The sequence below is a fragment of the Isoptericola sp. BMS4 genome, from assembly GCF_011634835.1.
GTDB lineage: Bacteria > Actinomycetota > Actinomycetes > Actinomycetales > Cellulomonadaceae > Isoptericola.
Genome location: NZ_SIRP01000001.1, coordinates 227789 through 282043, shown reverse-complemented (window position 1 = coordinate 282043; position 54255 = coordinate 227789). Strand labels below are relative to the sequence as shown.

Genomic DNA, 54255 nt, shown 5'->3' with positions numbered 1-54255 from the left:
CCGAGTCGGGATGGCACCTCGTGGAGTGGCGGAGCGGGCCCGTCGGCGGGGAGGAGCTGGAGTCCGTCGTCGCCCTCGACCCGACCGGCGAGGCGGTCGACGGCTGACGCGGGTCCCGGTCGTCCTCCGCCCGGGTACCTGGAGCGTGCCGGGGCGGCGCAGGTCAGACTGAGGCATGGCATCGGCACCGTCCGTGCTCGAGCGCTCCGCCGTCGCGCGGCGGGGGGACGGGATCCTGCGCGGCTACCCCTGGGTGACGGCCACGCTGGTGATCGGGGCGCTGGTGCTCGTCCTCGTGGTCGGCGGGCAGCCTCGGGTGGCGCAGTGGGTGGGGTCGGGCTGGGCGCTGCTCGTGGCGGGGCGGGTAGGAGTCCGCATGGTCCGCGACCTCCTGGCCGGCCACCGGGGCGTCGACCTGCTCGCGCTGACCGCCATCGTCGCGACCGTCGCCGTCGGCGAGTACGTGGCGTCCCTCGTCGTCGTGCTCATGCTCACGGGCGGCCGGGCGCTCGAGGACTACGCGGCGCACCGCGCCCGCCGGGAGCTGCGCGACCTGCTCGAACGGGCCCCGACGCGGGCGCACCGCCTGGCCGCCGACGAGTCGGTCGCCGAGGTGCCGGTCGACGACGTGCGCCCCGGCGACCGGCTGCTGATCCGCCCGTCCGAGGTCGTCCCCGTGGACGGGGAGCTGCTCAGCCCGGAGGTGGACCTCGACGAGTCGTCCCTCACCGGCGAGAGCCTGCCCGTCACCCGCCGCGCGGGCGACCGGGTACTGTCCGGGGCGCTGAACACCGAGCGTGCCGTGACGATCCGCGCGACGGCGGCCGCGCGGGACAGCCAGTACGCCCGCATCGTCGCGATGGTGCGCGACGCCGCCGAGTCCCGGGCCCCGGTGGTCCGCCTCGCCGACCGGTACGCCGTGCCGTTCACGGCGTTCGCGTTCCTGCTGGCGGGCGTGGCGTGGTGGTACCACGGGGAGCCCACCGTCGTCGCGGAGGTGCTGGTGGTGGCGACCCCGTGCCCGCTCCTCATCGCCGCGCCGGTGGCGTTCCTCGGCGGCATGAGCCGGGCGGCCCGCTCCGGCGTCATCGTCAAGGACGCCGGCACCCTGGAACGGCTGGCGGCCGTCCGTGCCGCCGCGTTCGACAAGACCGGGACGCTCACCTACGGGCGCCCCGAGCTGCTGGCCGTCCACCCGCGCCCGCCGTGGACGGCGGACGACCTGCTGCGGCTGGCCGCGTCGGCCGAGCAGTACTCCTCGCACGTCCTGGCGACGTCGGTCCGCGAGGCGGCGACGGGGCGCGGGCTGCCGCTGTCCGCGGCCTCCGCCGCCCACGAGGAGGCGACCCACGGGGTGGCCGCCACGGTGGACGGGCACGACGTCGTCGTCGGCAAGCGGGCCCGGGTCGCCCGGTCCGCGACCGGCGTCGACGAGCAGCCGCTGGGCCCGGGGGAGCTGGCCGTCTACGTCGGCGTGGACGGACGCTTCGCCGGCACGCTCGTGATGAGCGACCGGCCCCGCGACGACGCCCGCACCACGATGGACGACCTCGCGCGGCTCGGCGTCACCGAGCTGGTCATGGTGACCGGCGACGCCCGGGCGACGGCGGAGCACGTCGCGGACGCCGTGGGGCTGACGCGGGTGCACGCCGAGTGCCTGCCCGAGGACAAGGTGCGCCTCGTGCGTGAGCTCGCCGAGCGGCCCGTGCTCGCCGTGGGCGACGGCGTCAACGACGCCCCGTTCCTCGCGGTCGCCGACGTCGGCGTGGCGATGGGGGCACGCGGGTCGACGGCGGCGAGCGAGTCCGCCGACGTCGTGGTCCTCACCGAGGACCTCACGAAGGTCGCCACCGCCGTCCGCGCCGGCCGCCGCACCATGCGGGTCGCGCTGCAGAGCATCTGGATCGGCATCGCTCTCTCCGTGGGTCTCATGCTCGCGGCCGCGACCGGCGTCGTCCCCGCCGTCGCCGGTGCGGTCAGCCAGGAGGTCGTGGACCTGGTGACGATCCTCAACTCGTTGCGGGCGGTGCGTGGCGGGCGGCGGACGGCATCCGACCGTGGGGCGCGATGACCGGCCACGGGCGAGGTTCGCCCCGGTGCTGGGCGCGATCGTCGCGGACGCCGCCACGGGCACCGCCGCGCCCCGTCCGTTCCGGCTGGGCGGCGCCGGCTGACGGAGAGATCAGGCGCGCAGCGGCCCGGTGGTGCGCGGCGCGGCGACGGAGTCGCGCAGCACCAGGTGCGTGCCGACGGTGGCGTCGGTGTCGAGCGTGCCGGGCTCGGCCACGCAGAGCTCGGCCGCGCGCCGACCGAGCTCCTCGAGCGGCACGGACACGGTGCTGAGCCGGGGCCGGAGCTGGGTGGCGACGGGGACGTCGTCGTACCCGACCACGGAGAGGTCGCCGGGGATGGAGATCCCGGCCTCCTCCGCGGCCTCGTACACGCCCACCGCGACGGCGTCGTTCGCGGCGAAGACGGCGGTCGCGTCCAGCCCCTCGCGCAGGAGCGCGGTGAGGGTGGCGTGGCCGAACTCGGCGCCGAACTGGCCGACGTGCACCAGGTCGTCGTCCCAGACGACGCCGTGCTGCTCCAGTGCCCGCCGGTGCCCCGCGAGCCGGAAGGTGTGCGTCGAGAGCCGGTCGGGCCCGCCGACGTACGCGATCCGGCGGTGCCCGTGGGCGAGAAGGTGGCTGGTGATGGCGAACGCGCCGCCCTCGTTGTCGTAGCTGACGCTGCGTGTGGGGACGCCGTCGCTCAGCGGCGGGCGCCCGCAGAGGACGAGGTGGCCGCCCTCGTCGGCGAGGGCCCGGGCGCGCTGCGCCATCTTGGTCCGGTAGCCGCGGTCGTCGGCGGAGCCGCCGACGAGGATGACGCCGCCGGCGCGGTGGGCGCGCAGGAGGTCCACCAGCTCGAGCTCGCGCTCCTTGGACCCGCGGGACGCCATGATGAGGCAGGCGAGGCCGAGCTCGGCGGCGCGCCGCTCCACCCCGCGGGCGATGTACCCGAAGAACGGCTCGACCACGTCCTCGACCACGATGCCGATCGTCGACGCCCGGGACCGGGCGAGCGCCCGCGCGTTGGCGTTCATGACGTAGCCGAGCTCGTCGACGGCCGCGGTCACGCGCGCCCGGGTGCGCACGGCGACCGGGTAGTTGCCGGACAGGACGCGGGAGACGGTGGCGGTCGAGACGCCCGCCGCGGCGGCGACGTCGGCGAGGGTGACCCCGGCGCTCGGGCTGGACGGCATCAGGCGATCCGGGGGAGGTCGTCGGGGCGGACCTGGTGCCGCAGCGGTGCGCCGTCGAGGAACCGGCACAGCTCGGCCGTCGCCTGGTCGCCGAGGCGTGAGACCTCGTTGCCGAGGGCCCCGGCGACGTGCGGGGTGAGGACGACGTTCGGCAGGTCCCACAGCGGCGAGTCGGCGGGCAGCGGCTCGGGGTCGGTGACGTCGAGCCAGGCGTCGAGGCGCCCGGCGACCAGGTGCGGGGTCAGGGCGTCGTGGTCCACGACGGGGCCTCGGGCGGTGTTCACGAGGACGGCGCCGTCGCGCATCCGTGCCAGCTGTCGTTCTCCCACGAGCCCGATCGTGCTGGGCGTGAGCGGCGCGTGCAAGGTGACGACGTCGCTGCGGGAGCACAGCGCGTCCAGGGGGACCAGCTCGGCGCCGAGCGCACGGGCCTCGGAGGCCTCGACGTAGGGGTCCGCGAGGAGGATCCGGGCGTCGAGGGTGTGGAGACGCTCGATGACCCTGCGCCCCACCCGGGAGGCCCCGACGACGCCCACGGTGACGCCGTGGGTGCCGAGGCCCGGCAGCCCGCTGAGGTCGCGGGGGCGACGCTGCGTGCGGTACCGGTCCACCAGGCGCCCGACGCGCTTGAGGGCGAGCACGATCTGGGCGAACGTGAACTCCGCGACCGGGCCGGCGTTCGCGTCCGCGGCGGCGCACACGGTGATCCCGGACTCGAGGGCGGCGGGGGACAGGAACGTCCGGATGGTCCCGGCGGCGTGGAAGACGGCCCGGAGCTTGGGCATGCGCGCGAGCGCCTCGTCGTCGAGGCGGGGCACGCCCCAGCCGGTCACGAGGATCTCGACGCGCTCGGTGACGTCGTCGGGGAGGTCGAGGTCCGTCACGGGGCCGGGGGCGCTCAGGTCGAGGCGGGACGCCAGCTCGGCACGGAGCTCGGGGCCGAACGCCTCGCGGTAGGTCTCGGCGTTCATCAGCAGCAGTGCTGGTGGCCGGTGGTCGCCCATGGGTCTCCTTCGCGCGGTGGGACGTCGAGCATAGCAATCGCTTACTAGTTTCGTTTCTGAACTTCCCCGTTGACACCGGGATTCAGGTCTCCTACGGTACTCGACCATAGCAAGCGGTTACTATCTGATCCGCACTGCGACGAAGGGGACGAGGATGGCGACGGTGCCGGTGGGGGCGACGACGGTCGGCGGCGCGCGCCGACGACGACCGGACGACCCGTCCCGCGAGCGCAAGGTGTCGCTCCTTGCGCGGATCCGCCGGGACAAGGTCCTGCTCGCGATGATCGTCCCGGGCTTCCTGTACTTCGCCGTCTTCCAGTGGCTGCCCCTGGCCGGGAACGTCATCGCGTTCGTCGACTACCAGCCGTACCGCGGCTTCATCGACAGCGTCTGGGTCGGCTTCGAGAACTTCGCCACCGTCTTCGGGGACCCGACGTTCTACTACGCGCTGCGCAACACGATCGTCATCACGGTGCTGCAGCTCGTGCTCTTCTTCCCGGTGCCGATCGCGCTGGCCCTGCTGCTCAACAGCATCATGACGCCGCGCATCCGCAGCTTCGTCCAGAGCGTGGTGTACCTGCCGCACTTCATCGGGTGGGTCCTGCTGGTCTCGATCTTCACCCAGATCCTCGGCCCGCTCGGGGTGCTGCCCAACCTCATGGAGGCCGTCGGCCTGCCGCCCTTCTCCGCGATGACCGAGCCCTGGTTCTTCCCGTTCCTCATGGTCATCGAGACGATCTGGAAGGACGCCGGGTGGGGGACGATCATCTTCCTCGCGGCCCTGGGGAACATCAACAGCGACCTCTACGAGGCGGCCGCGATGGACGGCGCGAGCAAGTGGCGCCGCACCTGGCACGTGACCCTCCCGGGCATCATGCCCGTGATCATCCTGCTGCTCATCCTCCAGATCGGCACGATCCTGTCGGTCGGCTTCGAGCAGATCATCCTGCAGCGCGACGCCGTCGGCCCCGAGGCCGCCGAGGTGCTCGACACGTGGGTCTACTACCACGGCATCCAGGACGGCGAGTGGGGCCCGGCCACCGCGGTCGGCCTGGTCAAGGGCATCGTCGGCTTCGCGCTCGTCCTCGGCTCCAACAAGCTGGCGCACCTCCTCGGACAGGACGGGATCTACCGCAAATGACCACCACGACCCGCGCCCCCCGCACCGACGTCGCGCCCCCGGGCGGGAACGACCCGGCGCCCGCTCCACCGCGCCGACGCCTCGCGCCCCGCCGGAACAGCCGCCGCCCCGTGTGGGACGAGGAGCCCGGCCTCGCCGCGAGCGCCGCCAAGGCCCTCGCCCTGCTCGTGATCTGCTTCCTCGCGATCTACCCGATGTTCTCGGTGCTCGCGACGAGCCTGTCGTCCCAGGAGGAGATCGTCGCGAAGGACGGCCTGGTGCTGTGGCCGGACCGTCCGACGCTGGCGGCGTACCAGCAGATCCTCAGCGGCGGCGTCGTCACCGACGCGCTGGTGCGCAGTATCGGCATCACCGTCGTGGGCACCCTGTGCTCGGTGTTCTTCACCGTGCTGATGGCCTACGGCCTGTCGCGGCCGCGGGTGGTGGGCGGCCGCTTCTGGCTGCTGTCGGTGCTGTTCACGATGTTCTTCTCGGCCGGGATCATCCCCAACTTCCTCGTGGTGAGCGAGCTCGGCCTGCTGGGCAGCTACGCCGCGGTGGTGCTCCCGGTGCTGATCTCGGCGTTCAACCTGGTCGTGGTCCGCAGCTTCTTCATGGGTCTGCCGGCCGAGCTGTTCGAGGCGGCCCGGATCGACGGCGCCGGCGACCTGCGGATCCTGGCGACGATGGTGCTGCCGCTGTCCAAGGGCGTCATCGCCGTCGTCTCGCTGTTCTACGGCGTCGCGTACTGGAACGCGTTCTTCAACGCGATGCTCTACCTCGACATGGAGCAGTGGCCCCTGTCGATGATCCTGCGCCAGTACGTGCTCCTCGGGCAGCCGGTCGCGGAGAACGCGGCGATGGCCTCGGAGATGTCGGCGCCCACCCAGGCGATCCAGATGGCCGTCGTCATCGTCAGCCTCGTCCCGATCGTCGTCGCCTACCCCTTCCTGCAGCGCTACTTCACCAAGGGCGTCATCACCGGCGCGGTCAAGGGCTGACCGCACCGTGCCCCCGCCCGCCACCTCACGAACGGAGCCCCACATGTCTGCGATCTCCGCCTCCGTCCTCTCCCGCCGGCGCTTCTTCGCCCTGAGCGGCGCCGGCGCGCTCGCGGCGACCCTCGCCGCGTGCGGGTCCCGCTCGGAGCAGACCGGTCAGGTCTCGACCACCGAGGACGCTCACCTGCCGTCGTTCCGACCGGTCGAGGGTCTGACCCCGGACCTCGCGGGGTCCGCCGAGGGTGTGCCTCCCGGCTTCTTCACGTACCCGGAGCCGTTCACGTCGGTCGCGGAGACCCCGCTGAGCGGGGAGACGATCAGCGCGATCTCGATGTTCTTCGCGACGGTGCCCAACTCCCGCAAGGACAACCCGGCGTGGCAGGAGGTCGAGAAGCGGCTCGGGGGCACCCTCGACATCGACGCGGTCTCCGACGCCGACTTCGCGTCCCGCTTCTCCACGACGGTGGCCGGCGGCGACCTGCCGGACATGATGCTGTACGCGACGACGATGCAGGACCACGCGGGATTCCTCGACAGCGCCTGCGAGGATCTCACGCCGCACCTCGGCGGGGACGCGGTCGAGGCGTACCCGAACCTCGCGGCGATCCCCGAGCTGTTCTGGCAGCAGTGCGTCGCGGCCGGCAAGCTCTACTACCTCCCGATCCCGCGCGCCGTCACCGGCGGGTCCGGCTTCTACAACGCGGCGCGGTTCGAGGAGGTCGGCGTGTCCGACCCCGCGGAGGTCGCGGACGCGGAGGCGTTCGCGGAGCTGATGGGCGAGCTCACGAACCCGGAGCGCAACCGGTGGGCGCTCGGGTCGACGGCCTTCGGGCTGGCTCCCTTCCGGCACATGTTCCGGGTGCCGTACACGTGGCGGCTCGACGGCGACCGGCTGGTCAAGGACTTCGAGACCGACGAGTACCTCGCGATGGTGGAGTACGTCGCGGGCCTGCGGGAGGCCGGGTACTTCGTGCCCGGGTCGGAGGCGTGGGAGAAGAACCAGATGGTCAACAAGTTCGTGGGCGGCTCCACCGCCCTCGTGTACGACGGCCTGCCCGGCTACGCCACCTACGCGCCCTCGGCGGGCGACACGTTCGCTCCCACCCCGTTCGTGCCGCCGGGGTACGACGGCGCGGCCGCCCAGACCTACCAGGACAACGTCCTCTTCAGCCCGGTCATGATCAAGAAGGGCGACCCCGAGCACGTCGAGAAGGTGCTGCGCGTCGCGAACTTCCTCGCCGCCCCGTTCGGGTCCCAGGAGTACCTGCTGCTGACGTACGGCGTCGCGGGTGTCGACTACGAGATGGACGGCGCGGGCAACCCGATCCCCACGGACCGTGGGCCGGCCGACGTCGCCGTGCCGTGGCGGTACCTCGCGGCCCCGCAGCAGGCCGTCTACTTCCCCGGCCACGACGACCAGACGCGCGTGGTGCACGGCGGGTACTCCTCGCTCATCCCGCTGTCGGTGCCCAACCCGGTGGCGAGCGTCTACAGCCCCACCGACACGGACGAGGGCGGGACCCTCGGTCAGCCGGTGAGCGACACCACGCAGGAGGTCATCGCCGGGCGCAAGACGATGAAGGACCTCGAGGCGGCGATCGCGGCGTGGGCCGGCAAGGGCGGCGACACGATCCGCGGCGAGTACGAGGAGGGGCTCGCCTCGTGAGTGCCCCGACGGAGCCGAGCATGCTCGACGTGGCGCCCCGGACGCTGCGGCTCCCGGCCGCCGACCACGCCCTCAGCCCGGTCACGGGCTGGACGCGGGACCGGTGGACGGCCGTCGCGGACCACTGGCTGGGTTGGGTCGCGGACCACGCCTCGCCGGGCGGCGCGCTCCCGCGGCTGCCCGGCCGGGTGACCCGCGACGGCGTGCGGCGGGAGGCCATGGAGACGGTCTGCCGGAGCATGATCCTGGCGGCGTCCCGCGTCGCCGGGGCGTCGCCTGGCGACGCCGCGGCGGCGGAGGTCGCCGGCCGGTACCGCGACGCGCTGGTCGCCGGGACCACCCCGGGCGGGCCGGAGGAGTGGCCGCGCGCTGTCACGTGCCGCCCGCCGCTGGCGGGCATGACGCAGCCGCTGGTGGAGACGGCGAACGCGGCGTTCGCGCTGCACGTCGCGCGGGAGCGGCTGTGGGACCCGCTGGCCCCGGGGGAGAAGGCGCAGGTGGCGGGCTGGCTGCGGCACCACGCGGCGCTCGACGCCTGGCAGAACAACTGGCAGCTGTTCCCCACGATGGCGGAGGGCTTCCTCCGGTCGGTCGGGGAGGACGCGCCGGGGACGGGCGCGCACCACGTGGCGCGCGTCGAGGGCTGGTACGCGGGCGACGGCTGGTACACCGACGGCCCCGAGCACCGGTTCGACTACTACACCGCCTGGGCGATCCACCCCTACCTGTGGGCCTGGTACCGGATGACCGACACCACCGGCACCCCGGCGGGGGAGCGGCACCTGGAGCGCCTCGCCGCGTTCACGCGGTCGTTCGACCGGTTCGTGGCACCCGACGGCGCGCTGCTGCACGTGGGGCGCTCCCTCACGTACCGCACCGCGGCCCTGGCGGCGGGCTGGTGCGCCGAGATCTCCGGCGTCTCGGCGCTGGAGCCCGGCCGCTGGCGGCGTCTCGCCTCGGGCGTGCTGCGGGACTTCGTGGACCACGGGGTCGGCGTGGACGGGCCACCGTCCCTCGGCTGGTACGGCCCGCACGACGGCACCACCCAGTCGTACAGCGGCTTCGGGTCCCCGTACTACGCCGGGATCGGGTTCCTCGGGCTGGCGCTGCCGCCCGACGCCGAGGTGTGGACCGCCGCCGAGCCGGACGACGCCGTGCCCGACGACGTCACGCCGCTACCGGATCTCGGGTGGACGGTCGTGCGCGCGGGGGGCGTGAGCCGACTCGTCAACCACGGCTCCGACCACGGCACGATGGCGTTCGAACCCACGCCGGACGTCGACGACCCGCACTACGCCAAGTTCTCCTACTCCACCCACACCGCGCCGGGCACCGGCGCCGGGTTCGTGGCGAACGTCGACGGCCACCTCGCGCTCCTCGACCCGGACGGGACGGCGTCGCGCCGCACCCACCTGCGGGGCGTGCGGGCCGACGGCGCGGTCAGCGGGTCGGTGCACCTGCCGCACCTCGGCGGTCGCCCCGTGCCCGGCGCGGCCGTGCGCACCGTCAGCGTCGTGCACGGGGAGTGGGAGGTGCGTTGCCACCTGGTCCGGACGGCCGAGGAACGGACCGTGCGCGAGGGTGCGCACGCCGTCGCCGACGACACGCCGCCGGGGACCGGGGTCTTCGCCGGCGCCGGCCGCTGGGCGCTCGGCGCCCGCGGCGTGCTCGCCGCCGTCGTCCCGCTGCACGGGTACGCGGCGGCCGACGTCCACGGCGACGAGAGCACCAACGCCCTCGGCACGTACGCCGCCACCCCGTACCTCACGGGCACCCAGCCCGCGGGGGACCACGTGCACGTGGCGCTGCACCTGCTCCGTCTCGACCCCTCCGTCACCGGCGAGGATCTCGCGGCCGCCGACGTGGGCGCCGTCGTCGACGTCCAGGTCTCCGGCACCACCGTGCGCGTGCGCTGGGCCGACGACGGCGCCGAGACCACCACCGACCTCGCCACGTTCGTCCCCTGGGACGGCGCGACCGTGCCGATCCCCACCTCACCGGGAGGTTCGCCATGACCCTCGCCACGGGCGCGACGACGCCCCTCGTCCTCCCCGCCGGCCCGGACGAGCCGCTCGCCGACGCCGCCGACCGCCTCTCCGCCGCGCTCGCGGAGCACCCCGGGCGCGACGTCGAGGTGCGCCTCGCCCCGGGGACGTACCGCCTGGCCGAGCCGCTGCGCCTCGGTCCGGAGCACTCGGGCGACGCGACCCGGACCGTCACCTGGTCCGGGCCCGGCGCCGTGCTGTCCGGCGGGGTGCCGCTCACCTGGCGCCCGGGCGACGACGGCCGGTGGCTCGCGACCGTCCCCGACGGCGTCACCCCGACCGACCTGTTCGTCGGCGGGCGCCGCAGCCCCCGCGCCCGCAGCGCGCCGCAGCCCGCGGACGTCAGCCGCGCCGTCTCGCACGGCATCACCGGCGCCCGGGCGTTCGGCATCGACCGCTGGTCCCGCCCGGACGCCGTGACCTGCGTCGTGAAGGTCCGCTGGCGGGCGTTCCACCTGCCCGTGACCGGGGTCGAGGGCGACGTCATGACGTTCCCCGAGCCGTGCTGGACCAACGTCACGTCCGGCACCGGGCGCGTCGGCCCCTACTGGGACACGACGGCGGTCGACGGCCGCCAGTTCGCCGGCGGCATCGTGCTGGAGAACGCGATCGAGCTGCTGGTCACCCCCGGCGACCACGTGTGGGACCCCGAGAACCGCACGATCACCTACCTGCCGCGGCCCGGCGAGCGCCCGGACGCCGACGCCGTGGTCCCCGCGACCGAGCGGCTGCTCGTGCTGGACGGCGCGCACCACGTGCGGCTCGACGGCCTCACCATCAGCCACTCCGGCTACGCGCAGCCGGCCACCACCGAGGGGTACGCCGGCGCCCAGGCCGGCCTGACCCTCACCGGCGCCACGGGGCCGCAGGAGATGGCCGGCCGGTACTACACCAAGCCGTCCGCCGCGCTGCTGGTGCGCGGGGGAGCCCACGTCGTCGTCGCCGACTGCACCTTCACCCGCCTGGCCGGAGCGGGCGCGATCCTGGAGCACGGCACGAGCGACACCGTGCTGACCCGCTCCCGGTTCGAGGACGTCGGCTCCGGCGCGGTCTACGTCGGCGACACGGAGCCCCGACCCGGCCCCGACCGCGCCTCGGTACGCAACACCGTGAGCCGCTGCGTCGTGCGCCGCGCCGGAGCCCGGTACACGGACGCCGTCGGGATCTGGGCCGGGTACGTGGCCGAGCTGACCCTGGACCACAACACCCTCGACGACCTGCCGTACTCCGGCATCTCCGTCGGCTGGGGCTGGAACCAGCCCGAGGTGCGCGACAGCGTGCTGCGGGACAACCGGGTCACGGCCAACCGCATCACCCGCGTCATGCGCGTCGCCACCGGCATGCACGACGGCGGGGCGATCTACACCCAGGGCGCGCAGCCCGGCACCGTGATCGCCCGCAACCACCTCGACCGGTCCGGTTACGGCGGCACGCAGCGCGACGGCAACGGCATCTACCTCGACGAGCAGTCGTCCCACCTGCGGGTCGAGGAGAACGTCGTCACCCGCGTCGGCTACAAGTGGCTGTCGAACTGGGCCGCGTACGGCATCGGGAACCGGTCGCGCGGCAACTGGACCGACACCGACGCGCCCGCCCTCGGCGGGGAGGGCTCCGGCTCCGACGGCGACCACGTCCGGCTCGACCTGCTTCCACCCGAGGCGCTCGCGGTCGCCGCCGACGCCGGCGCGGACGTACCTGACGAGTGGCACGACGACGTGCCGGGCGCCGTCTGGGCGGGCGCGCTCGACCTCGCGCGCGCCGGCACGGCGGATCAGTCGTCGGTCGCCGCGACCGTCGCGCGGACCACGGAGGACCTGTCGCGCCTCGCCGAGGGCCAGTCCGACGGCGCGGTCGTCGCCCGGTCCACCGCCCACGCGGCGGCCGTGGCACTCGACCGCGACACCGGCACGGACACCGCGACGGCCGACGAGCCCGGCTCGTGGTGGCGCGTCGACCTGGGCGCGGACCGCCACGTCGGCTCGGTCGAGCTGTGGAACGCGCAGTCGATGGTGACGCGCGACGTCGTCGTCGAGGTCGCGGACGCGGCCGGCGAGGTCGCCGCGAGCGTCCGCGTCGACGGTCTCGTGCGGCGCCCGACGCATGTCGACGTCGGAGCCACGGGCCGCACCGTGACCGTGCGCCGCGCCGGCGGCGGCGTCGAGCTCGCGTCCGTGGCCGTCCACGCGCACCCCACCGACCCCACCGAGTGACCCCACCGCGTGGGGGAGCACGACCTGAGTCCATCCAGCAAGGGAGCGGAAGATGAGAGTCGAGCACCACACCACGAGCCGGCGCACCGTCCTCAAGGCCGGCGCCGTCGGCGCCGCCGGGCTCGCGCTGGCAGGCCTCGGGGGCGCGTCCGCGTTCGCGGCGCCGGCCTCCCAGCCGCGCTCGCTCCGGTTCGCGGCGAAGATCTCGGCGCGGACCACCGAGATCGAGCGGACGTTCAGCGCGCTGTCTGCGTCCGACCTGCGCACCACCGGCTACTACCTGCCGCCCGGCGTCGACCTCGACGTGCGGGTCACGGAGCTGACGGCGCCCGACGCGAAGATCGTGGTCGGCGCGCCGGACTCGCACCCGGACACCGAGTACCGCACGCCCCGCGAGTACCCCCTCGAGCAGGGCACGGTCACTGTCAACGACCCCGCCGGCGGCGTCGTGTACGCCAAGGTCGTCGGCGACGCGGGCGCCGTCCGCCTGAGCCTCGGGGCGAGCGCCGAGCCGATGCCGTACTTCGTGCTCGGGAAGACCACGGAGCCGCAGTTCCAGGCGCAGCTCGATGCGCGCCCGACACCGTACGCCGAGCTGGTCGGCCCGCACTCGCTGGTCACGGTCGAGCGGGACTCGATCCTGAGGTTCCGGGACGAGGACCACGGGGCGCTGATATCGACGCTCGAGGACGTCGTCGACATCGAGGACGTCGTCGTGTCCGGCATGGACGGCTCCGCGCCCGTGCACGACCGGCTGGTGCACCCCTACCACTTCGTCGGGTTCCCGGGCGCCATCGACGGCGTGGGGGCGTACGCCACGCACGGGCACATGTCGTTCCCGGTACCGATCCAGGACCGCCTGCTCACCGTCGAGGGCCTGCGGATGCGGGGCTGGGGGATCTACCACGAGCTCGGGCACCAGCATCACCAGATCAACTACAAGCCGTCCAGCCTCACCGAGGTCAACGTCAACATCTACTCGCTCGCGGTCAACCGGGCGTTCCACGAGCGGTACGGGCAGTCGCTGCGGCTGCACGACCCGGACTCCGGCACCGGCCTGACGCCGTGGGAGAGCGCGGTGCCGAAGCTCGGCTCCGCCGGCGTCGACTTCTTCGACACGTTCGACGCCTACGAGAAGCTGGTCATGTTCGAGCAGCTCCGCATGACGTTCGGCGACGGGTTCTGGGCCGACCTGCACCGGCTCACCCGCGAGGAGCGGCCCGACGCCGGGGACTGGACGGACCCGCCGGACCTGCGGCTGCGGAACATGGTCGTCCTCACCTCCCGCACGGCGGGATACGACCTGTCCGCGTTCTACAGGGCGTGGGGATTCCCGGTCGACGCCGGGGCCGTCGCGGCGATCGCCGAGGCCGGCCTCACGCCGCCGCCCGTCGACCCGACCACCGTCGTCGAGACGCCGTAGCGGGTCCGCACGCCACGAGCCGGCCACCTCCCGTGGGGGAGACGGCCGGCTCGTGGTGCTGCGGGCTCAGCCCCGGTCGCGGGCCAAGAGCCGCAGGTCGCGGCTCTCGGTCGACCCGTGCTGGTTCGTCAGGACCGCGACGAACGTGTGGCGGCCGGGCTCGATGCCCTCGACGGTCACCTCGGCGTGCTGCCGCCGGGGCGTCGCGTCCACCAGGTCCTGCTCGGCCACGACCTCGCCGTCCTGGAGGACGGTGAGGGTGTGGCCGTTCTGGCCCCGGGGCACGGTGACGCGGAAGGTCGCCTCACCGCTACCGTGCAGGAGCTGGGCACGGTCACGAAGGCTCACCCGCACGCGGGGGCGGTCCGGCGCGTCCGTCGCCGGGCCGGGCACCCGCTCCGGGTCCGCCGCGTCGGTGGTGTACGCCAGGCGCGGTGCGTCCGGCGTCTCCATGCCCTCGCCGATGAAGTACGACGTGTGCGGGGGCTGGTTGTAGCCGGTGTTCTGCCAGGCCACGGCCAGGCGGTACTGGGAGTCCGACATGAGCGTCCGCAGGCGGTGCTCGGTCGGGATCACCGTGGTCGCGATCCGCAGCGCGGTCGAGTCCTCGGTGCGGGTGACGAGCTCCTCGCGCCAGTCACCGAAGAGGTCCGCCTGCAGCGACGGGGTGCCCTTGGTGTAGTTGTTCGAGAAGGTGCCCTCGGCCCGGTAGAGCTCGACCTCGGTCGAGTTCTCCCAGTCCCACTTGGCGATGGTCGGCACGCCGACGCCGGCGTCCCCGTCCCAGTCGTGGTCGCCGATCTCGGTGAGCAGGTCGCCGTCCCAGAACGTCGTGAAGTTCGCCGCCGGGATGTCCTCGGCGATCTGCTCGCCGGAGGCCGACATCAGCATGCCGACGGGCGAGTCCCAGGAGGCGTCGCCGCCGATGACCCAGCCCTCGGCACCCTCGTACCGCGGGTCGATGTCGCCCATGGCCGCGCGACCGGTGTCGACCTCGGCCGGCGTGGACCACAGGACCTCGCCGGTCTCGGCGGCGCGGAAGGTCGACCCGACGTTGCCGGAGCGGCCCATGTCCTCGTGGGCCGAGTAGACCTCCAGACCGGGACGCGACGGGTCGAAGTCGGACACGTGCTGGGCGTCGCCGTGCCCGAGCCCGGTGTTGTAGAGCACCGTGCCGTCGTCGTCGATCGTCTCCGAGCCGAAGACGATCTCGTCCTTCTGGTCGGCGTCCACGTCCGCGATCGCGAGCGAGTGGTCACCCTGGCCGCGGTACTCGTCCCCGGCCTCGTCGGTGTCGAAGACCCAGCGCTGCTGGATCTCCTCGCCGTCGAAGTCGAAGGCGGCGATGACGATCCGCGTGTAGTAGCCGCGGCTGAAGATCATCGACGGGTGCTCACCGTCCAGGTACGCGGTCCCGGCGAGGAACCGGTCCACGCGGTTGCCGTAGGTGTCGCCCCACGACCCGACGTCCCCGCGGGCGGGCACGTAGTCGATCGTGTCGAGCGCGGCGCCGGTCTCCGCGTCGAACACCGTGAGGTACTCCGGGCCGGAGAGCACGTAGCCGTTCGACTGCCGGAAGTCGGCCCGCGCGTCCCCGATGACCGTCCCGACGCCGTCGGTGGTGCCGTCGGCGGTCTTCGTCGCCACCTCGGCCTTCCCGTCGCCGTCGTAGTCGAACACCTGGAACTGCGTGTAGTGCGCGCCGGAGCGGATGTTGACGCCCAGGTCGATGCGCCACAGGCGGGTGCCGTCCAGCTCGTAGGCGTCCAGGTACGTGTTCCCGGTGTACCCCGCCTTGGAGTTGTCCTGCGCGTTGGTCGGGTACCACTTGACGACGTACTCGTACTCGCCGTCGCCGTCGAGGTCGGCCACGGAGGCGTCGTTCGCGGTGTAGGAGTACGGCTGGCCGTCCTTGGTGTACGCGTCCTCGGGCTTGTCGAGCGGGATGTCGAGCGTCTGGCCGTCCCACACGCCGAACGACTCAGTGGCCCAGTGCTCGATGCCGTCGGCGACGGTGGCCACCCGGTACGTCGCGTCGGCGGTGCCGCCGGCGTCGACGTAGTTCGTCGAGCCGGTCAGCGGCTCGTCCGTGACCCGCTCGCCGTCCCGGTAGACGTGGAAGGCGACGTCGTCCGGGTCGTCGCCGAGCATGCGCCAGCCGACGTAGACGCCGTCGGACGACCGCGCCGCCACCGGCTGCCGGCCGGTCCGCTCGGCCTGCCGCGACAGGTTCGTCGCCGCGTCGGAGGTGACGGTGCCCGACAGCGCGGAGACGCCGCCCGCGTTCACCGAGGCGACCGCGTACGTGTACCCGACCGTCGTGAGCACGTCCGTGTCGACGTACTCGGGGCCGGCGGCGCGGTCGAGCAGCACCAGGTCGCCCGACCTGTCCTCGCGGTACACGTGGTAGAACAGCGCGCCGTCGACCGGCTCCCAGCCCAGCGACACCGCGTTCTTCTCGACGTCGCCCACGGCCAGGCCCGACGGCGTCGCCGCGGTCGGCACGTCCGGGTCCACGGTGGTCAGCTCGACCGCGTCGGACGGCACCGACTCGTTGCCCGCGTCGTCCAGGGCGACGACCGTGTACGTGTACTCGAGGCCGACGTCCGCCGTCGTGTCGACGAACGAGGTCGCGGAGGCGTCGACGTCGCCGAGCGAGGTCGGCTCCGCGGCGCCCGCGGCCTGCCGGTACACGCGGTAGCCCGCGACGTCCTGCGCCGCGGTCCACGACAGCGGGACCTCGACGGCGCTGCCGTCGACCGTCACGTCGCCCGCGGCGAGGTCGGTCGGCGCGTACAGCAGGGGAGTGATCTCCAGGCCGTTGAACCAGCCCTCGGCGACGATGTCGATCGTGCCGTCGGTGACGACGACCGGCTGGATCACCTTGCTCGACGTGCCCCCGCGGCCGGCGTTCGAGGAGCCGTAGTCGGTCCCCTCGACCGTCACGCCCAGCCGGGCGGTGCCGATGAGGTCGCCCCAGATCACCTCGACGGCGTAGGTGCCGTTCGGCACGTCGACGCGCATCGGGGTGTCCTCGCCGGGCAGGAGGAAGTCGCGCTGCAGGTCGTCGAGCTTCCCGTCGCCGGTGCCACGGTCGCGGCCGCCCGGGCCGGCGTCCGAGGTGAAGCCGTAGCCGAGCTCCTCGGTGTACAGCGTGGTGTCCTCGAACGGGGTGTAGCCGTCCTTCGTGACGCCGTTCGACGCGAGCTGCAGGTCGAACTTGTGGATCGGCGCCTTGGTCTCGAACGTCACCGTGGCCGACGGTTCCGACTCGCCGGCGCCGTTGACCGCGACGACGCGCACGTCGTACGACGTGCCCTCCGCCAGCCCGGTCAGGCCCGCCACGCCGATCGTGGACGTGGTCACCAGCTCCCAGGCGTCGTCGCCGGCGCCGGTGGTCCGCGCGAGCACGCGGTAGATGTCCGCGCCCTCGGACCCGGTCCACGTGAGGGTGGCGCCGGAGGCCGAGACCTCCCCGGCCACGACCCCCGCGGGTGCGGCCGGGACCTCGGCGGGCGGCTCGGCGTCGACGATCTCGTCGGCGAGGGGGAGGTCCAGCTCCGCCGTGTCGAGCGCCACCAGCCGCGCCATCTGGATGGCGCCGTACTCCTGGAAGTGCGTGTCGTCCGTGGTGCCGTCGGGCCTGTTCGGGTAGACGCCGGCGGGCACGTGCAGGAAGACGCTCTTGGCCTCTTCCGGGCCGATCTCGGTGAGGTACGCCCGGCTCGAGGCGGAGAGGTCCACCAGCGGCGTCCCGGTCTCGGCGGCGAGCTCGCTCGCCTCCCGCACGTACTCCGGGAAGGAGACGTTCGCCCGGCCGTCCTCGTCGTAGCTGCGCCGCGACACGGGTGTCACGAGGATCGGGGTGGCGCCGCGCTGCCGGGCGCCCTCGACGAACGTGCGCAGGTAGTTGCGGTAGTCGGCGGGGGCCGCGAACCGGTCGTCGACGCCGTAGCTGGCGTCGTTGTGCCCGAACTGCACGTACAGGTAGTCGCCCGGACGGATCTCGCGCAGCACGGTGTCGAGGCGGCCCTGGCTGATGAAGTTCTTCGAGGAGCGGCCGCCGATGGCGTGGTTGTCCACGGTGACGTCGTCGGAGACGAACCGCTCGAGCATCTGGCCCCAGCCGGCCTGCGGGGCCCAGTAGGGGTCGTACGTCTGGACGGTCGAGTCGCCGGCGATGTACGCCGTCGGCGTGTCGGCCGCCTCGCGCGGCGACTGCGGCGTGATCGTCAGCCCGGCGAGGTTCGCGGCGTCGCCGGCGAACTCGAGGTTGAGCTGGCCGTCGACGAGGGCGATGTCGAACGTCATCTCGAGGAACTCGCCCGCCGGCTTCTGGGTGGCCTGGACCTTCGCCATCCGCTCGGCGGTGATCGCGACGTCGGTGGCGGCCTCCGGGTCGCCGGCCACGAGGTCCACGGTGTAGTCGCCGTTCGGCAGGTCGATCACGAGCTCGGTGTCGCCGACGGTGACGAGGTCGCCGCGCAGCGCGTCGTCGCCGCCCCGGTCCGTCGTGGTGACGGCGCCCGGGTCCACGAACCCGAGCCGGTTCTGGGCGGTGTAGGCGGTGGAGGCGTCGAGCGCCCGGTACCCGCCCGCCACGGCACCGCCGCCGAGGTCGAGGCGCAGCGCCCCGCCGTCGGGCAGCTCGGGCGCGGGGACGCCGTCGCCGACGAGCGCCCTCACCGTGGGTGCGGACGCCGTGGAGAGCGCGCCGTCCGCACCGATCGCCTGGACGCGGTAGTAGTGCACGGCGGTGGTGTCGACGTCGCCGTCGGTGGCGTAGACGGTCCGCTCGTCGGTGCGCGCCACCTCGGTGTACTCGCCGTCGACCGCGTCGCTGCGGCTGAGCACGTACCCGGTGGCGCCCTCGACCTCGTTCCAGCGCATCGACAGCGCGCCGTCGACGGCGCGTGCCACGCGCACGGACGTCGGCGCGTCCACCGCGGCGGCCGCCGTCGTGGCCCCGAGGGGCAGGAGGGGGACCACCAGGGCGGCGCTCGCTGCGCCGGCGGCCAGGGCGCGCCGCGCACGTCCGGGACCGAAGGAAGGGAGGGAAGCGCTTACCGTGGGTGGTCGGAGCTGTCGAGCCGTTCGTTCTCGCATGGTCACCTCGTCGTCTCGTCCTCGAGCGGGCCCCGGCGACATCGTCGCCACCGGGGCATTCGTCGAATGAATGGATTCATTCGCGTGGTGCGCCCCCATGATGCCCGTCCCTGTGAGCGTTCACAAGGCCGAGGTCCGGACGGCGCTCCCGGGGTGGGTAGGTTGGGCCCGTGCACGAACCCGAGGAGACGGCGCCCCACCGCGGCTATGCCAAGGGGGCGGCGCGCCGCGCGCAGATCCTCGACCAGGTGCTCCGGATGGTCGCGGAGCAGGGCGTCGACGCGTCGTCGCTGCGCTCGATCGCGGACGCCCTGGGCATCTCGCACGCGACGCTGCGGCACTACTTCCCGTCGCGCGACGCCCTGCTCGTGGCGGTCTACCGGGAGCACGAGGTGCGTCGGGGCGTCTCCGGGGAGACCCGGTCGTCGGCGGTGGGGGACATGCGCGACAGCGCGGTGCGCAATCGCGAGGTCCCGGGGCTCGTGCAGCTCTACACCACGCTCGCCGGCGACGCGGTGCAGGAGGGCCACCCGATCACGCGGGAGTTCGTGCGCGACCGGTTCACCCGCGTGCGTGGCGAGATCGCGGACCAGGTCCGCGCCGACCAGGCCGGCGGCCGGGTCGATCCCGACGTCGACCCCACCGACCTCGCGTCGCTCGCGATCGCCCTGTCAGACGGGCTGCAGGTGCAGTGGCTGCTCGACCCGGAGGCGGTCGACGGCGAGCGGGTGCTGCGGCTGCTCGAGCGCCTCGTCGCGCCCCGGGCCCGCGGTGGGGAGGACGGCCCGGTCGACGGCTGACCCGCGGGAACGCGCGAGGGGCCCGGGCCGTGACCGACCCGAGCCCCTCGGCGGCCGTCAGAAGGTCGCGGCCGCCGGGTCGAAGTCCACCGGCAGCGGCGGGACCGGGTCGACGCCGGAGCCGATCACCCCGGCCGTCCGGGAGTCGGCCGAGTCGCGGATCGCGAGGAGCACGTCGAGCACGTGCAGCGCGACGGCGCCCGAGGCCCGTTCCGGCCGGCCCTCGCGGATCGCGCGGGCGAGCTCCACGACGCCGGTGCCGCGGCCCCAGGTCGAGCCCGTGGCGGCGATCGTGGTCGGCTCGTCCTGCCCGTAGCGCCACAGCGTCGAGTCGCCGTCGAACGTGTTCGGGTCGGGCAGGCAGATGGTGCCCTCGGTGCCGTTCACCTCGACGAAGCCCATCCGCGGCAGCGCGTGCTGGAAGGAGAACGTCGACTGCGCCGACCGTCCGCCCTCGAAGTCGATGAGCGCGGCGTGGTGGGTCGGTACCTCGACGGGGAACGTCTCGCCGGCGCGTGGGCCGGACCCGATCGTCCGCCGGGCCACGGACCTCGACGAGACCGCCTGCACGCGGGTGGCCGACCCGAGCGCGTGCACGAGCGTCGTGACGTAGTACGGGCCCATGTCGAACAGGGGGCCCGCGCCGACGGCGTACAGGAAGTCGGGGTCCGGGTGCCAGGCCTCCGGCCCGGGCACGTGGAACATCGTCGTCGCGGTGAGCGGCTCGCCGATGTCGCCGCGCGCGATGGCGCGCAGCGCCGTCTGGATGCCGGCGCCGAGCACCGTGTCCGGGGCGCAGGCGACGCGCAGCCCCTTCGCCTCGGCCGCGGCGAGGAGCGCGGCGGCCGACGCGTGGTCGGTCGCGACGGGCTTCTCGCTCCAGACGTGCTTGCCGGCGGCGACGGCCTGGTGGCCGACCTCGGTGTGCACGGCGGGCGTCGTGAGGTTGACGACGATCTCGACGTCGTCGCGCGCGAAGAGCTCCTCGGCGCTGCCGTGCGCCGCCACGCCGAACGCCTCGGCCTGGGCGCGGGCGCGCTCGGGGACGAGGTCGGCAACCATGCGGACCTCGACGTCGGCGAACTTGGTGAGGTTCTCCAGGTACTGCGTCGAGATGTTGCCGGCCCCGACGACGCCGATCCCCACGCGGCTCATCGGTCGTTCTCCCGCAGCCAGGCGAGGGAGGTGGCGATGCCCTCGAAGATGTCGCCGGCGTAGGAGTCGAACTCGACCACGCGGAGCGCCTGCGGCGCGGCGGCCAGGATCGACGCCACGTCGACGGCCCCCTGCCCGGCGGGGACCTGGTCCTTGTAGGCCGCCTGGAGCGCGGCCGGCACGTCGAGCGCGCTCTCGCTGGACGGCAGCACGTCGGCGATGTCGCCGGAGACCTTGCCGTCCTTGACGTGGATCGCGACGACGCGGTCGCCGAGCGAGCGCAGCACGGCGGGGGCGTCCGCGCCGCCGACGGTCGCCCAGAAGGTGTCGACCTCGAGCACCGCCTCGGGCGCCAGCTGCTCCACGAACAGCTCGTAGACCGGCCGGCCGTCGACGGTGTTGGCGAACTCCCACTGGTGGTTGTGGTAGCCGAAGCGCAGGCCGTGGGCGGCCGCGCGCTCGGTGAGCCGGTTGACCTGGTCGGCGTTGCGCTTCGCGTCGTCGGCCGTCTGCCAGCGCTCGGTCGGCACGAACGGGTCGATGACGATCCCGATCCCGAGCCGGGCCGCGGCGTCGAAGACGACGTCCGGGTCGTCGGCGTCGATGACCGACGCATGACCGGACGGCGCCTTCAGGCCGTTCGCGGCGAGCGCGCGCTCGAGGTCGGTGGCGCGCTCCACGAACGCGTAGGGCTCGACGTGCTCGTAGCCGATCTCGCGCACGCGGGCGACGGCGGCGTCGAGATCCTCGGCGATCGCGTCTCGCAGCGAGTACAGCTGCACGGACGGTGTGGACATGACGGCTCCTCTGCCTGGACGTACCTTCTGTCGACCAGCGCGCAGAAGTGCGACGCCGGTCGACATCGCCAGCGTAGCAGAAACCTCACAGTGGATGGTTTTCTGATGCTGCTCAACCACCTGCTGCGGCAGCCGGGCGCCCGCGTCGGCGTGGTGGTGAACGACTTCGGGGACGTCGACGTGGACGCGGGCCGCGTCACGGGCCAGGTCGACGAGCCCGCCGCGATCTCCGGCGGCTGCCTGTGCTGCCTGCCGGACGCCGGCGGCCTGGACGACGCGCTGTAGCAGCTCACCCACCCGCGCCTCGGCCTCGACGCAATCGTCGTCGAGGCGAGCGGGCTGGCCGAGCCGCTCGCCCTCGCGCGCCTCGTGAGGTTCAGCGGCGTCGAGCGTGTGCGGCCCGGGGGAGTGGTCGACGTGGTGGACGCCGTCGAGCACTTCCGGACCGTCGACGTCGGCGTCGACCCGCCCGCCGGCGTCTACCGGATCAAGGGGCGCGTGGCCGTCGCCACCGGACGCGGTGTGCGCGGATATGTCGTGCACGTCGTCGGACGGTCGGTGCACGTCACGAGCGCCCCGGCGCGCGAGACCCGCAGCGAGCTGGTCGCGATCGGCATGCACCTCGACGTCGACGCCGTGCGGGCCCGCGTCGAGCACGCGCTCCGGCCGGACCAGGCGCCTGACGCCGCCGGCTTCGCGCGGTTGCAGCGTCACCGCCGCCTCAGCGCCTGACCTGGCGCCGTCCGGCCTTGCCGTGCCGCCGTCCGGGGCGCCGGGGGTCAGCGCGCCGTTCCACCAGGGCGGACCGCCGTCGTCCGCTGGCCGTCAGTACGTCTCGGGCGTCTCCACCGACTGCCAGTGCCACGCCTCGGGGAGCCGGCCGTCCGGCTCGGCCCACCCCGGGTGGGTCCAGCCGTGCTCCGCGGCGTGCGCCTTCAGCCACTCGTACTGCGCGCTGCCGAACGTCTGCACGCCGCCGCCCAGGTCGACGGCGGTGCCCAGGCCGTGGTTGGAGCAGCCCGGTGGCGCGGCCAGGGGGTTCGGGTCCGCCGGGTTGTACACCGCGACCTGCTGCTCGTAGGACCGGTACGCGGAGTTGATCGTGAGGTGCTCGCCGAACCGCGCCCGGTACGCCTCGTCCAGGGCCACGAGGCCGTCCAGCACGTCCGCGCGCACGGAGTACTCCGGGTCCCACGGGATCGCCGCGAGCTCGTCGTCGGCCAGCCGCCCGGCCCCCGGGAACCAGAGCTGGTCGTCCTCCGGGCAGGTTACGGCGTCCTGTGCCGTCATCAGGGCCGTCGTCGCCTGCTCGACGGCGGGGACACCGTCGGCGAGCTCTGCCGTGATCTGCTCGATCTCCGCGAGCTCGGCCGCGTCGAGGAGCGTGGGCGCCGCGGCGGCCAGGGCGGTGTCCGCGCTCTCGAGCGCGGACCGCAGGGCCTCCCGGGGCGCGCGCGGTGCGCCGAGGCCCTCCGTGGCAGCGAGCACGGTATCGCCCCGGGCGGTGAACTCGGCGAGGGCGTCGCGTGTGGCGTTCGCCTGGCTCCGAGCGAACTGGTGGCGGGAGTCCAGCAGCGCGTCGGCGGCGTCCGCCACGCGCTCGCGCGCCCGGGTCGCCGCGCCGGGTCGCCGCTCGAGCACCGGCGTGGCGGAGAGCACCGCCCGGGCGTCGTCGAGCGACTCCGCCATCGCGTCCCGCACCGACTCGTCGTCGACGCGGCCCTCGGAGCCGGTCAGCGCGTCCTCCCCGTCGGCGACGGCGACCGCGAGCGCGTCCGCCTCCGCCCCCATCGACGCCGCGAGCTCGCCGCCGGCAGCGCCGAGCGCGACGACCGGGACGAGCAGCAGGGCGAGGCGGCCGCGGCGGGGCGCCGACCGCGTGTGGCGCTCGTGGCGGCGCGCGGGCACCGCCAGGGCGAGCGCCGCCCAGCCGACCGCCGCCCCCAGCGCGTACCAGCCGAGGTCGGGCGCGTGGAACGTGCTGCCGAGCACGTAGCGGGCCTGCGGGACCGCGTCGGCGGCGCGCCCCGGGAGGTCGGTGAGCTGGAGCGCTTCCACGGCCGCGCAGAGGACGAGGCCGAGGAGGGCGGCGGGGAGCGGGCGGCGGACCACCAGCGCCACGAGCAGCACCGCCAGCGTCGCGTACAGGGTGTCGCCCGCCGGCCCGCCGACCGCGGCGGGGAGCACGGCCCGGGCACCGAGCCCCGCGAGGAGCACGACCGCCGCGAGGACCGCTGTCGTCACGCGGGGCGCGCGGGCCGGCGGGGTCGCGTCGGTGCCGGGATCGTCGGGGGGAGCCACCCGCGGAACCTTACCGATCCCGGCCGACCTGCCCGCACGCGGGCCGTCGGCAGGGACACGGCCCCGCCGCGCTGGCTACTGTGCTTCCCGTGGTCTCCATCCATGACGTCGCGCGCGACGCCGGCGTCTCGGCCGGGACGGTCTCGAACTTCCTCAACCGGCCGCACAAGGTGTCGCCGGCCACGTCGTCGCGCATCCGCGCCGTGGTCGAGGAGCTCGGCTACGTGCCGCGGCTCTCGGCACGCCAGCTGCGGTGGGGGCGTTCCGGCGTCGTCGGCATGTGCGTGGTCAACGCCGCCAACCCGTACTTCGCCGACGTCGTCGCGGCGGCGGAGGGTGCGCTCGAGGAGGCCGGCCTGTCCGTCGTCGTGAGCAGCGCGCACGAGTCGGCGCGCAAGCAGACGACGCTGCTCGGGCTGTTCGAGCAGATGCGCGTCGACGGGGTGCTGGTGGCGACGCCCGACGCCGAGGCGGCGGAGCTGCGGGAGGTCGACGGCCGCGGTACGCCGGTGGTCCTGGTCGACGACGGGGGCGGGCAGGACGGGCTCGACGGCGTCCTCGTGGACCACCGTGCCGGCGGCAGGGCCGCGGCGCACCACCTGCTCGCGTCCGGGCGGCGGCGCCTCATGGTCGCCACGGGCCCGCGCGGGGTCCAGCAGACAGCCCGGCGCGAGGAGGGCTTCCGGGAGGTGGTCGCGGCGGTTCCGGGCGCCACGCTCGAGGTCGTGCGCTCGCCCGACCTCGGCCTGGGCCTCGGCGAGGCGGTGGGCCGCGCGATCGTGGCGACTCCGGCGCGGGAGCGCCCCGACGCCGTGTTCGCCACGAACGACATGCACGCTCTCGGCGTCGAGCACGCGCTCCTGTCGGGCGGCGTCCGGGTGCCGGGCGACGTGGCCCTGGTCGGGTACGACGACATCCCCTACGCGGCCTACTCGGCCGTGCCGCTCACCACCGTGCGCCAGCCGCGTGCCGCCATCGGCCGTGCCGCGGCGCGGCTGCTGCTCGCGCGCCTCGGGCGAGAGGTGGCGGACACCGGGCCCGTGGCGCACGTGCCCGAGCTGGTCGTGCGCGCGAGCGCCCCCGGGCCCGCCATTTCATGAGAAGCCGGATGATACGGGGAATGGCGAACCGGCGCCATTCTTGGATCATTCTTCTGTCACGAGACGTTCATGCAGCCAGCGCTTGCCCGTTCGTCCGAGCAATCTTAGGGTGGCAATCGCCGCACCCGAATGGGGGCGGTGCAGTCGAGATGATCCACATCCGATACGGGGGGAATTCCAATGCTTTCTGACGTGCTCAACGACCTGCTGGCCGCCGTCTCCGGCGCACTGTCGGACATCCTGGCCGCGCTGGGCCTCTGAGTCCGAGAATTCCGGCCGCGTCGCACCGTGAATGGTGCGGCGCGGCCATTCTCGTGCCACGACGCGGGCGTTGTCGACGCACGTTCTCCCGCACGGCTCCCACGCCGGGACGACCGCGTCCGGAGGCGTCGACCGCCGCGGGGAAGGGTCGCCGACGCCGCGCACGGTAGATTCGACCGGATGCGCCGCCCCGCCCCCGCGTCCCCCGAGCCGATCACCACGGTGCCGGGGTTCCGGCCCCTGCTGGCGATGTCCGCGCTGGGCTTCGCCGGGTACGCGCTGCTGCTGCCGTCGGTGCCGCTGTGGGCCGTGCGCGGGGGAGCGGACGAGGGCGGCGCGGGCCTGGTCAACGCCGTCCTCATGCTGGCGACCGTCCTCACCCAGACGACCGTGCCGACGGCGCTGCGCCGGATCGGGTGGCGCCCGGTCCTGATCGCGGGGGTGCTGCTGCTCGGCGTCCCGTCGCTGCTGTTCATGACGACCGACCAGCTGCCGTGGCTGCTGGCCCTGTCCGCCGTCCGGGGCACGGGGTTCGCGATCCTCACCGTCTGCGGGTCGAGCGCCGTCGCCGCGCTGGTGGACGGTCCGCGGCACGGCAGGGCGATCGGACTGTACGGGCTGTCGATCGCGTTCCCGCAGCTCGTCCTGGTGCCGAGCGCCGCCTGGATCGCCGACCTCGACTTCCGCGTCGCCTTCACCCTGGGCGCGCTGCCCGCGCTCGCGGTGCCGTTCGCGGCCGCGCTGGGGCGACGGCTCGACCGCCTCGACGCCGAGGAGACCGAGGAGGCCTCCGCCACGGCCGGGCCGGGGCGCGGCCGGGTGGTGCTCGCCCTGGTCATGCCCTCCCTGGTGCTGCTGGCAGTGACGACGCCGGGCGGGGCGCTGCTGACCTTCGCCCCGCAGTTCGCCGGTGCGGCGCTCGCCGTCGCCGGCCTGCTCGCCTTCACCGGCACGACGGCGCTCTCCCGCTGGGGGATCGGCTCCTTCGCCGACCGCTACGGGCCGCGCGTGTTCATGGCGCCGCTGCTCGCCGTGTGCGCGGCCGGGCTGGTGCTGTGCGCGTGGGCGGTCGCCGACGGCGGAACGCGGCCCGTCGTGCTCGTGCTCGGGATGGCGCTGGTCGGCACCGCCTACGGCAGTCTGCAGAACCTCACCCTGGTGGCCGCGTTCGCCGCCGTGCCGCAGCGGGCGCACAGCACCGCCAGCGCCGTGTGGAACATCGGGTTCGACGCCGGCACCGGGCTCGGGTCGCTCGTCGTCGGGTTCGTCGCCGCGGGCACGAGCTTCTCCGTCGGGCTGCTCACGACCGCCGTCGTCTGCGTCGTCGCGGCCGGGGCCGTGCTGGCCGTCCGTGGCCGGACCGCGCGCTGAGGGTCGGCGCACGAACCGATCGGAAGGCGCGGCACGCAGCTGAGCCAGGGACTCGTCGAGCCGCTGGGCGTTGGCAGCCGTCGAACGCAGGTAGAGGCTCGTCTGCAGCGCCTCGTAGTCGTCCTCGCTGATGATGACCGCGCTGCCGTCCTTGTGGTGCGGACCGCACGATTCTCCGACGGATCAACGCGCTGATCAACGAGTGTCTGCGCATGCTGACCGAGGGCACGGGCAAGCCGGAGCCGCTCCGGCACGAGGGCACGGGCGTCTGGTCACGACGAATCACCCAGGAGCACCGGCTGGTCTACCACGTCGACGACGAGACGGTCACGATCGTCCAGGCGCGCTTCCACTACTGAGCGACGGTGGCCGCACGAGCCGCTGAGGGTTTCGGCGCGGGGTCGGGGAACGAGCCGTGGCCGAACAGGATGCGCCGGGCCGCGGCGCGGCCGGGCGGGGTGCGCAGGGCCGCCACCCCCGCCGCCGCGACGGAGGGCGTGCGGACCAGGGACAGGCTGCGGCGCAGGGCGAGCCGCCCGCGGAACTTCGCGCGCAGGTCGGCGCCGTCGTACCGGGCCAGCAGGCGGCGGTCCCGGGCACGGAGCGCGGCGTCGAGGACGTCGACGCCGCGCTCCGACAGGCGCAGGCAGGGGTCGAGGCCGCCCGCCGTCAGGGGGGAGACCGCCCCGGCGGCGTCGCCGACCAGCAGGCCGTCAGGGCTCGCGATGCGCCGCAGCAGGCCGCCCACGGGGATGGGCCCGGCGCGGCGCTCGACGGCGCCGGGCGTCGGGACCCCGTCCAGGCCGGGCGCCGTCGCGGCGAACCGCCGGAGGGCCGCGCGCATCCCGTCCGGGTAGCGGTGCGCGTACCCGGCGACGCCGACGTGGGCGTGGTGGCCGTCGTCGAGCACCCAGGCGAGGTAGCCGGGCGCGAGGCGCGGGTCGACGACGCAGTGGAACGCCGGGACGGCGTCCCGGCCAGGCAGGGCGAAGACCTCCTCGGCGCCGACCAGCAGCTCGCGGTTGACGTCGAGGCCGAGCTCGCGCGCGACGGCGGAGCGTGCGCCGTCGGCCCCGACGACGAAGGGGGCTCGCACCCGCAGGCGGCCGCGGGGCCCGTCGAGCGCGTGGTCGCCGCCGTCGCGCCCCCGGTACCGGGTGCCCAGCTCGAGGCGGACCCCGGCCGCGACAGCCCGCGCGGCGAGGTCCAGGTACAGCGCGGCCATGTCGCCGACGCGGAACTCGTCGTGCGCGCTGTCGAGGGTCACCGGCCGACGGTGCGACGGCGGGTAGAGCACCATGCGGCGCACCGGCGGGCCGAGGTGCGCGGCCGGCAGCTCGAAGTCCTCGAGCGTGCGCCGCACGAAGATGCCGGTGGTGCGCACCGCGACGTCCAGGCGGGTGCGCCGGTCGGCCAGGACGACGTCGTGCCCGCGCCGGGCCAGCGACAGCGCGGTGTGCAGGCCCGCGAGCCCGGCCCCGACGACGAGGACGTCGGCGTGCGCGTCACTCATCGTCGCCGCCGTCGTCGACCCACTCCAGCAGGTCGCCGGGCTGGCACTCCAGCACCCGGCACATGGCCTCCAGCGTGGAGAACCGTACGGCCTTGGCGCGCCCGTTCTTGAGCACCGCGACGTTCGCGGGGGTGAGGCCGACGCGCTCGGCGAACTCACCGACGCTCATCTTGCGGCGGGCGAGCTCCACGTCGATCCGGACGACGATCGGCATCAGATCACGCCGTCCAGGTCGGTGCGCAGCGTCGTCGCCTGGCGCAGCAGGGCGCGCAGCACCGCCATGAGCAGGCCGAGCGCGGCGCCCGCGAGGAGCGCGAGGAGGAGCAGCACCGCGGTCGCGGAGAGGCCGCCGGCGGCCACGAGGAGCGCGAACGCCACCAGCACGACGATCCAGGCCAGGGCCACGGCCCCGACGATCCCGTTGACCCACCGCATCGCCGCGGCGGAGAAGATCCGGTCGTGCTCCACCATCGCGAGCAGCTGCCAGGTGCAGGCGATGACGACCTGCACGCACGCGAGCACCACCACGGACAGCACCAGCAGCGGCCAGCGCAGCGGGGCGAGGTCGGCCGACTGCGCGGCCATGCGGGCGAAGGCTCCTGGCAGGATCACGACCTGGGCGGCGAGGAGCGCGACGAAGACCGCGACGAGCAGCAGGCGGAGCGGGCCGACGACCCGTTGTGTCCGTGACATGGCTCGATCGTCGTCACAAATCTATTGAAAGTCAATCGATGTCGACCGGAGATCGATAATATCACCGGTCGATCCATGCGTGGCCGACCTGCACCGCGCACCCCTCGGGGAGCCGGGCCGCCTCGCCGGCCGCGAGCCGCCGGCAGGCCGCCATGACGCTGGTGAAGCCGTGGGGAGCTCGTGGACTTCCGGACATGCCCCCGCCGTCGGGGTGCCAGGTCGCCGACCAGCGTCTGCCGCGTACGGTGACGAACGGCCCGCCGACGATCTCGACGACGCGGTCGTCGATGGCTTCGAGCAGGCCGGCGGAGCCGACGTCGCAGGCGTCGCACCCGCAGTCGGGCTGCATGTCGACGGGGAACGGTGGCTCCCCGACGGTGATCTGCAGCAGGTCGACCGAGTCGCCGTGCTCGTACGACACGGCATCGCGTTCGAGCAGGACGAGCGGCAGCGTGCCGGATCGGTCACAGGTCAGGTGTGTGGCGCGGTCGAAGGAGCCGGGGAGGTCGCTGTAGGCCTGCGCGACGCCGTCGACCGGTCCCCGATGCTCGACCCGGACGCCGGGCAGGTCGGCGAGCGCCGTCGTCCATGCTCGGGCACGGGCGTGCACGACCCGGTACTTGTGCACGTCGCTCACCCGCGAGTACTCCTCCTCGCGGGCCTCGGCGCCGTCGGGCCGCGGGGGCGGCCAAGACGGCATCCCGGCGCGCGCGTACTCGCCGTGCACCCGCGCGATCAGCTCCTCGAGGCCCACGTGCAGGACGCTAACCGCGCGCCCGGACGACCAGCGACTGCTGGCTCGCGCCGAAGGAGCCGTGCGCGTCGTGCAGCACGGCGCTGGTCAGGCCGGCGCCGGTGGCGCCGAACGCCACGGTCGTGTCGAGGCCGAGCCACTCGCCCGCCGGCGCCCGGTGCAGGTGGGCGGTGAGGTCGAGGTTCGGGAAGGCGACGTCGCGGGGGTCGGCGCGCACCGACATGCCGTTGGCGACGTCGAGCAGGCCGACCGCGCGGGCCGTGCCGGAGACCTCCTCGTCCGCGACGAGCGGGTGCGGGGTGCGGACCCACACCATGCCGCGTCCCGGCTCGGCGGCCGTGCGGCGCACCTCGATCGACTCGACGAACGCGCCGGGCCACACCGTGGTGGGGTCCCACGCGGGGGTCGCGTCCGGCCCCGGGACGGGTTCGGGGGCGCCGCCCTCCAGCGCGGCGGAGTCGCCCGTCCGGGCGAGCCAGGCGCGCAGCGTGACCGCGCGCCGTCCGGCGCAGCTCACCTCCGCCTCGACGAGCTCGACGCCGCGCCCGGGGCGGATCAGGCGGACGGCGGTCTCCATCGTCTCCAGCCGGTAGGTGCCCCAGATATCGAACGACAGGCGGACGAGCGCCAGGTCGTGGCGCCCCCGTGCGTCGCGGTCGGTCTCGACCAGGTGCGCGAGCAGCCCCAGGGTGGGGGCCACGTGCTGCTCGTCGGTGCGCCAGGCGCCGCCGACCAGGTCGGTGGGCTCGAAGGTGGTGGCGCCGGTCCGCCGGAAGTAGGCCATGGGCATGTCCTACCAGGGCGGGGTTCACGAGGCGAAGTGACAGGCGAGAATGAGAATGATTACTATTCCGGTTATGACGCACACCGCACCCCATCGCACGCGCACGAGGCGCCTGGCTTCCCTCGGACTGGCCCTCCCGCTGCTGGCCCTCGCGGCCTGCGGCTCCGGCGACGCCGAGGAGCCCGCCGCCGGCGCCTCCGGCACCCCTGCCGAGGAAGAGGCGAGCGCGCCTACTGAGGCCGCCACCTACACGCCTCGCATCGCCGTCACGTACGACGGCGGCATCCAGGTGCTCGACGCCGGCAGCCTCGAGGTCGTGGACGACTTCGCCCTGGAGGGGTTCAACCGGCTCAACGCCGTCGGCGACGGCCGCCACCTGCTCGTCTCGACCACCGGTGGCTTCCAGCTGCTCGACGGCGGCGCCTGGGCCGAGCCGCACGGCGACCACTCGCACTACTACACCGCCGACCCCGAGCTCACCGACGTCGTGTTCGAGGCCACCAAGCCCGGCCACGTCGTCCGCCACGACGGGCGCACCGCGCTCTTCGACGACGGCACCGGCCACGTCACGGTCTTCGACGCGGTCGACGTCGCCGACCCGGAGCGCGAGACGCGCGAGCACACCACCGCCGAGGCGCACCACGGCGTCGCGGTCGAGCTGTCGGACGGCTCGCTCGTCGTCTCCGAGGGCACCGAGGAGGCCCGCACCGGCATCCGCGTGCTCGACGCCGACGGCGAGGAGATCGCCGCCTCCGACGAGTGCCCCGGCGTGCACGGCGAGGCGATGGCCGCCGACGAGGCCGTGCTCATCGGCTGCGAGGACGGCGTCCTGATCTACTCCGGCGGCACGATCACCAAGGTCGACAGCCCCGACGACTACGGTCGCATCGGCAACCAGGCCGGCAGCGAGGAGTCCACGGTCGTCCTCGGCGACTACAAGTCCGACCCGGACGCCGAGCTCGAGCGTCCCACCCGCGTCTCGCTCACCGACACCGCCACCGGCAAGCTGACGCTCGTCGACCTGCCGTCGAGCTACACCTTCCGCTCCCTGGCGCGGGGCGAGGACGGCGAGGCGCTGGTGCTCGGCACCGACGGGCAGATCCACGTCATCGACCCGAAGAGCGGAGAGCTGGAGAAGTCGATCCCGGTGATCGACGAGTGGACCGAGCCGATGGAGTGGCAGGAGCCCCGCCCGGCGATCTTCACGCTCGACGGCTCGGCCTACGTGACCGACCCCGCGAACCAGGCCATCCACGCCGTCGACATCGAGTCGGGCGAGGTGTGGAACACCGCCGAGCTCGACGTCGCCCCCAACGAGATCAGCGGGATCTCGGGGAACGTCGAGGCCGGCTCGGCCGAGCACGGCGGGTCCGACGAGCACGAGGGGCACGACCACTCCGAGGAGGGCCACGAGCACTCCGAGGACGAGCACGACCACTCCGAGGAGGAGGCCGCGTCGCACTGACCGACGCCCACCGCACGGCCGCGGCACCGGCGACCCCGGTGCCGCGGCCGTCGTGCTCCCCGCCCCGACCCAGCGACCCGTCATCCAGGAGGCCACCCGTGCCCAGCCACCCGAACCACCGGCCCACCCGTCGCCGGACCCGCGTCGCCGCCGCCGGCGCGCTGCTCGCCGCGCCGGCGCTCGCCGCGTGCACCGCGTCGTCGGCCGACGACGGCCTCGACGTCCTCGCGTCGTTCTACCCGCTGCAGTACGTCGCCGAGCAGGTCGGCGGCGAGCACGTCAGCGTCAGCAGCCTGACCCCGCCCGCCGCCGAGCCGCACGACCTGGAGCTGTCGCCCGCGCAGGTGCGCGCCGTCGGCGAGTCGGACCTCGTCGTGTACCTGTCGGGGATGCAGGCCGCCACGGACGAGGCGGTCGAGGCGCAGGCGCCCGAGCGTGTCGTCGACTCGGCCGACGCCGCCGGGTTGGAGCACGGCCCGAACGGCGGGGGTGCGGCGGCCCTGGACGCGGGTGCGCTCGACCCGCACTTCTGGCTCGACCCGACGCGGCTCGCGGCCGTGGGCCACGACGTCGCCGACGAGCTCGCCGCCGCCGACCCCGACCATGCCGCCGACTACGCCGCGAACGCAGACGCCCTGGAGGCCGAGCTTGTCGCCCTGGACGGCGACTACCGCGACGGGCTCGCGCAGTGCGCGGGCGCGACCCTCGTCGTCTCGCACGAGGCGTTCGGCTACCTCGCCGAGCGGTACGACCTGGTCCAGGAGGGCATCTCCGGCCTCGACCCGGAGGTGGAGCCGTCGCCCGCCCGGCTGCGCGAGGTCGGCGCGATCGTGCGGCAGAACGACGTCGAGACGCTGTACTTCGAGGTGCTCACCAGCCCCAAGGTGACGACCACCCTCGCCGAGGACCTCGGCGTCGGCGCCGCCAAGCTCGACCCCATCGAGGGGTGGACCGAGGGCTCCGACTACATGGACATCATGCGCGAGAACCTCACCGCCCTCCGGGAGGGGCTGAACTGTCGTTCCTGACGCCGGCCGTCCGGGCCGTCGCGGGCCGCGCCGCCTCGGTGCACGATGGGGTCGAGGACGGACGATCGGAGGTCGAGATGGGCAAGGGACCGGACGACGAGCGGCGCTGCCGCAAGGGCGGGGGCGCGAGGCTGTTCCGGCTGGTGATGTTCGGCCTGGTGGTCGCGGCCGTCACCAAGGAGCTGCAGAAGGACCCGGAGGACCGCACCTGGCACGGCACGGTCGGGTTCGTCCCCTACGAGTTCCGGGCGCCGACCGTCGAGCGGCTGCGTGAGCGGCTGTGGGACCCGGAGGGCGAGCACCTCGTCGGGCCGCACGTGTTCGGCGTGGGCTGGTCGGTGAACGTCGGGCGCGTGGTGGAGCTGGTGCGGCGTCGGCTACAGAGCGAGGAAGTCGCGTAGCCACAGGTCGACGTCGCGCAGGGTCGCGTCGTCGACGACGCCCGCGACCCGGCCGAGGCGCTCGCGGGCCAGGGTCCGTGGTTGCTCGGTCATCGCCCAGCTCGGACGGTCGAGCCCGTGCGAGCCGCGGAGCAGGACGTGGTTCGGCCAGTGCCGGTCCGTCGTCGTCACCGGCAGGATCACGGCCAGGTGGGTCACGACGTCGAGGTACTGGCGGCTCGCGATGACGAGCACGGGGCGGTGGCCGCTCTGCTCGCGCCCTCGCGTCGGGTCGAGCGCCGCCCAGGCGACAGCGCCTCTCACGAGGGTCACGGGGCGGACGGAGCGGGAGCCGTGTCCCAGGCGTCGTCCTCGTCGATCGCCGTCGCGTCCCGTGGATGCTGGGCGAGCGCCTCGCGCAGCTGGGCGAAGCGCTGCTCCCGCAGCCACAGCTCCAGCAGGTGCTCGACGAACGAGCCCACGGGTTCGCCCGTGCGGCTCGCCTCGGCGTTGAGCCGGTCCCGGAGCGTGGAGTCGACCTTGATCGTCGTCGCACTCATCCGACCAGTATACGCGTGGTATACGACGCTGGCGGTCGCACGGGAGGTCGGGCCGGGCGTCGACGGGTCAACCGTCGAAACGATACGAGAACGGATACCGTCGACCCCATGCCCGTCACCGTCCGCCGACGACGCCTGTCGCTGTTCGCCCTCACGCTGCTCGTCGGCCTGGGGATCTCGTCGTGGGTCACCCGCACGCCCGCGATCCGTGACGCCCTCGACGCGTCGACGGCTCAGATGGGGCTGATCCTCTTCGGGCTGTCCGTCGGCTCGATGACCGGCGTGCTCGCCGCGGGGTCGCTCGTCCGCCGCCACGGCACCCGCCCGGTCGCCGTCGTCGGCACGCTCCTCGTGGTCGGCGGCGTCGCCGTCGTCGGGCTCGCCGCGGCCGCCGGGCTCGCCGTCGGCGCGTTCGCCGGGCTGGCGCTCGTCGGCCTCGGCGGGGGGCTGGGCGAGATCTCCCTGAACATCGAGGGCGCGGCCCTGGAGCGCGAGACCGGGCGGCAGGTGCTGCCGATCCTGCACGGCAGCTTCAGTCTCGGCACCGTGATCGGGGCGCTCGTGGGCATCGGCCTGACGGCGGTGGCGTTCCCGGTGGTCTGGCACCTGCTCGGCGCCGCGGCGGTCATGGGAGGCCTCGCGGCCTGGGCGCTGCCGGGGGTCCCCGCCGGCACCGGGCGCGTGGCCCGCGCCGACGGGGCCCGGGAGGCCGCCGCGGGCCGGCGCCCCAGCGTGTGGCGCGACTCCCGGCTGCTCCTCATCGGGCTCGTCGTGCTGGCCATGGCGTTCGCCGAGGGTGCGGCCAACGACTGGCTGCCGCTGCTCATGGTGGACGGTCACGGCATGTCCGCCACCGACGGGTCGCTCGTCTACGCGGGCTTCGCCGCCGCGATGACGGTGGGGCGGTTCGCCGGCGGGCCCGTCGTCACCCGGTTCGGGCGCGCGCCCGTGCTGTCGGTCAGCGCGGTGTGCGCCGTCGTCGGGATCGGGGTCGTCGTGCTGTCGTCGAGCCCGCTCGTCGCCGGGATCGCGGTCGTGCTCTGGGGCCTCGGGGCGTCGCTCGGCTTCCCGGTCGCGATCTCCGCCGCCGGCGACGACCCCGACCGCGGCGCCGAGCGGGTCAGCGCCGTCGCCACCAGCGGGTACCTGGCGTTCCTGGTCGGCCCGCCGCTGCTCGGGTTCCTCGGCGAGCACGCCGGCCTGCGCCAGGCGATGCTCGTGGTCGTCGTGCTTCTCGTCGCGGCCGCCTTCGCCGCGCGGGCGGCCACGCCGCGCCCTCGTGCCGCGCCCGACGCCGTCGGCGCCGACCGCGCGGGCGGGCCCGGCACGGAGGGGTAGCGGTCACGCGTCGCCGGCGGCCGTGACCTCCGCGTCGCTGCGCAGGATGCAGAACTCGTTGCCCTCGGGGTCGGCGAGGACGACCCACCCCCGGCCGTCGGGCGTGCGCCGGTCGGCCACCTGCGTCGCGCCGAGCGCGAGCACCCGCCCGACCTCCTCGTCGCGGGTGCGGTCGGCGGGCCGTAGGTCGAGGTGCAGGCGGTTCTTCACCTGCTTGGGCTCGGGCACCTCGATGAACAGCACGTGCCCGTGGCTGTGGGCGGGGGCGTCGTGGCCCGCGGGCGGCACGATCATGCACTCCTCGTGCCCGGGAAGGTTGGGGTCGCCCGGCACGTCCGTGTAGCCGAGCACGCCGGCCCAGAACACGGACTGCGCGTAGGCGTCGCGAGCGTCGAACGTCGTGTGCGATATGCGTGAGGTCATGCGGGGCATCAGAGCATGGCAGCACCCCGGCCGCCAGGGGTTTTGCCCCGTTCCCCGGGCACGCGCCGTGGGCTGCCCGCATCCGGCGACGCCTCCGCCTATCCTGCGACCAGCCCGCATCCGAGCACGTGGGAGGTCCTTGCATGGTGGTGCCAGAGCCGCGGACGACGCCGTGACGGGGGACGCCGGCGTGCCCGCCGTGCTCTCCGCCCTCGTCGCGACGGCGTTCTGGGGCGTGTGGCTCGGGGTGTCGCTGCGCCGGGACCGGCGCCGGCTGCGCAACGGGTTCCTGCTGATGGCAGTGGTCTACACCGGCGTCGGCCTGGTGACCGCGCTGGTCTCGCTCGTCCCCGGAGGGTCGACGGCCGTGTCGTGGTTCTCGTTCGTCCTGGTCGCCGTCCTCGGCGTCGCGCTGCTCCTGCTGCCCGTGCTGCTGGTGGTGAACGGCGTGACGATGCTGCGCCGCGAACGGCGGTCGCTCGGCAACCTCCTGTCCCTGCTGGTGGGCCTCGCCATGCTGGCCTCTCCGGCCGTCATCGCGGCACCGCTCGCCCTCGGGGCGCCGCCGTGGGTCTGGTCCGTCGTCGTGGCGGTGCTCCTGCTCACCTCCTGGCTGGGGTTCACGTTCCTCGGGTTCGTCGCCCAGACGCTCCTCTACCGGCACTACGCCGCGCGCGTGCCCGCCCGGGCCGTCATCGTGCTCGGGTCCAGGATCGTCGCCGGTGCAGTCCCGCCCCTGCTCGCGGCCCGGCTCCGTACCGGCGCCGCGGCCGCGGCGCGCCTCGGCGGCGGCGACGGGCCCGTCCCGGTCGTGCCCTCCGGCGGGGCGGGCCGCGACGAGGAACGGCCCGAGGGCGTCGTCATGGCCGAGTGGCTGACCGACCACGGCGTCCCGACGGACCGGGTCGTCGTGGAGGACCGGGCGCGCACCACCCGCGAGAACCTCACCTACTCGGTCGCCCTGCTCGGAGAGCACGGGACGCCAGGCCCCTACCTGGTCGCGACGAACAGCTACCACGCCCCCCGTGCCGCGCTCGAGGCGATGGACCTGGGGCTCGACGTGCACGCCGTCGGAGCACCGACCGCGGGCTACTTCCTCCCCAGCGCCTACCTGCGCGAGTTCGTGGCGGTGCTGCGGCGCCGGCCGACGATCCACCTCGTCGCCGGGGCGGGGATCGTGGCGGTCATGGCACTGGTCGCCTTCCTCTCGGTCGCGGGCCGGTAGCCCGCGGCGTGCGGGCCGTCATGGTTCTCGCACGGTTCCCCGAGGGTTCGCCCAGGTGGGAGTGGTGGCCTGACCGCATGACTGCATCCTTCGACACCTCGGGCCGGCTCGTCCGGTCGCGGGGCGCGCGCCGGCTCGCCGCCGGCGGTGGCGCCCTGGCGGCGGCCGGCGCCCTCGCCTCCTGCTCCGCCTTCGCCTCGGCCGAGGCCGACCCCGACGACGCGGACTTCTTCGACGCCGACTCCGTCCACAGCATCGCCGTGTCCTATGACGAGGACGAGTACGACGCGATGATGGGCACGTTCACGAGCACCGGGGAGAAGGACTGGATCGCCGCCACCGTCACCATCGACGGCGAGGAGTACCAGGACGTCGGGCTGCGGCTCAAGGGCAACTCCAGCCTGCGGGGCCTGGGCGGCGGGGGAGAGGACGCCGCCGGCGGCGGAGAGCAGGGGGGCGGGCCTGGCGGCGGGGCGGACGGCGCGTCGGCGGACGACCCCGCCGGGCTGCCCTGGCTGATCCGGCTCGACAAGTACGTGGACGGCCAGGAGCACGACGGGCGCGCCGACTACGTGGTGCGCAGCAACACCAGCGAGACCTCCCTCAACGAGGCGGTCGCGCTCCACGTGCTGGAGCTGGCGGACGTGACAGCGGAGCAGGCCGCGTACGCGCGGTTCAGCGTCAACGGCAGCGACGAGCAGCTGCGGCTCGTGCTGGACCTGCCCGACGACGCCCTGTGGAACGAGGCCGTGTACCCCGACGGCGGCATCACGTACAAGGCCGACAGCGAGGGCGACTGGTCGTACCGCGGGGACGAGGCGTCCGCTTACGAGGAGGTCTTCGAGGCCAAGGACGACTCCACCGGCGGGACGGACGACGAGACGTACGCGCCGCTGGCGGCGTTCCTCGACTTCGTGAACAACTCGTCCGACACCGAGTTCGCCGACGGCCTCGGGGACCGTCTCGACGTCGACGCGTTCGCCCGGTACCTGGCCGCGCAGGAGCTCGTGGCCAACTCGGACGACATCGACGGGCCGGGGAACAACGCCTACCTGCACTACGACCCCACCTCGGGCCTCATGGAGGTGGTCGCCTGGGACCAGAACCTGTCGTACGGCGGGATGGGTGGCGGCTTCGGCGGTGGCGCGGGCGGGGGCAGGGCGCCCGACGGCGGCGAGGCGCCGCAGGACGGCCCGCGGCCCGACGTCGAGGAGCTCCCCGAGGGCGAGCTGCCCGAGGGCATGGAGCCTCCGGCCGGCGGCGGGTTCCCCGGTGCGGACGGCGGCCAGGACGCCGCGGGTGGGCGTGGCGGCTTCGGCGGGCAGGACAACCCGCTGGTCACGCGGTTCCTGGACGACGACGGCTTCGCCGCCGCGTACGAGGCGGCTCTGGCCGACCTCACGGCGTCGGTCTACGAGAGCGGGGACGCGCAGGACCACCTCGACGAGCTGAGCGCGATGCTGTCCGAGGAGGCGTCCGACCTCGTCGACGCCGACACCGTCGCGAGCGAGGCGGACGCGATCGCGGCCCGGCTCACCGGGGACGACCTGACGGGCGAGCAGGCCGACGACCAGGAGGCCCGCGGTCAGGAGTCCGCGCAGCCGGAGGCGTCGGACGAGCAGACCGCGGGCTCCTGACCGGTCCCGGCTCGGCGGGCGGCCTCAGGCGGCCCGCGCGCCGAGCCACGGGGCGAGGACGTCGGTGCGTCCGAGCCACCCCACGCCGCCGTCGGCGACCTCCGTGCGCGTGGTCAGCGCCTCGCCGAACGCGTCGAGGATGCGGTCGCGCACGGCGCGCGCCTCCTCCGGCTCGCCGGCGCCGACGACGAGGATCCGCGTCACCGGGCGCTGCCCGGCGGCGACCTCGTCCCACGTGCCGAGGTCGGCGACGCACAGCGCCCCGCCGGCGCCGTCCCACAGGCAGACGGAGTCGGGGCGGTCGGGCACGTGGAAGACGCCGCGGCTGCGCACGGGGCCGGTGCCGAGGTCCTCGATGCGGTCCAGCAGACGCTGCGGGTGGAACGGGCTGGCGGACTTCAGCAGGAGGCTCCAGCTCAGGTCGCGCGGGTCCGTGCCCGCGCCGACCAGGCCGCGGGCGCCCAGCGGGTGCGCGCGGCGCTCGGCGGCGACCCTGTCGTGCGTCCGGGCGGCCAGCGCGGAGACGTCGAGCTCGTGCAGCCCGTCGGCACGGCGGCTGTCCGCGGCGCGCAGCCGGTCGGCCAGGCCGGAGCCGGTGGGGTCGTCGCCGGTCGTGACGAGGAGGTCGGCCTGCTCGAGCTGGGCCGCGACCGCCTCGCCGACCGGCCGCTCGTCGTCGTCGGTCAGCGCGATGCCGCGCTCGTCGACGAGGTCGTCGCCGAGGAGGTCGGCGGCCAGCGTGTCGAGGTCCGTGACGGCGACCGTGGCGGCGAGGCGCAGCCGCTCGAGCTCGCCGCCGGGCTCGGTGCAGGCGCTCAGGGCGCGGGCGGCGGGCAGCGGCTCGGCGGAGACGGGCAGGGCCAGCACGAGGTCGGTCCAGCGGCCGTCGTCGGCGAGCCGGGCGAGCGTCGGCACGGCGTCCTCCCGGACGCTGCACGACACGCAGGCGTGCGCGAGCGGGACGGTCTCGTCCTCGACGACGCCGCCCGCGTCGACGACCAGGCGGCGCAGGGTGCCCTCGTCGGGCAGCAGGTCGTGGCGGACGACCACGACGCCGGGCGAGGTGAGGGTCAGGCTCGCGGCGGCGGCGTCGCGCAGCACCGGGTCGACGGCGACGAGGACGCTCAGCGACCGCTTCGTGGGCTCGGGAATCACACGGGCCTCCCAGGGGTTGTGGACGGACAAGAGTTGAGAACCGTTCTCAGGTCTGCCACACTCTAGCCCCGGTGAGAACTGTTCTCAATTTCCGGCGGTGAGCCGCCAGAACCGGAGAGGAAAGCCCATGTCCGCCCGTTGCCAGGTGCTCGGCACCGTCCCGGGGTTCGGCCACTCGGTCTCGCACTCCCACGTGCGCACCAAGCGCCGCTGGGACCCCAACGTCCAGAAGAAGCGCTACTGGGTGCCCACCCTCGGCCGCACCGTCACGCTGCGGGTGAGCGCCCGGGGCATCAAGACCATCGACCGCGACGGCATCGACGCCGTGGTCGCCAGGATCCAGGCACGAGGAGAGAAGGTCTGATGGCCACCCGCACCGACCTGCGCCCGATCATCAAGCTCCGCTCGACGGCGGGCACGGGCTTCACCTACGTCACGCGCAAGAACCGCCGCAACGACCCCGACCGGATGACGCTGCGCAAGTACGACCCGGTCGTGCGCCGGCACGTGGAGTTCAAGGAGACCCGCTGATGGCGAAGACATCGAAGATCGCCGCCGACGCCCGCCGCCGCGACGTCGTCGCGCGCTATGCAGAGCGCCGGGCGGAGCTCAAGCGGATCGTCGCCGCGCCGTCGTCCACCCCGCAGGAGCGGGCCGACGCCGTGACCGAGCTGCAGCGCCAGCCCCGCGACGCCAGCGCCACCAGGCTGCGCAACCGCGACGTCGTCGACGGGCGCCCCCGCGGCCATCTGCGCCGCTTCGGGCTGTCCCGCATCCGGCTGCGCGAGATGGCGCACCGCGGCGAGCTGCCCGGCGTCACGAAGTCCAGCTGGTGACGGACGGCGCCCCCACGAGAACGAGAAGGAGACACGCATGAAGCAGGGCATCCACCCCCCGTACGGGCCCGTGGTGGTCCGCGACACGAGCGCGGGGTTCGCGTTCCTCACCCGGTCCACCCTGGCCGGCGACGTGCCCGGCGGCCGCGGCCGTCCCGAGGCCACGATCGAGTGGGAAGACGGCCGCACCTACCCGGTCGTCGACGTCGAGATCTCCAGCGCGAGCCACCCGTTCTGGACCGGCGCCGCGCGCGTCCTCGACACCGAGGGCCGCGTGGAGAAGTTCCGCCGCCGGTACGGCGCCGTGGCGACCTCCGCCGAGCGGGCGGGAGGCGCGTGATGAAGGTCCGCGCCTCGCTGCGCTCGCTCAAGAGGCTGCCCGGCGCCAAAGTCGTGCGCCGCCGCGGCAAGACGTACGTCATCAACAGGCAGAACCCTCGGTACAAGGCCCGCCAGGGCTGAACCGGGCTCGGAGAGGAGGGGCTCATGGCGGTCCCGAAGCGCAAGACGTCCCGGTCGCGTACGCGCTCGCGGCGGGCGCAGTGGAAGGCGGGCGCGCCCGCGCTGGTGCCGGTGACCGTCGGCGGCCGGGAGGTGCAGGTGCCGCCGCGGCTCGCACGCGCGGTGCGGGAGGGCCGGGTCGCGATCGACTGACGGCGCACGCCTGTCCCGGGTCCCGCGAGACGGCGGCGGACGACGGCTCCCTCGGGCGGTGCCCGGGGGAGCCGTCGTCGTCCGTCGAGGCGCCGGCCTGCGTCCGAGGGTCAGCGACCGAAGAGCCGGGCGAGGAAGCCGCCCTGCTGCGGCGCTCCCTCGTGGCCGCCGCACCACTCGGCGGCGGGGACCGCGCGCCGCACGTCGTCGACGTGCTGGCCGCAGCCCTGCCAGGTGGTCTTGCCGCAGGTGGTGCAGGTGACGGGGTGGCACACGGTGGTTTCTCCTTCGATCGGGTCGGCCGGGTCAGGCCAGGGTGAGGAAGAGCTTCTCGAGCTCCTCGGTGGTCAGTCCGTCCTCGTCGGCGGCGGCCCGCTCGGGGTCGGCGACGCAGTCCTTCATCGCGGTGGCGACGACGGCGAAGCCGGCCCGGTCGAGCGCGCTGGAGACCGCGGAGAGCTGCGTGACGACGTCGCGGCAGCTCTTGCCGGTCTCGACGGCGGCGATGACGGCGTCGAGCTGTCCGCGGGCGCGGCGCAGCCGGTTGACGATGCGGCGCTGCGCCGCGGCGTCCTGGATGGTCATGGTCGGCTCCTTCGGGGTGGTCAGGCGAGGGCGGGCTCGCCCTCCGTGACGAGCAGGTCGGAGGCGCGGGGCCCGAGGGCGGCGCGCAGCGTGAGCATGCCGCCCGACAGGGACGCCGAGTCGTGGCCGGCCTGGGCGAGGACGCGGTGCGCGACGTGCGAGCGCACCCCGGACCCGCACAGCGCCCGCACGGGGCGGCCCGCCGCCGCCGCGGCGACCTCGTCCAGGCGGTCGCGCAGCTCGGTGTGCGGGACGTTGACGGCGCCCGGCAGGTGGCCCGAGGCGAACTCGGCGCGGCTGCGGACGTCCAGCACGAGGGAGGTCGCCAGCGCGTCGTCGACCTCCTCGGCGTACCAGAGGCGCAGCGTGCCGTCGAGGACGTTGGTGCCGACCATGCCGGCCAGGTTGACCGGGTCCTTCGCCGCCCCGTACGGCGGGGCGTAGGCGAGGTCCAGGTCGACGAGGTCGGCCGTGGTCATGCGGGCGCGGATCGCCGTCGCGAGGACGTCGACGCGCTTGTCGACACCGGCCCGCCCGACGGCCTGCGCGCCGAGCAGGCGCCCGTCGTCGGCCGCCGCGTGCACGACCAGGTGCACCTGCTCCGCGCCGGGGAACCAGCCGACGTGGTGGGATGGGTGCAGGTGCAGTGTGTGGAACGCGGTGCCGGCGGCCCGCAGGCCGGCGCGGTTGGCGCCGGTGCTCGCCGCGGTGAGCTCGCCGACGCGGACGACGGCCGTCCCGAGCGCGGGCGGCACCGGCCGGGCGTGCTCCGGGCGCAGGATCGCGTCGGCCACCTGTCGCCCCGCGCGGTTGGCGGGGCCGGCGAGGGCGACGGGCCGGAGGGCGCCGGTGACAGCGTCGGTGCTGAGCGTGGCGTCGCCGACCGCCCACACGCCGGGCGCGCTGGTGCGCCCGTGTGGGTCGACGACGATCGCGCCGCGCTCGCAGGCGATCCCCGCGGCCTCGAACACCTCGGTGTCGGGCCGCACGCCCACGGACAGCACGACCAGGTCGGCGGCCACGCGGGTCCCGTCGGCGAGCACGACGGTGTCGTGGTCGGCACCCGGCTCGACGGCGGACGCCGCGACGCCGGCGCGCACCGTGGCGCCGAGGCGCTCCAGCTCGTCCGTGACGAGGGTGGCGAGCTCCGGCTCCAGCGGGGGGAGCGGGTGCGGGGCGAGCTCGACGACGGTCACCTCCAGGCCGCGGGCGACCAGGGCCTCCGCCGCCTCGAGCCCGATGAACCCGGCGCCGAGCACGACCGCGCGCCGGGCGCCGTCGTCGACCCGGTCCCGCAGCGCGACGGCGTCGGGGATCGAGCGCAAAGTGCGCACACGCGGCGAGTCCAGGCCGGGCAGCGGCGGGCGGACCGCCCGGGCGCCGGGGGACAGGACGAGCGCGTCGTAGCCGAGGCTCTCGGTGCCGGCGTCCGTGCGCACGGTGAGGCGCCGGGCGGCGGTGTCGAGGCCGACGACGTCGTGCCGGGTGCGGACGTCGAGGTCGAGTGCGGCGCGCAGCGATTCCGGGGTCTGCACGAGCAGGTCGCCGGCGTCGGGGATCTCCCCGCTCAGGTGGTAGGGCAGGCCGCAGCTCGCGTACGAGACGTGCTCACCGCGGTCCAGGACGACGATCTCGGCGCTCTCGTCGAGGCGCCGGGCGCGCGCGGCGGCGCTCATGCCGCCGCCGACGCCACCCACGATCACGATCTTCATGCGACCGACCATAAACCCCTGGGGGTATTTTTCCCAGCCGGGTGTCGCGTGACGTCGCGCACAGGGGTGATCTCAGCCCACCATCGCGCGGGCGACCTGGCCGCAGACGTCGGTGACGTCGTCCCAGCGCCGCCACCGTCGCTCGAGGCCCTTGTAGCGAGGGAGCTCGGGGATGATGGCGGCGTCCTTGGGCCGTGGGTCGGCGAGCTGGGAGGCGACCTGCGTCGCGACCGGTGACTCGTCGTGCCGCAAGTCGGCGTAGTAGTCGTCGATCCCGACGAGGATGTCGGCCGCCTTCGCCGCGCCGACGACGGAGGCCATCGCGGCCACGTCGAGATAGTCGCGCAGCTGGTTCCGTTTCACGATGAGGAACGCCTTGACGCGGAGAGTCTCCTCGAACGTCGGTACGGTCAGCACCCGTCGTGACGGCAGCCGGCGCTCCTCCGTCTCGAGCGGGCGGGTACGGATGAGCTGGCGCAGCCTTGTCTCGATCCCACCCAGCTCGCCGAGGATGATCTTGCCCGCCTGGACGCGGTTCGTCACCCACTCGCCCTCGCGCTCGAGAGCGTCGAGGATCAGGTCGAAGCGGTCGCGAAGGTCGACGAGCACGTGATCATGGTCGATCGACAGGCGATGCCCCGCATGCAGGGCCGCGGCCGTCCCGCCGACGAGTACCGCGTCGGGGACGAGCTCCTGCAGGCGCGCGGCCGATTCGAGGAGGCTCTCCAGCGCGGGAACGCCGGACGGCTCTGCGGGAACACTCGTTGACCCCATGGAGTTATCATATGCGATAAGGAGGTGCTGGCATGCTGCGGTTCCGAAACGTCGACGCCACCCCCGCCGACCCCGTGTCGAGCTGGGGAGTCGAAGGAATCTCCACCGCGTTGGAGCGCGGCTATCTGCCGCACTGGCAGCGCATCGCCCGTGCTGTGCGTGCAGACCCGTTCGGGACCGTGGCGCGACAGCTGGAGGTCTCGCTCGCCACGGTCGAGGAGAGCGGGGCCACCGCGATGCTCCGCCGGGTGCTCGCCGAGGCTCGGGAGGACGACAGCGCGGCCGTCGCGCGAACCATCCGCGAGCAGGTGCGTCGGTCGGGTCTGTCGGCGCAGGCGTTCGCGACCGCGCTGGGGACTTCCCCGTCCCGTCTGTCGACCTACATGACGGGCCGCGTCGTCCCTTCGGCTGTCATCGCTCGCCGGATCTCGCGGATCGCCGAGGAGCACGCCGTCCGTGGCAGGTTGTACCCGGGCTCTGCGCTGCGTGCGCCCGCCGCTTGACGAGGCTCTCGTGGCGCTCGCCGACGCGTACGGCGACGCCGTGCGCGAGGGGCCTGCCTGATCTGAGATCGCCGGAGCGTGCAGATCTGACGCTTGCTGTCCGATGTGCACACCGGCTCGGATCCCGGCAGAAGTGATCCTCACAGTCGGTCGACGACGTCCAGCTCCTCGGAGCGGACGGTCGTGCCGCCGGTGCCGGTGACCTCCAGCACCAGCACGGTGCCGTCGGCGACGTCGGACGGCACGGCGACCTGGCGGTGAGCAGCACGGTCGCCGTCGCCAGGGCCCGTCGTCACGCCATGGCCGCACTGTATCGACGACCGTCGCAGGCGGATGTCTGCCCGGATCCGGGCAGATTCTGGCGTCTCGTGCGCCACGGGTGCACACTCTTCGGGTGACCGACGCCGATCTCGTCGCCCGCGTCGCCGCCTCCACGGGGCTCTCCCCGTCCGAGGCGGCGCGCGTCGTCGAGGACGTCCTGGCCTGGTACCGAGAACCGGTCGAGGACTACGTGCGGCGCCGGCACGCGACGCTGCGCACCTACGGGCACCGCAACGAGGAGATCTACGCGATCGTCGCGGCCGAGCTGCGCGAGCGCCTCGTCGCGGCCCCGGAGCTCACCGAGCGTCAGGTCCGCCGCACCATCTACGGCTAGGAGCACCAGACCATGTGCGGAATCGTCGGCTACGTCGGCCCCCAGCAGGCCGCGCCCGTCCTCGTCGAGGGCCTCACGCGGCTGGAGTACCGGGGCTACGACTCGGCGGGCATCGCCGTGGCCAACCCGCGCTCGACGGCGCACCCGTCCCGGGTCGTGCGGGCGAAGGGCCGCGTGCGCGACCTGGAGGCGGCGCTGCCCGCGCGCCTCGCCGGCACCGCCGGCATCGGGCACACCCGCTGGGCGACGCACGGCGAGCCGAGCGAGCGCAACGCCCACCCGCACACCTCCTTCGACGGGCGGGTGCACGTGGTGCACAACGGGATCATCGACAACTTCGCGACGCTGCGCGCACGCCTCGCCGCCGACGGCGTCGAGCTCGCGTCCGACACCGACACCGAGGTCGTGGCGCACCTCGTGGCGCGCGAGCTCGCCGGTCAGGACGGCAAGGGCCTCGGCTTCGAGGACGCCGTGCGCGCCGCCGTCGCGCAGGTCGACGGCACCTATGCCCTCGCCGTCCTCGACGCGCAGGCGCCCGACCGCGTGGTCGTCGCCCGCAACGGCTCGCCGCTGCTGCTCGGCGTCGGCGACGGCGAGATGTTCGTCGCGTCCGACGCGGCGGCGATCGTGCGGCACACCAGCCAGGTGGTGCTGCTCGACGACGGCGACTTCGCGTCCGTCACGGCCGACGGGTTCCGCACCTTCACCGCCGACGAGGAGCACACGGCGCGCGACGCCGTCACCATCGACCTCACCGTCGAGGAGCTGGAGCTGGGCGGCCACGCCCACTTCATGCACAAGGAGATCCACGAGCAGCCCGAGTCCGTGGAGCGCATGCTCTCGGGCCGCCTCGACGACCGGTTCGGCACCGCCAAGCTCGACGGCCTCAACCTGGACCCCCGCGCGATGCGCCGCTTCGCGCGCGTGAAGATCCTCGGCTGCGGCTCCGCCTACTACGTGGGGCAGCTCGGGGCGTCGATGATCGAGGACCTCGCCCGCATCCCCGCGGACGCCGAGCCCGCGAGCGAGTTCCGCTACCGCAACCCGATCATCGAGCCCAGCACCCTGTACGTCGTGGTGAGCCAGTCCGGCGAGACCGCGGACACCCTCTTCGCCGTCCGGGAGATCCAGCGCAAGGGCGGCACCGTCGTCGGTCTCGTCAACGCCGTCGGGTCGTCGATCGCCCGCGAGGTCGACGGCGGGATCTACCTGCACGCCGGGCCCGAGGTGGCCGTGGCGTCCACCAAGGCGCTCACGCACATGTCGGTCGGCTTCGCGCTCCTGGCGCTCGCGCTCGGCCGTGTGCGCGACCTCTCCTTCGCCGACGGCACGCGGATCATCGCGGGCCTGCGGGCGATCCCCGGGCAGATCGCGCAGGTCCTGGCGGACGAGGAGGACCTGGCCGCTGCCGCCCGGGACCTCTCCGCGGCCGCCAGCCTGTTCTTCGTCGGCCGCGTCCGGGGCTACCCCGTGGCGCGCGAGGGCGCGCAGAAGTTCAAGGAGATCACGTACCGGCACGCCGAGGCGTACCCGACGAGCGAGCTCAAGCACGGCCCGCTCGCCCTCATCAGCCCGGAGCTGCCGACCGTCGCGATCGTGCCCGACGACGACCTGCTGGAGCGCAACCTCACCGCCGCGCAGGAGATCCGGGCGCGCGGCGGCTCCGTCGTCGCCATCACCCACCCCGGCGTCGATCTGGGGGACGCCGCGACGCAGCGCATCGAGGTGCCGCGCAACGAGGTGGAGCTGGACCCGATCCTGCTGACCGTCCCCACCCAGCTGCTCGGTTACCACGCGGCCGTGGCGCTCGGCGAGGACGTGGACCGGCCGCGCAACCTCGCCAAGTCGGTCACCGTGGAGTGAGCCCGGCGGCGCGCCTCACCCGCCGATCTCGTCGAGGAGCTGTGACACCCCCTCGCCGTCCATGAGGCCGACGACGTTCCCCGCCGGGTCGGTGAACCAGGCGCCGTCCCCGCCCTCCATGAACCCGCGGGCGACGCCCTTGTCGTCGTGCTCGATGGCGTCGTAGGTCGTCGGGGTGAGCCCCTTCGCGACGAGGTCGTCCACCACGGTGTCGACGTCGTCGACGGCCAGGTGCATGACGGTGAACGCCGCGGGGACGTGGTCCTCCTTCGGGTAGACGAACACCGCGCTGGACCCGAGGTGCAGGACCAGACCCATGCCGTCACCGAGGGGCGTGACGCGGAGCCCGAGGGTGTCCGCGTAGAAGCTGCGTGCCGCGTCGAGGTCGTCCACCGAGAAGCTGGAGAACCCCCGCCGGGTCGTGACCATCGCCTTCACTCCTTCGTGCGAGCCGGCCCCGGGCGGCAGGGCCCGCCACGAGGTGCCGGTCCCTCCAGGGTCCGTCCGGCGCGTGGGGCACGCCGTCGCCGGGGCCGGGTGAACTTCCGGTCAGGCAGGGTCGGGCTGGTCCTCGATCTCGACGGCCCGCAGCTCGGGCGTGAACGCGAAGACCTCGCCGTCGTGGGTCCCGATCCACCAGGCGCCGCACATCCGGGTGGCCTCCCGCTCCTGGCCCGCCGTCCACCAGGAGGCCCTCAGCGTCGCCTCGGTGCGGTAGTCCTCGGGCCGCAGGTCGCCGCGCTGCGGGCGCGGGCCGAGGGGCTCCTCGGCCGTCACGGCGTCGCAGGCCGGCAGGTCGCCCTCGTCGGCGGTCATCGTGAGGATCGCCTCGTCGCCGGTCGTGCGGAACACGCCGCGCACGTCCTCGGCGTCGTCGGGCACCCAGCCCGGCAGGGCGTCGTCCGCTTTGCCCTGCGCGCCGGTCGCGTACGCGAACGCCTTGGTGTGCCCGTCGCCGCGCTCGGAGAGGGACGCGGCCAGGCTGCCGCAGGCGGTGACGGTGAGGACGACGCCGGCGGCGAGCGCGAGCGCCCCGAGGCCGCGGTAGCGGTCCGGGGGAGTGGTCGTCGCGGGACGGTCGTCAGGGGCGGGGGTGCGCGTCGTGGTCATGGCTCGACGCTATGGAGCCGCCCGGGCGCCGTCGTCGTCCCCCGAGCGGAACCTTCGGACGTGCGGTCAGCCCGTGGGCGGACCGCCGCCTCAGGGTGGTCCCGGAGGCGGCGGCCCGTGGCTCTCTCACACGGCGGTGCGCACGACCATCTTGCCGGTGTTCGCGCCGCGCATCATGTCGAGGAAGGCCTGCGGCGCGTTCTCGATGCCGTCGACGACGGTCTCGTCGTAGGCGACCTTGCCGTCGGCGAACCAGCCGCTCATGAGGCGCTGGAACTCCGGGCCGTGGTGCAGGTGCCGGCCGAGGGTGAAGCCCTCGAGACGCAGGCCGCGGGTGATGGCGTTCGCCAGGTTGTCGGGGCCGGGCGTGCGGTCGGTCGTGTTGTATCCGGCGATGGCGCCGCACAGGGCGAGGCGGCCTCCGTCGTTCATGACGTCGAGGGCGGCGGTCAGGTGGTCGCCGCCGACGTTGTCGAAGAAGACGTCGACGCCGCCGGGTACGAGATCGGGGAGCTGTTCGCGCACCGGGGCGTCCTTGTAGTTGAGCGCGGCGTCGTACCCGTACTTCTCGGTGAGCAGCGCGACCTTCTCCGCGGAGCCCGCCGAGCCGACCACGCGCGACGCTCCGAGCAGGCGGGCGATCTGACCGGCCGCGGTGCCGACGGCTCCCGCGGCCCCGGAGACGAAGACCGTGTCGCCCTCGCGCAGGCCGGCGATCGCGGTGAGCCCGACGTACGCCGTCAGGCCCGTCATGCCGAGGATGCCGAGGCGCACCGACAGCGGGAGGCCCGGTACCTCGGGCACCACCTGGAAGTGCTTCGCCTCCGCCTGGGCGACGTCGCGCCATCCGAGCTGGTGCAGCACGACCGCGCCCACCGGGACGTCGTCGGACGCCGAGGCGACGACGCGGCCGACCGCTCCGCCCGTCATCGTCTCCCCGAGGGCGAACGGCGGCACGTAGCTCTTCACGTCGTTCATGCGGCCGCGCATGTACGGGTCGACCGACACGAACTCGTTGACGACGCGCACCTGGCCGGGCTCGAGGTCGCCGTAGGTGACCCGCACGGTGCGGAAGTCGTCGAGGGTGGGCCAGCCGGTCGGGCGGGCGGCGAGCTGGATCTGGGTGGACACGACGTCGGACATGAACGGTCTTCCTTCTGTGGTGCGGGGTTTCAGAGCGAGACGCCGGTCAGCAGGCCGGCGGTGAGGAGGGCGGCGGCGAGCAGGGGGAGCGTGCCCTGCGTGAGGGCCGCCCTCCGCTTGTCCGGCGACGAGACGAGCAGCACGACGGCGGCCGCGAGCATCGAGCCCGTCCCGGCGAGGACGAGCGCCGCGCCGGCGCCGGTCGCGCCGCTCGCGGTGAGCACGATGCCGACTGCCGTCACGACGGCGAGGAACAGGTTGTAGAAGCCCTGGTTGAACGCCAGCACGCGCGTCGCGGCCGCCTCCTGCTCGGTGGTGCCGAACGTGGCGCGGGCGCGCGGCGAGGTCCAGGCGACCGACTCGAGCCAGAAGATGACGACGTGCAGGGCGGCGGCGAGCGCCGCCAGGACGAGTCCGGTGACGAGCATCGCGCGCACTCCTCGTGGTTCTGAAACGGTCGGTTCACAACATAGACTTGCAACGACCGTTCCACAAAACCGCGGGGAGTGCGACATGGGCAGGACGCCGGCCTACGAGGCCGACCGGGTGGTGCGCGCCGCGCGGGAGGTGTTCTGGCGCGCGGGCTACGAGGGCGCGTCCGTGCCCGCGCTGGAGCACGCCACCGGCCTCAACCGGTCGAGCATCTACCACGCCTTCGGGTCCAAGCGCGGCCTCTTCGACGCCGCCGTGCAGAGCTACCTCGACGATGTCGTGCGCCCCCGGCTGCGCCCGCTCGTCGCGCCCGACGTGGTACCCGACGCGATCGTCACCTACCTGTCCGGCCTGCGTGCCGCCCTGGGCCGGGAGGGGGAGGTGCAGGCCACCTCCGGCTGCCTGCTCGTCAACACCTCCTGCGCCCCGATCGGCGACGACGACGCCGTGCGGCGCACCGTCGCCGACTACCGGGCCGAGCTGCGCGCCGCCTTCGGGCGAGGCGTCGACGCGCGCTTCCCGGGCCGCGACGCCGCCGGGCGCGCGCACCTGGCCGACGCGTGCACCTCCGCCGTGGTGAGCGCCTTCGCGCTGGTGCGCGTCGACCCCGACGGCGCCCGCGCCGCGCTCGACTCCGTCCTCGCACTCCTCGCGACGGCCTGAGGGTGAAGTCTCCCGCACCCGGTGCCGCCCGACCGGCCCGGGCCGCGAGCGGCCGGTGTCGGCCGTACCGTGGACGCGGAGGCGAGCCCGATGAACTGTCTTGAGTGTGCGACCAGGTTCCAGCGCGAGACGACGGCGGTGTCGACGTGCTCCCAGTGCGGCGCCGCGAGCTGCGTCGAGCACACGTCGGTGGGGAAGGCCACCGTGGCCGAGCACTCCCCGGGCATCCCGAGCTCGCTGCCCCTGCCGGGCCGGCGGCTCTTCTGCCCGGTGTGCGCCCCGGAGAACGCCGAGAGTCTGCGATAGGGCCTGCCGGCGCCCGTTGATATCCTCGACGCCGTGAGTCCCGAGGCTTCCAGACGCTGACCGCAGGTCGAGCGGCACCCCCGCGGGTGCCGAGCTCCCTGCGTCCACTGACTCACGCCACCTGAGCACCGCGCCGCCGGCGTGCCGCACGCACGCGCCCGGACGTGCTCCGACGTCTGGAAGCCCACCCATGCCCGTCCTGATCCATGTCCTCGCCCTGGCCGTGTTCGCCCAGGGCACCAGCGAGTTCATGCTCGCCGGACTCCTCGTCGACCTCTCCACCGACCTGACGATCACCCCCGCCGCGGCAGGCTCCCTCACCTCCGCGTACGCGGCCGGGATGGTCCTCGGGGCGCCCACGATGGCGGCGGCCGCCGCGCGCCTGCGCCCTCGCCCGGCCCTCGTGGCGTTCCTCACGCTGTTCGTCGCGGCGCACGTCGCCGGGGCCGCGACCGGCTCGTTCGCCGTGCTGTTCGCCACCCGGGTCGTCGCCGCCCTCGCCAACGCCGGGTTCCTGGCCGTCGCGCTGGGCGCGGTGGGGCGGGTCGTGCCGCCGCGGCTGACGACCCGCGCCGTGGCGGTCCTGCTGTCCGGGATCACGGTGGCGACCGTCGTGGGAGCGCCCGCGGGCGCCGTCGTCGCCCAGGCGCTCGGCTGGCGGGCCACGTTCTGGGCGGTCGCGGCCTTGTGCGTCCCCGCCATGGTGGCGCTCGCGCTGCAGCGGTCGCTCGACGCCGCGGGGGAGCCCTGCCGGTTCGACCCCCGCGCCGAGCTGCGCGTCCTGCGCCACGGCCCGGTCGCGACGGCGGTCGCGCTCGCCGTGGGCGTCAACGGCGCGACCTTCGGCGTGCTCACCTACCTCGCCGTGATCGGCGCGAACGCGGGGATCGTGGGCCTCGGAGCGCCGCTCCTGCTCGCGGCGTTCGGTGCCGGCGCGTTCGTCGGCGTGAACGCCACGGGGCGGTGGGCGCCGGGCCGCGAGCGGTGGTGGATCCTCGCGGGCTGTGCCGCGCTGCCCGCCGTGTGGGCGGGCTTCGCCCTGGTGGCCGCCCTGCCGTGGGCGGTCGCGGCGGCGGCCGTCGTCGCGGGGGCGGTCTCCTTCGCCGTGGGGTCGAGCCTCGTCGCCCGGATCGTGCGCGAGTCGGCCGCGGCCCCCGTGCTGGGTGGCTCCTACGCCACGGCGGCGCTGAACCTCGGGGCGTTCGCCGGCCCGTTCGTCGCCGGGGTCGCCCTCGCCGCGGCCGGGGCGACGGCGGTGCTCTGGTACGCCGTCGCCGTCACCGGCGGGACGTTCCTGCTGGCGGTGGCAACCCTCCGACGGCGACGCAGCAACGGAATCGTCACCATCTCGTGATCGGGTGACGAATCGTTGCCCCGTGGGGGTGCGTGGGGGCGATGTTCGCAATCGCGTGCCGCGGAGAACATGCAACCCTTGCCGACGTGACAGATGCACTGCCGATCCCGGTGACGTCGCGCCGGGACCAGATCGTCGCCGGGGTGCGGGACTCGTTCGCCGCCGGCCTGGGGATGTACCCGATCGGGATCGCGTTCGGCCTGCTCGTGGTGCAGTCCGGCCTGCCGTGGTGGATGGCTCCCGGGCTGTCGATCGCGGGGTTCGCGGGCTCGCTGGAGCTCCTCGTCGTCGGCCTCGCCGCCGCCGCGACCCCGCTGGCCACGATCGCGCTCACGACGTTCCTCGTGAACTTCCGGCACGTGTTCTACGCGTTCAGCTTCCCGCTGCACGTCGTGCGGGGGCGCGGCGCCCGCGTGTACTCGATGTACGCGCTGATCGACGAGGCGTGGGCCGTCGCGGCGGCCACCCCCGAGAAGTGGACCGGGCCGCGCCTGCTGTCCATGCAGCTCGCCTACCAGGCGTACTGGGTCAGCGGCGGGCTCACCGGCGTGCTCGTGGCCGGGCTGATGCCCGGCCCGGTCGAGGGGCTCGAGTTCGCGCTGTGCGCGCTGTTCGTCACCCTGACCCTGGACGCGGCCCGCAGCCGCCGGGAGGTGCCGACCATGCTGCTCGCCGCGCTGAGCTTCGCCGGCGGCCTCGCCGTCGCGCCGGACGACGCCCTGTTCGTCGCGATGCTCGCGTTCGTCGCGCTGCTCGCCGTCCGGCACCTCGCCACGGTCCGCCTGCGCCCGGCGGGGGACGCCCGTGCCTGACCCCGGCTACCTGCTGGCGATCCTCGGCATCGTCTTCGGCATCACGTTCGCCCTGCGCGCCCTCCCGTTCGCGGTGCTGGGGCCGCTGCGCGAGTCGCGGCTCGTGCGGTCGATGTCCGGGTGGATGCCCGCGGGCGTGCTGCTCATCCTCGCCGCCAGCACGTTCCGGAGCAGCGCCGCCGACGACCGGCTGTGGCAAACGCTCGTCGCCGTCGCGGTCACCGCGGCCGTGCACGTGGCGGCCGGCCGGCGCACCCTGCTCAGCGTCGGCGCGGGCACGCTGACGTTCGTGCTGCTCGTCAACGTCGTCTGACCGAACTCGTTCGGCAGTCCGGGGGAGGATGAGCCCATGGACGCCATCGACCGGGCGATCGTCGACGCCCTCACCGCCGACGGCCGCATGACCAACGTCGAGCTCGCGGACCGGGTCAACCTCACCCCCGGGCCCACCCTGCGGCGGGTGCAGCGGCTGGAGGCCGACGGCGTCATCCGCGGGTACCGGGCGGTCATCGACCCGGAGTCGCTGGGCCGGGGGTTCGAGGTGCTCGTCGACATCGACCTGCTCGTCAACGACCGCACCACGGTGCGGCGGTTCGAGGCAGCCCTCACCGCGTTCGACGAGGTGGTGGAGGTGCAGCGGCTCTTCGGCTCCCCGGACTACTTCGTGCGCGTCGCCGTACCGAACCTCGAGTCCTACGAGCGGTTCCACATGGAGAAGATGCTCGAGGTGCCCGGCATCCGGCGGGCGAGCTCGCGGTTCCGCATGAAGACGGTCAAGGAGCCGACCGCCTGAGCCCTGGAGTCACGGGCGTCAGGAGCGGCGTCGCCGCGCCGGGTCGAGCTCGTTCGCCTCCAGCGCCGCGACGAGCGTCCGCGCGTCGTGCGGGCCGCGGTGCCGCACCCCGTCCAGGAAGAAGGTCGGGGTGCCGCGCGCGCCGCTGGCCCGCGCGCTCGCCATGTCGTCGCGGACCCGCACGTGCAGGGCGTCGTCGGCCATGTCGGCGTCGAACCGCGCCAGGTCCAGGCCCGCGGCGGCGGCGTGCTCGCGCAGGTCGCCGGGCTCCAGGCGGGACTGGTGGGCGAACAGCTCGTCGTGCATCGCCCAGAACCGGCCCTGCCGGTGCGCCGCCTCCGCCGCGACCGCGGCCAGGTAGGCGTGCGGGTGCACGTCGGTCAGCGGCAGGTGGCGCACCACGTAGCGCACCCGGTCGCCGAAGTGGGCGCGCAGCTCGGCGCCCATGCCGGTGGCGCGGGCGCAGAACGGGCACTCGAAGTCGAGGTACTCGACGAC

At 74.2% G+C, this 54255-nt stretch carries 59 protein-coding genes and 1 pseudogene (2 of these 60 only partly in view); 35 read left to right on the top strand and 25 right to left on the bottom strand.

Annotation, left to right across the window (positions count from 1 at the left end):
• Positions 1 to 107, top strand: partial view of a histidine phosphatase family protein gene (locus EYB28_RS01295; protein ID WP_166844201.1) — the 3' portion only. 556 nt of this gene lie to the left of the window's left edge; the window shows 107 of its 663 coding nt (coding positions 557–663); its start codon lies beyond the left edge, outside the window; its stop codon occupies positions 105 to 107.
• A gap of 68 nt (positions 108 to 175) precedes the next feature.
• The gene (locus EYB28_RS01290; RefSeq protein WP_166844200.1) at positions 176 to 2071 is read left to right on the top strand and encodes a heavy metal translocating P-type ATPase; all 1896 of its coding nucleotides are present in this window, start codon (positions 176 to 178) and stop codon (positions 2069 to 2071) included.
• 111 nt (positions 2072 to 2182) lie between these two features.
• Here EYB28_RS01290 and EYB28_RS01285 read toward each other — a convergent pair whose 3' ends face one another.
• Positions 2183 to 3247 (bottom strand): LacI family DNA-binding transcriptional regulator, encoded by a 1065-nt coding sequence (locus EYB28_RS01285; RefSeq protein ID WP_166844198.1) that lies wholly within the window; start codon positions 3245 to 3247, stop codon positions 2183 to 2185.
• Complete coding sequence (locus tag EYB28_RS01280) at positions 3247 to 4251, bottom strand: hydroxyacid dehydrogenase (protein WP_205710810.1); 1005 nt, start codon at positions 4249 to 4251, stop codon at positions 3247 to 3249. Before EYB28_RS01280 ends, EYB28_RS01285 begins: the two co-directional genes overlap by 1 nt.
• A 154-nt stretch (positions 4252 to 4405) precedes the next feature.
• Between EYB28_RS01280 and EYB28_RS01275 the strand changes: the two genes are divergently transcribed.
• The 6 genes from EYB28_RS01275 to EYB28_RS01250 are packed head-to-tail and all read left to right on the top strand — an operon-like array spanning position 4406 to position 13716.
• Positions 4406 to 5392: a sugar ABC transporter permease gene (locus EYB28_RS01275; protein ID WP_166844196.1), complete on the top strand. Its 987-nt coding sequence runs from the start codon at positions 4406 to 4408 to the stop codon at positions 5390 to 5392.
• Complete coding sequence (locus EYB28_RS01270) at positions 5389 to 6372, top strand: carbohydrate ABC transporter permease (protein ID WP_166844188.1); 984 nt, start codon at positions 5389 to 5391, stop codon at positions 6370 to 6372. The genes EYB28_RS01275 and EYB28_RS01270 overlap by 4 nt, the downstream gene beginning before the upstream one ends.
• Before the next feature lie 43 nt (positions 6373 to 6415).
• The gene (locus tag EYB28_RS01265; RefSeq protein WP_166844187.1) at positions 6416 to 8038 is read left to right on the top strand and encodes an extracellular solute-binding protein; all 1623 of its coding nucleotides are present in this window, start codon (positions 6416 to 6418) and stop codon (positions 8036 to 8038) included.
• On the top strand, positions 8035 to 10053 hold the full coding sequence (locus tag EYB28_RS01260) for a DUF2264 domain-containing protein (protein ID WP_240930332.1): 2019 nt from the start codon (positions 8035 to 8037) through the stop codon (positions 10051 to 10053). Before EYB28_RS01265 ends, EYB28_RS01260 begins: the two co-directional genes overlap by 4 nt.
• Positions 10050 to 12293, top strand: a complete 2244-nt coding sequence (locus tag EYB28_RS01255; protein WP_166844185.1) for a right-handed parallel beta-helix repeat-containing protein — start codon at positions 10050 to 10052, stop codon at positions 12291 to 12293. The genes EYB28_RS01260 and EYB28_RS01255 overlap by 4 nt, the downstream gene beginning before the upstream one ends.
• Before the next feature lie 52 nt (positions 12294 to 12345).
• Entirely contained in the window at positions 12346 to 13716 is a 1371-nt protein-coding gene (locus EYB28_RS01250; protein ID WP_166844184.1) for a M60 family metallopeptidase, read from the top strand.
• A 66-nt stretch (positions 13717 to 13782) separates the two neighbouring features.
• On the opposite strand, the gene EYB28_RS01245 is transcribed toward EYB28_RS01250, so the two are convergent.
• Positions 13783 to 18705 (bottom strand): fibronectin type III domain-containing protein, encoded by a 4923-nt coding sequence (locus EYB28_RS01245; RefSeq protein ID WP_240930331.1) that lies wholly within the window; start codon positions 18703 to 18705, stop codon positions 13783 to 13785.
• A gap of 287 nt (positions 18706 to 18992) precedes the next feature.
• On the opposite strand from EYB28_RS01245, the gene EYB28_RS01240 reads away from it, so the two are divergent.
• Entirely contained in the window at positions 18993 to 19622 is a 630-nt protein-coding gene (locus EYB28_RS01240) for a TetR/AcrR family transcriptional regulator (protein ID WP_240930330.1), read from the top strand.
• A gap of 57 nt (positions 19623 to 19679) precedes the next feature.
• On the opposite strand, the gene EYB28_RS01235 is transcribed toward EYB28_RS01240, so the two are convergent.
• Together EYB28_RS01235 and EYB28_RS01230 are read right to left on the bottom strand one after the other, a co-directional pair.
• Entirely contained in the window at positions 19680 to 20777 is a 1098-nt protein-coding gene (locus tag EYB28_RS01235) for a Gfo/Idh/MocA family protein (RefSeq protein ID WP_166844182.1), read from the bottom strand.
• Complete coding sequence (locus EYB28_RS01230) at positions 20774 to 21574, bottom strand: sugar phosphate isomerase/epimerase (protein ID WP_166844180.1); 801 nt, start codon at positions 21572 to 21574, stop codon at positions 20774 to 20776. Before EYB28_RS01230 ends, EYB28_RS01235 begins: the two co-directional genes overlap by 4 nt.
• 105 nt (positions 21575 to 21679) lie before the next feature.
• On the opposite strand from EYB28_RS01230, the gene EYB28_RS20230 reads away from it, so the two are divergent.
• Together EYB28_RS20230 and EYB28_RS20225 are read left to right on the top strand one after the other, a co-directional pair.
• The gene (locus EYB28_RS20230; RefSeq protein WP_240930329.1) at positions 21680 to 21859 is read left to right on the top strand and encodes a GTP-binding protein; all 180 of its coding nucleotides are present in this window, start codon (positions 21680 to 21682) and stop codon (positions 21857 to 21859) included.
• Between the two features lie 132 nt (positions 21860 to 21991).
• Entirely contained in the window at positions 21992 to 22306 is a 315-nt protein-coding gene (locus EYB28_RS20225; protein WP_240930328.1) for a GTP-binding protein, read from the top strand.
• Positions 22307 to 22399: 93 nt separating this feature from the next.
• Here EYB28_RS20225 and EYB28_RS01220 read toward each other — a convergent pair whose 3' ends face one another.
• Positions 22400 to 23875 carry a DUF2809 domain-containing protein gene (locus EYB28_RS01220; protein ID WP_166844178.1) on the bottom strand — a complete coding sequence of 492 codons (1476 nt, stop codon included), beginning with the start codon at positions 23873 to 23875 and terminating at the stop codon, positions 22400 to 22402.
• Between the two features lie 89 nt (positions 23876 to 23964).
• On the opposite strand from EYB28_RS01220, the gene EYB28_RS01215 reads away from it, so the two are divergent.
• From EYB28_RS01215 to EYB28_RS01205, 3 genes and pseudogenes are all read left to right on the top strand, one after another.
• Complete coding sequence (locus tag EYB28_RS01215) at positions 23965 to 24975, top strand: LacI family DNA-binding transcriptional regulator (protein ID WP_240930327.1); 1011 nt, start codon at positions 23965 to 23967, stop codon at positions 24973 to 24975.
• A gap of 441 nt (positions 24976 to 25416) precedes the next feature.
• Entirely contained in the window at positions 25417 to 26607 is a 1191-nt protein-coding gene (locus EYB28_RS01210; RefSeq protein ID WP_166844174.1) for an MFS transporter, read from the top strand.
• 158 nt (positions 26608 to 26765) lie between these two features.
• Positions 26766 to 26966: pseudogene (locus EYB28_RS01205) on the top strand (Txe/YoeB family addiction module toxin); the annotation flags it as partial.
• Here the strand turns inward: EYB28_RS01205 and EYB28_RS01200 are convergent.
• The 5 genes from EYB28_RS01200 to EYB28_RS01180 all read right to left on the bottom strand — a co-directional run bounded on the left by EYB28_RS01200 (position 26960) and on the right by EYB28_RS01180 (position 30351).
• Positions 26960 to 28120 carry an NAD(P)/FAD-dependent oxidoreductase gene (locus tag EYB28_RS01200; protein ID WP_166844172.1) on the bottom strand — a complete coding sequence of 387 codons (1161 nt, stop codon included), beginning with the start codon at positions 28118 to 28120 and terminating at the stop codon, positions 26960 to 26962. The pseudogene EYB28_RS01205 and the gene EYB28_RS01200 sit on opposite strands and share 7 nt — an antisense overlap.
• Positions 28113 to 28334: a helix-turn-helix transcriptional regulator gene (locus EYB28_RS01195; protein ID WP_166844170.1), complete on the bottom strand. Its 222-nt coding sequence runs from the start codon at positions 28332 to 28334 to the stop codon at positions 28113 to 28115. The genes EYB28_RS01200 and EYB28_RS01195 overlap by 8 nt, the downstream gene beginning before the upstream one ends.
• Positions 28334 to 28813: a DUF2975 domain-containing protein gene (locus tag EYB28_RS01190; RefSeq protein ID WP_166844168.1), complete on the bottom strand. Its 480-nt coding sequence runs from the start codon at positions 28811 to 28813 to the stop codon at positions 28334 to 28336. The genes EYB28_RS01195 and EYB28_RS01190 overlap by 1 nt, the downstream gene beginning before the upstream one ends.
• Positions 28814 to 28874: 61 nt before the next feature.
• Positions 28875 to 29567: a DUF6226 family protein gene (locus tag EYB28_RS01185; protein ID WP_166844166.1), complete on the bottom strand. Its 693-nt coding sequence runs from the start codon at positions 29565 to 29567 to the stop codon at positions 28875 to 28877.
• A gap of 10 nt (positions 29568 to 29577) precedes the next feature.
• Positions 29578 to 30351, bottom strand: coding sequence for a thioesterase family protein (locus EYB28_RS01180; protein ID WP_166844163.1), 774 nt, complete (start codon positions 30349 to 30351; stop codon positions 29578 to 29580).
• A 73-nt stretch (positions 30352 to 30424) separates the two neighbouring features.
• On the opposite strand from EYB28_RS01180, the gene aztD reads away from it, so the two are divergent.
• The 3 genes from aztD (at position 30425) to EYB28_RS01165 (ending at position 33245) form a co-directional block, all read left to right on the top strand.
• The gene (aztD, locus tag EYB28_RS01175; protein ID WP_166844160.1) at positions 30425 to 31816 is read left to right on the top strand and encodes a zinc metallochaperone AztD; all 1392 of its coding nucleotides are present in this window, start codon (positions 30425 to 30427) and stop codon (positions 31814 to 31816) included.
• A gap of 98 nt (positions 31817 to 31914) precedes the next feature.
• Complete coding sequence (locus EYB28_RS01170; protein WP_166844158.1) at positions 31915 to 32844, top strand: metal ABC transporter substrate-binding protein; 930 nt, start codon at positions 31915 to 31917, stop codon at positions 32842 to 32844.
• A 77-nt stretch (positions 32845 to 32921) separates the two neighbouring features.
• The gene (locus EYB28_RS01165; protein ID WP_205710809.1) at positions 32922 to 33245 is read left to right on the top strand and encodes a DUF5808 domain-containing protein; all 324 of its coding nucleotides are present in this window, start codon (positions 32922 to 32924) and stop codon (positions 33243 to 33245) included.
• Here the strand turns inward: EYB28_RS01165 and EYB28_RS01160 are convergent.
• Together EYB28_RS01160 and EYB28_RS01155 are read right to left on the bottom strand one after the other, a co-directional pair.
• On the bottom strand, positions 33222 to 33557 hold the full coding sequence (locus EYB28_RS01160; protein ID WP_166844157.1) for a type II toxin-antitoxin system PemK/MazF family toxin: 336 nt from the start codon (positions 33555 to 33557) through the stop codon (positions 33222 to 33224). The two genes, EYB28_RS01165 and EYB28_RS01160, sit on opposite strands and share 24 nt — an antisense overlap.
• Complete coding sequence (locus EYB28_RS01155) at positions 33554 to 33784, bottom strand: toxin-antitoxin system protein (RefSeq protein WP_166844155.1); 231 nt, start codon at positions 33782 to 33784, stop codon at positions 33554 to 33556. Before EYB28_RS01155 ends, EYB28_RS01160 begins: the two co-directional genes overlap by 4 nt.
• A gap of 108 nt (positions 33785 to 33892) precedes the next feature.
• Between EYB28_RS01155 and EYB28_RS01150 the strand changes: the two genes are divergently transcribed.
• Positions 33893 to 35122, top strand: a complete 1230-nt coding sequence (locus tag EYB28_RS01150; RefSeq protein ID WP_166844153.1) for an MFS transporter — start codon at positions 33893 to 33895, stop codon at positions 35120 to 35122.
• A gap of 3 nt (positions 35123 to 35125) precedes the next feature.
• Here the strand turns inward: EYB28_RS01150 and EYB28_RS01145 are convergent, their stop codons facing one another.
• Positions 35126 to 35545, bottom strand: a complete 420-nt coding sequence (locus tag EYB28_RS01145) for a VOC family protein (protein ID WP_166844151.1) — start codon at positions 35543 to 35545, stop codon at positions 35126 to 35128.
• A 172-nt stretch (positions 35546 to 35717) separates the two neighbouring features.
• Between EYB28_RS01145 and EYB28_RS01140 the strand changes: the two genes are divergently transcribed.
• Both EYB28_RS01140 and EYB28_RS20050 read left to right on the top strand, forming a co-directional pair.
• Positions 35718 to 36770 (top strand): YdcF family protein, encoded by a 1053-nt coding sequence (locus tag EYB28_RS01140; protein WP_166844149.1) that lies wholly within the window; start codon positions 35718 to 35720, stop codon positions 36768 to 36770.
• A gap of 77 nt (positions 36771 to 36847) precedes the next feature.
• Positions 36848 to 38407 (top strand): CotH kinase family protein, encoded by a 1560-nt coding sequence (locus EYB28_RS20050; RefSeq protein ID WP_205710808.1) that lies wholly within the window; start codon positions 36848 to 36850, stop codon positions 38405 to 38407.
• A gap of 24 nt (positions 38408 to 38431) precedes the next feature.
• Here EYB28_RS20050 and EYB28_RS01130 read toward each other — a convergent pair whose 3' ends face one another.
• Entirely contained in the window at positions 38432 to 39562 is a 1131-nt protein-coding gene (locus tag EYB28_RS01130) for a GTP-binding protein (protein ID WP_240930326.1), read from the bottom strand.
• Between the two features lie 127 nt (positions 39563 to 39689).
• Here EYB28_RS01130 and rpmB point away from each other — a divergent pair, with 127 nt between their 5' ends.
• From rpmB to rpmF, 6 genes are read left to right on the top strand one after another with little or no spacing between them, the layout of a single operon-like run.
• Complete coding sequence (gene rpmB, locus EYB28_RS01125; RefSeq protein ID WP_166844147.1) at positions 39690 to 39926, top strand: 50S ribosomal protein L28; 237 nt, start codon at positions 39690 to 39692, stop codon at positions 39924 to 39926.
• Entirely contained in the window at positions 39926 to 40093 is a 168-nt protein-coding gene (gene rpmG, locus EYB28_RS01120; RefSeq protein ID WP_166844144.1) for a 50S ribosomal protein L33, read from the top strand. Before rpmB ends, rpmG begins: the two co-directional genes overlap by 1 nt.
• Positions 40093 to 40398 (top strand): 30S ribosomal protein S14, encoded by a 306-nt coding sequence (gene rpsN / locus EYB28_RS01115; protein WP_166844142.1) that lies wholly within the window; start codon positions 40093 to 40095, stop codon positions 40396 to 40398. Before rpmG ends, rpsN begins: the two co-directional genes overlap by 1 nt.
• Before the next feature lie 37 nt (positions 40399 to 40435).
• Positions 40436 to 40738, top strand: coding sequence for a type B 50S ribosomal protein L31 (locus tag EYB28_RS01110; RefSeq protein WP_166844140.1), 303 nt, complete (start codon positions 40436 to 40438; stop codon positions 40736 to 40738).
• Positions 40738 to 40860 carry a type B 50S ribosomal protein L36 gene (gene ykgO, locus EYB28_RS01105; protein WP_166844138.1) on the top strand — a complete coding sequence of 41 codons (123 nt, stop codon included), beginning with the start codon at positions 40738 to 40740 and terminating at the stop codon, positions 40858 to 40860. Before EYB28_RS01110 ends, ykgO begins: the two co-directional genes overlap by 1 nt.
• Positions 40861 to 40884: 24 nt before the next feature.
• Positions 40885 to 41052: a 50S ribosomal protein L32 gene (gene rpmF / locus EYB28_RS01100; RefSeq protein ID WP_166844136.1), complete on the top strand. Its 168-nt coding sequence runs from the start codon at positions 40885 to 40887 to the stop codon at positions 41050 to 41052.
• Between the two features lie 110 nt (positions 41053 to 41162).
• Here rpmF and EYB28_RS01095 read toward each other — a convergent pair whose 3' ends face one another.
• The 4 genes from EYB28_RS01095 to EYB28_RS01080 form a co-directional block, all read right to left on the bottom strand.
• On the bottom strand, positions 41163 to 41327 hold the full coding sequence (locus EYB28_RS01095) for a hypothetical protein (RefSeq protein WP_166844134.1): 165 nt from the start codon (positions 41325 to 41327) through the stop codon (positions 41163 to 41165).
• A gap of 31 nt (positions 41328 to 41358) precedes the next feature.
• Complete coding sequence (locus EYB28_RS01090) at positions 41359 to 41637, bottom strand: metal-sensitive transcriptional regulator (protein ID WP_166844132.1); 279 nt, start codon at positions 41635 to 41637, stop codon at positions 41359 to 41361.
• 20 nt (positions 41638 to 41657) lie between these two features.
• Positions 41658 to 43349, bottom strand: a complete 1692-nt coding sequence (locus EYB28_RS01085) for an FAD-dependent oxidoreductase (RefSeq protein WP_166844130.1) — start codon at positions 43347 to 43349, stop codon at positions 41658 to 41660.
• A gap of 72 nt (positions 43350 to 43421) precedes the next feature.
• Positions 43422 to 44123, bottom strand: a complete 702-nt coding sequence (locus tag EYB28_RS01080; RefSeq protein WP_166844128.1) for a nucleotidyl transferase AbiEii/AbiGii toxin family protein — start codon at positions 44121 to 44123, stop codon at positions 43422 to 43424.
• A gap of 32 nt (positions 44124 to 44155) precedes the next feature.
• On the opposite strand from EYB28_RS01080, the gene EYB28_RS20045 reads away from it, so the two are divergent.
• A complete protein-coding gene (locus EYB28_RS20045) occupies positions 44156 to 44626 on the top strand; it encodes a helix-turn-helix transcriptional regulator (protein WP_205710807.1) in 471 nt (156 codons plus the stop codon).
• Between the two features lie 140 nt (positions 44627 to 44766).
• Here the strand turns inward: EYB28_RS20045 and EYB28_RS01070 are convergent, their stop codons facing one another.
• On the bottom strand, positions 44767 to 44922 hold the full coding sequence (locus EYB28_RS01070; protein ID WP_166844126.1) for a hypothetical protein: 156 nt from the start codon (positions 44920 to 44922) through the stop codon (positions 44767 to 44769).
• A 98-nt stretch (positions 44923 to 45020) separates the two neighbouring features.
• Between EYB28_RS01070 and EYB28_RS01065 the strand changes: the two genes are divergently transcribed.
• Positions 45021 to 45281, top strand: coding sequence for an HU family DNA-binding protein (locus EYB28_RS01065; protein ID WP_166844124.1), 261 nt, complete (start codon positions 45021 to 45023; stop codon positions 45279 to 45281).
• 12 nt (positions 45282 to 45293) lie between these two features.
• Positions 45294 to 47144 carry a glutamine--fructose-6-phosphate transaminase (isomerizing) gene (gene glmS / locus EYB28_RS01060; RefSeq protein ID WP_166844123.1) on the top strand — a complete coding sequence of 617 codons (1851 nt, stop codon included), beginning with the start codon at positions 45294 to 45296 and terminating at the stop codon, positions 47142 to 47144.
• Positions 47145 to 47159: 15 nt separating this feature from the next.
• Here the strand turns inward: glmS and EYB28_RS01055 are convergent, their stop codons facing one another.
• From EYB28_RS01055 to EYB28_RS01040, 4 genes are all read right to left on the bottom strand, one after another.
• Complete coding sequence (locus EYB28_RS01055) at positions 47160 to 47573, bottom strand: VOC family protein (RefSeq protein WP_166844121.1); 414 nt, start codon at positions 47571 to 47573, stop codon at positions 47160 to 47162.
• A gap of 120 nt (positions 47574 to 47693) precedes the next feature.
• Positions 47694 to 48254, bottom strand: coding sequence for a hypothetical protein (locus EYB28_RS01050; RefSeq protein ID WP_166844120.1), 561 nt, complete (start codon positions 48252 to 48254; stop codon positions 47694 to 47696).
• A 126-nt stretch (positions 48255 to 48380) separates the two neighbouring features.
• Positions 48381 to 49397, bottom strand: coding sequence for an NADP-dependent oxidoreductase (locus EYB28_RS01045; RefSeq protein WP_166844118.1), 1017 nt, complete (start codon positions 49395 to 49397; stop codon positions 48381 to 48383).
• 29 nt (positions 49398 to 49426) lie between these two features.
• Positions 49427 to 49825, bottom strand: coding sequence for a DUF1304 domain-containing protein (locus EYB28_RS01040; protein ID WP_166844116.1), 399 nt, complete (start codon positions 49823 to 49825; stop codon positions 49427 to 49429).
• An 85-nt stretch (positions 49826 to 49910) separates the two neighbouring features.
• Here EYB28_RS01040 and EYB28_RS01035 point away from each other — a divergent pair, with 85 nt between their 5' ends.
• The 6 genes from EYB28_RS01035 to EYB28_RS01010 all read left to right on the top strand — a co-directional run bounded on the left by EYB28_RS01035 (position 49911) and on the right by EYB28_RS01010 (position 53757).
• On the top strand, positions 49911 to 50492 hold the full coding sequence (locus EYB28_RS01035; protein ID WP_166844114.1) for a TetR/AcrR family transcriptional regulator: 582 nt from the start codon (positions 49911 to 49913) through the stop codon (positions 50490 to 50492).
• Positions 50493 to 50582: 90 nt separating this feature from the next.
• A complete protein-coding gene (locus EYB28_RS20565) occupies positions 50583 to 50798 on the top strand; it encodes a DUF2180 family protein (RefSeq protein ID WP_166844112.1) in 216 nt (71 codons plus the stop codon).
• 190 nt (positions 50799 to 50988) lie between these two features.
• Entirely contained in the window at positions 50989 to 52152 is a 1164-nt protein-coding gene (locus EYB28_RS01025; protein ID WP_166844110.1) for an MFS transporter, read from the top strand.
• An 86-nt stretch (positions 52153 to 52238) separates the two neighbouring features.
• Positions 52239 to 52964: an AzlC family ABC transporter permease gene (locus tag EYB28_RS01020; RefSeq protein WP_240930325.1), complete on the top strand. Its 726-nt coding sequence runs from the start codon at positions 52239 to 52241 to the stop codon at positions 52962 to 52964.
• Positions 52957 to 53277 carry an AzlD domain-containing protein gene (locus tag EYB28_RS01015; protein WP_166844106.1) on the top strand — a complete coding sequence of 107 codons (321 nt, stop codon included), beginning with the start codon at positions 52957 to 52959 and terminating at the stop codon, positions 53275 to 53277. Before EYB28_RS01020 ends, EYB28_RS01015 begins: the two co-directional genes overlap by 8 nt.
• A 36-nt stretch (positions 53278 to 53313) precedes the next feature.
• Positions 53314 to 53757: an Lrp/AsnC family transcriptional regulator gene (locus EYB28_RS01010; RefSeq protein WP_166844104.1), complete on the top strand. Its 444-nt coding sequence runs from the start codon at positions 53314 to 53316 to the stop codon at positions 53755 to 53757.
• A gap of 18 nt (positions 53758 to 53775) precedes the next feature.
• On the opposite strand, the gene nhaA is transcribed toward EYB28_RS01010, so the two are convergent.
• A protein-coding gene (gene nhaA, locus EYB28_RS01005; protein WP_166844102.1) for a Na+/H+ antiporter NhaA crosses the window boundary here: on the bottom strand, positions 53776 to 54255 show its 3' end. It continues 1344 nt past the right edge of the window; only the last 480 of its 1824 coding nucleotides appear in the window; its start codon lies beyond the right edge, outside the window; its stop codon occupies positions 53776 to 53778.

Excerpts from the sequence above, each read along its gene's own strand:
- EYB28_RS01280 (WP_205710810.1), bottom strand. The coding sequence starts at position 4,251 with ATGGGCGACCACCGGCCACCAGCACTGCTGCTGATGAACGCCGAGACC.
- EYB28_RS01165 (WP_205710809.1), top strand. The coding sequence starts at position 32,922 with ATGGGCAAGGGACCGGACGACGAGCGGCGCTGCCGCAAGGGCGGGGGC.
- EYB28_RS01285 (WP_166844198.1), bottom strand. The coding sequence starts at position 3,247 with ATGCCGTCCAGCCCGAGCGCCGGGGTCACCCTCGCCGACGTCGCCGCC.
- EYB28_RS01200 (WP_166844172.1), bottom strand. The coding sequence starts at position 28,120 with ATGAGTGACGCGCACGCCGACGTCCTCGTCGTCGGGGCCGGGCTCGCG.
- EYB28_RS01250 (WP_166844184.1), top strand. The coding sequence starts at position 12,346 with ATGAGAGTCGAGCACCACACCACGAGCCGGCGCACCGTCCTCAAGGCC.
- EYB28_RS01255 (WP_166844185.1), top strand. The coding sequence starts at position 10,050 with ATGACCCTCGCCACGGGCGCGACGACGCCCCTCGTCCTCCCCGCCGGC.
- EYB28_RS01235 (WP_166844182.1), bottom strand. The coding sequence starts at position 20,777 with ATGAGCCGCGTGGGGATCGGCGTCGTCGGGGCCGGCAACATCTCGACG.
- EYB28_RS20050 (WP_205710808.1), top strand. The coding sequence starts at position 36,848 with ATGACTGCATCCTTCGACACCTCGGGCCGGCTCGTCCGGTCGCGGGGC.
- EYB28_RS01210 (WP_166844174.1), top strand. The coding sequence starts at position 25,417 with ATGCGCCGCCCCGCCCCCGCGTCCCCCGAGCCGATCACCACGGTGCCG.
- EYB28_RS01050 (WP_166844120.1), bottom strand. The coding sequence starts at position 48,254 with ATGACCACGACGCGCACCCCCGCCCCTGACGACCGTCCCGCGACGACC.
- EYB28_RS01110 (WP_166844140.1), top strand. The coding sequence starts at position 40,436 with ATGAAGCAGGGCATCCACCCCCCGTACGGGCCCGTGGTGGTCCGCGAC.
- EYB28_RS01010 (WP_166844104.1), top strand. The coding sequence starts at position 53,314 with ATGGACGCCATCGACCGGGCGATCGTCGACGCCCTCACCGCCGACGGC.
- glmS (WP_166844123.1), top strand. The coding sequence starts at position 45,294 with ATGTGCGGAATCGTCGGCTACGTCGGCCCCCAGCAGGCCGCGCCCGTC.
- EYB28_RS20565 (WP_166844112.1), top strand. The coding sequence starts at position 50,583 with ATGAACTGTCTTGAGTGTGCGACCAGGTTCCAGCGCGAGACGACGGCG.
- EYB28_RS01150 (WP_166844153.1), top strand. The coding sequence starts at position 33,893 with ATGCCCGTCACCGTCCGCCGACGACGCCTGTCGCTGTTCGCCCTCACG.
- rpmG (WP_166844144.1), top strand. The coding sequence starts at position 39,926 with ATGGCCACCCGCACCGACCTGCGCCCGATCATCAAGCTCCGCTCGACG.
- EYB28_RS01080 (WP_166844128.1), bottom strand. The coding sequence starts at position 44,123 with ATGGGGTCAACGAGTGTTCCCGCAGAGCCGTCCGGCGTTCCCGCGCTG.
- rpmB (WP_166844147.1), top strand. The coding sequence starts at position 39,690 with ATGTCCGCCCGTTGCCAGGTGCTCGGCACCGTCCCGGGGTTCGGCCAC.
- ykgO (WP_166844138.1), top strand. The coding sequence starts at position 40,738 with ATGAAGGTCCGCGCCTCGCTGCGCTCGCTCAAGAGGCTGCCCGGCGCC.
- EYB28_RS01195 (WP_166844170.1), bottom strand. The coding sequence starts at position 28,334 with ATGCCGATCGTCGTCCGGATCGACGTGGAGCTCGCCCGCCGCAAGATG.
- EYB28_RS01035 (WP_166844114.1), top strand. The coding sequence starts at position 49,911 with ATGGGCAGGACGCCGGCCTACGAGGCCGACCGGGTGGTGCGCGCCGCG.
- EYB28_RS01145 (WP_166844151.1), bottom strand. The coding sequence starts at position 35,545 with ATGACCTCACGCATATCGCACACGACGTTCGACGCTCGCGACGCCTAC.
- EYB28_RS01085 (WP_166844130.1), bottom strand. The coding sequence starts at position 43,349 with ATGAAGATCGTGATCGTGGGTGGCGTCGGCGGCGGCATGAGCGCCGCC.
- EYB28_RS01025 (WP_166844110.1), top strand. The coding sequence starts at position 50,989 with ATGCCCGTCCTGATCCATGTCCTCGCCCTGGCCGTGTTCGCCCAGGGC.
- EYB28_RS01230 (WP_166844180.1), bottom strand. The coding sequence starts at position 21,574 with ATGTCCACACCGTCCGTGCAGCTGTACTCGCTGCGAGACGCGATCGCC.
- EYB28_RS01155 (WP_166844155.1), bottom strand. The coding sequence starts at position 33,784 with ATGAGTGCGACGACGATCAAGGTCGACTCCACGCTCCGGGACCGGCTC.
- EYB28_RS01055 (WP_166844121.1), bottom strand. The coding sequence starts at position 47,573 with ATGGTCACGACCCGGCGGGGGTTCTCCAGCTTCTCGGTGGACGACCTC.
- EYB28_RS20230 (WP_240930329.1), top strand. The coding sequence starts at position 21,680 with ATGCTGCTCAACCACCTGCTGCGGCAGCCGGGCGCCCGCGTCGGCGTG.
- rpmF (WP_166844136.1), top strand. The coding sequence starts at position 40,885 with ATGGCGGTCCCGAAGCGCAAGACGTCCCGGTCGCGTACGCGCTCGCGG.
- EYB28_RS01190 (WP_166844168.1), bottom strand. The coding sequence starts at position 28,813 with ATGTCACGGACACAACGGGTCGTCGGCCCGCTCCGCCTGCTGCTCGTC.
- EYB28_RS01090 (WP_166844132.1), bottom strand. The coding sequence starts at position 41,637 with ATGACCATCCAGGACGCCGCGGCGCAGCGCCGCATCGTCAACCGGCTG.
- EYB28_RS01045 (WP_166844118.1), bottom strand. The coding sequence starts at position 49,397 with ATGTCCGACGTCGTGTCCACCCAGATCCAGCTCGCCGCCCGCCCGACC.
- EYB28_RS01180 (WP_166844163.1), bottom strand. The coding sequence starts at position 30,351 with ATGGCCTACTTCCGGCGGACCGGCGCCACCACCTTCGAGCCCACCGAC.
- aztD (WP_166844160.1), top strand. The coding sequence starts at position 30,425 with ATGACGCACACCGCACCCCATCGCACGCGCACGAGGCGCCTGGCTTCC.
- EYB28_RS01270 (WP_166844188.1), top strand. The coding sequence starts at position 5,389 with ATGACCACCACGACCCGCGCCCCCCGCACCGACGTCGCGCCCCCGGGC.
- rpsN (WP_166844142.1), top strand. The coding sequence starts at position 40,093 with ATGGCGAAGACATCGAAGATCGCCGCCGACGCCCGCCGCCGCGACGTC.
- EYB28_RS01040 (WP_166844116.1), bottom strand. The coding sequence starts at position 49,825 with ATGCTCGTCACCGGACTCGTCCTGGCGGCGCTCGCCGCCGCCCTGCAC.
- EYB28_RS01275 (WP_166844196.1), top strand. The coding sequence starts at position 4,406 with ATGGCGACGGTGCCGGTGGGGGCGACGACGGTCGGCGGCGCGCGCCGA.
- EYB28_RS01290 (WP_166844200.1), top strand. The coding sequence starts at position 176 with ATGGCATCGGCACCGTCCGTGCTCGAGCGCTCCGCCGTCGCGCGGCGG.
- EYB28_RS20045 (WP_205710807.1), top strand. The coding sequence starts at position 44,156 with ATGCTGCGGTTCCGAAACGTCGACGCCACCCCCGCCGACCCCGTGTCG.
- EYB28_RS01265 (WP_166844187.1), top strand. The coding sequence starts at position 6,416 with ATGTCTGCGATCTCCGCCTCCGTCCTCTCCCGCCGGCGCTTCTTCGCC.